The organism is Streptomyces sp. NPDC046939 (assembly GCF_040644575.1).
In the GTDB taxonomy this organism is placed as follows: domain Bacteria; phylum Actinomycetota; class Actinomycetes; order Streptomycetales; family Streptomycetaceae; genus Streptomyces.
On the sequence record NZ_JBEYWV010000001.1, the window covers coordinates 113,843 to 170,366 of the forward strand.

The window sequence follows — 56,524 nt, forward strand, 5'->3', positions numbered from 1 at the left end:
CTGTTCGACGAGGCCCACGCGCTGCTCACCGACACCTACCCCGAGGGCACCACGTTCCGCCTCCAGCGCGACAGCGGGGACACGGCCGCCTTCTACATCGTCGACCTCATCGACCTGGAACAGGTCGCCGCCCCCGCCGCCAAGCCCGCCGACTGCGTCTCCATCACCCAGTACGGCGCCGTGCCGGGCGACGGCATCGACGACGCCGACGCCATCCAGCGCGCCGTCACCGCCGACCAGGCGGGCCAGATCCCGTGCGTGTGGATCCCGGCGGGCCAGTGGCGCCAGGAGAAGAAGATCCTCACCGACGACCCGCTCGACCGGGGCCAGTACAACCAGGTCGGCATCCGCGACGTCACCGTCAAGGGCGCGGGCATGTGGCACTCCCAGTTGTACTCGCTCATCGCTCCGCAGGACGCGGGCGGCATCAACCACCCGCACGAGGGCAACTTCGGCTTCGACATCGACGACAACACCAAGATCTCCGACATCGCGATCTTCGGCTCGGGCACCATCCGGGGCGGTGACGGCAACGCGGAGGGCGGCGTCGCGCTCAACGGCCGCTTCGGCAAGAACACGAAGATCAGCAACGTGTGGATCGAGCACGCCAACGTGGCCGCCTGGGTCGGCCGCGACTACTCCAACATCCCCGAGCTGTGGAACCCGGGCGACGGCGTCGAGTTCAGCGGCGTCCGCATCCGCGACACGTACGCCGACGGCGTCAACTTCTCCAACGGCACCCGCAACTCGACCGTCCACAACTCCACGTTCCGCAACACCGGCGACGACGCCATGGCCGTCTGGGCCAACAAGTACGTCAAGGACACCTCCGTCGACGTCGGCCACGACAACCACTTCCGCAACAACACCGTCCAACTGCCCTGGCGGGCCAACGGCGTCGCGATCTACGGCGGCTACGGCAACACGATCGAGAACAACCTGATCTCGGACACCATGAACTACCCCGGGATCATGCTCGCCACCGACCACGACCCGCTCCCGTTCAGCGGGACGACCCTGATCGCCAACAACGGCCTGTACCGCACCGGCGGGGCCTTCTGGAACGAGGACCAGGAGTTCGGCGCGATCACCCTCTTCGCGCAGGGCCAGCCCATTCCGGGCGTCACGATCCGCGACACCGACATACGTGACTCCACCTATGACGGCATCCAGTTCAAGACGGGTGGTGGTGAGATGCCCGATGTGCGGATCACGAACGTGTCCATCGCCAAGTCCAACAACGGCTCCGGCATCCTGGCCATGTCCGGCGCGCGGGGCAGCGCCACGCTCAAGAACGTGACCATCACCGACTCGGCGCAGGGCGACATCCTCACCGAGCCCGGATCGCAGTTCGTCATCGAGCGGGGCTGATCCCGGCCCGCTCCCTCAGACCTTCGCCGCCGGCGTCTCCGACGCCCCGCTGTCCGCGCCGGCGGCGAAGACCGGCCCTGCCGGTAAACAGGTGGCGCGCCCATGGTCCCGCGGCCGAGCATGGCCCGCATGACTGAGCAACCCGCACGCTGGACCCACGCGACCACCTACCCCGACATGTGGGTCGACCCGGACGACGACCCCCGCGACAACGACGGCCCCGATCCCGAGGGCGAACTCGCCACCCTGGAGGACTATCTCTCCGGCTACCGGACGACCCTCCGGATGAAGTGCGACGGCCTGGACCCGGAGCAACTGGCCCGTCGCTCGGTACCGCCCTCCACGATGTCGCTGCTCGGCCTCGTCCGCCATCTCGCCGAGGTGGAGCGCGACTGGCGCAACTGGATCACCGACGGCGAACCGCTGCCCAAGCTGTACGGGCGGCGCGACGCGGACTTCGACGACGTCGTCCCCGAGCAGGCCGCCGTCGACGCCGCCTTCGCCGACCTGGCGCGGGAACAGGCGGCGACCGACGCCGCGCTCGCCGCCCACCCCGACCTCGGCGAACGCCTCGGCAGGGAGAACATCTCGGTCCGCAGCCTCCTCGTCCACCGCATCGAGGAGTACGCCCGCCACTGCGGCCACGCGGATCTGCTGCGCGAGTGCGTCGACGGCAGGGTCGGCCAGTGACGCCCGTGTCCCCGGTGTGACCGATCTTGGGTTTCGGCCGGGCCCGGGCAGGTACCCGGTGCGCGTCCGCGCTGCGCGTGCGGACCCCTGCCACCTGGCGAACAATGGAGGCTGCTGTGACTGATCATCGACTCGACGACCGGAACGAGCCACCCGTTCCCCGGGACATGCCCGACCAGCTGGCCGGCGAGGAGGACGCGGCCGAGGGGCTCGACCTGCCCGGCGAGCGCGGCGACGACGTGCCCGACACGGACGAGGCGGGCACGCGGCGGCGCGGCGCCGAGTCGTCGGACCCCGAGGACGCCGACGCCCCCGGACCCGACGAGTCACCGGCCTGATCCCGCCCCCGCCTAGGAGTCCCCATGGGTGTCACCGACCGATTCCGAAGCTGGCCCGTCTACCGGCAGGTGACCGGTGACGACCCACTCGGCCGGGGGAGTGCCGCCAAGTCGGCCCACACGGCGAACCTGCGGGCGCGCACCGACAGCGCCGACCGGGTGACGCAGTCCATCTGCCCGTACTGCGCCGTCGGCTGCGGCCAGCAGGTGTACGTGAAGGACGAGAAGGTCGTCCAGATCGAGGGCGACCCGGCGTCCCCGGTCAGCCGAGGGCGGCTCTGCCCGAAGGGCTCCGCGACGCTCCAGCTCACGACCGGCCCGGCCCGCCACCACCAGGTGCTCTACCGGCGCCCCCACGGCACCGACTGGGAACCGCTCGACCTGGAGACCGCCATGGACATGGTGGCCGAACGGGTGATCCGCACCCGGCGCGAGACCTGGGAGTGGGAGAGGGACGGCGCCCGTACCAACCGCACCATGGGCATCGCGAGCCTCGGCGGCGCCACCCTGGACAACGAGGAGAACTACCTGATCAAGAAGTTGCTGACGGGTCTCGGCGTCGTCCAGGTGGAGAACCAGGCGCGGGTCTGCCACAGCTCCACCGTCTCCGGGCTCGGCACCTCGTTCGGCCGCGGCGGCGCCACGACGTTCATGCAGGACCAGCAGCACTCCGACTGCATCGTCATCCAGGGCTCCAACTACGCCGAGGCCCACCCCGTGGGCTTCCAGTGGGTGATGGAGGCCAAGGCGCGCGGCGCGACCGTCATCCATGTGGACCCCCGCTTCACCCGGACGAGCGCCCTCGCCGACCTCCACGTCCCGCTGCGGGCGGGCAGCGACATCGCGTTCCTCGGCGGGATCATCAACCACGTCCTGACCGAGGAGAAGGACTTCCGCGAGTACGTCCTCCACTACACCAACGCGGCGACGCTGGTCAGCGAGGACTTCCAGGACACCGAGGACCTCGACGGCGTCTTCTCCGGGCTCGACGAGGACAAGCCGCAGTACGACCCGCACAGCTGGCAGTACGAGGGCGCCCAGTTGCAGCAGCCGACCGGCGACGTCGACCGGCAGTACGAGGACCGCATCGGCTCCGCGGGCCGCTCCGAGACCCACGGCTCCGGCGGCGCCCGCACCCGCCCCGACGCCCCCAGCGACCCGACGCTGCAACACCCTCGCTGCGTGTACCAGATCCTCAAGCGGCACTTCGCCCGCTACACCCCCGAGATGGTCGAGGAGGTGTGCGGCGTCCCGCGCGACACGTTCCTGAAGGTGTGCGACGCGCTCACCGCCAACTCCGGGCGCGACCGCACCAGTTGCCTCGTCTACGCGGTCGGCTGGACCCAGCACTCCACCGGCTCCCAGAACATCCGTGCCGCCTCCATCCTCCAGCTCCTCCTCGGCAACATCGGACGGCCCGGCGGCGGCATCCAGGCGCTGCGCGGCCACGCCTCCATCCAGGGCTCCAGCGACATCCCCACCCTCTACAACCTGCTCCCGGGCTACCTCCCGATGCCGCACGCGCACAAGGAGATGAGCCTGGAGAACTTCATCGCGACGTCCCGCACCGAGAAGGGCTTCTGGGCCGAGATGCGGTCCTACTTCGTGAGCCTGCTCAAGGCGTACTACGGGGACGCGGCGACCGCGGACAACGACTTCTGCTTCGACCACCTGCCGCGCCTGACCGGCTCGCACGCCACCTACGAGACGGTGATGTCGCAGCTCGACGGCGAGTGCAAGGGCTACTTCCTGATGGGGGAGAACCCCGCCGTCGGCTCGGCCAACACCCGCCTGCAGCGGCTCGGCATGGCGAACCTCGACTGGCTCGTCGTCCGGGACTTCTCGCTCATCGAGTCCGCCACCTGGTGGCAGGACGGCCCCGAGATCCAGACCGGGGAGCTGCGCACCGAGGACATCGCCACCGAGGTCTTCTTCTTCCCCGCCGCCGCGCACACCGAGAAGTCCGGCTCCTTCACCAACACCAACCGCTGGGTCCAGTGGCACCACGCCGCCGTCGAACCCGGCGGTGACGCCCGCAGCGACCTGTGGTTCATGTACCACCTGGGCCGGCGCATCAAGGAGCGCCTCGCCGGTTCCACCGACCCCATGGACCGCCCGGTGCTCGACCTCGCCTGGGACTATCCCGTGGAGGGCCCGCTCCAGGAGCCGGTCGCCGCGCACGTCCTCGCCGAGATCAACGGCCACGGCCCCGACGGCGCCCCCCTCACCGCCTACACCGAGCTGAAGGACGACGGCTCGACGAGCTGCGGCTGCTGGATCTACTGCGGCGTCTACGCCGACGGCGTCAACCAGGCCGCCCGCAAGAAGCCGCACCAGGAACAGGACTGGGTGGCCGCCGAATGGGCCTGGGCCTGGCCCGCCAACCGGCGCATCCTCTACAACCGGGCCTCCGCCGCCCCCGACGGCACCCCGTGGAGCGAACGCAAGGCCCACATCTGGTGGGACGCCGACGCGGGACGCTGGACCGGCTACGACATCCCCGACTTCGTCCCCGACCGCGCCCCCGACCACGTGCCCGAGGACGACGCTAGCGGACCCGACGCGCTGCGCGGCGACGACCCGTTCATCATGCAGGCCGACGGCAAGGGCTGGCTGTACGCGCCCGCCGGCCTGGAGGACGGCCCGCTGCCCGCGCACTACGAACCGCAGGACTCGCCCTTCGGCAACGCCCTCTACCCGAGCACCCCGCGCTCCCCGGTCCGCAAGGCCATGCCGCGCGAGGGCAACCGCTACCACCCGAGCGGCGATGAGCCCGGCGCCGACGTCTACCCGTACATCCTCACCACCCACCGGCTCACCGAGCACTTCACGGCGGGCGGCATGAGCCGCTGGTCCCCCTACCTGTCCGAACTGCAACCCGAGCTGTTCTGCGAACTCTCCCCGGAGCTCGCCGCCGAACGCTCCCTGGAGCACGGCGGCTGGGCCACCATCGTCACCGCGCGCAACGCCATCGAGGCGCGCGTCATGGTCACCGACCGCATCAAGTCGCTGACCGTGCGGGGCCGCACCGTCCACCAGATCGGTTTGCCCTTCCACTGGGGGCCCAACGGCGTCGTCACCGGCGACGCCGCCAACGAACTCGCCCACATCACGCTCGACCCCAACGCGCACATCCAGGAGGTCAAGGCGCTCACCGCCGACATCAGGCCGGGTCGCCGCCCCCGCGGACCCGAACTGCCGCGCCTGGTCGCCGCGTACCGACGCCGTGCGGGCATCACCGAGACCACCGGGACGGAGACCCGCGCATGAGCCAGGACACGAGCACCGGCACGGGCCAGGAGCGGGTCGGCTTCTTCACCGACACCTCCGTGTGCATCGGTTGCAAAGCCTGCGAGGTGGCGTGCAAGGAGTGGAACGCCATCCCCGAGGACGGCCTGTCGCTGACCGGCATGTCGTACGACAACACGCAGGCGCTCGGCGCCTCCACCTGGCGCCACGTCGCCTTCATCGAGCAACCCGCGCCGGAGGGCCGCACACAACTGCCGTTGCTGGAGGAGGGGTCGGTCGCCTCCGGGGAGCAGAAGCCCGGCGCCGACATGCGCTGGCTGATGTCGTCCGACGTGTGCAAACACTGCACCCACGCCGCGTGTCTCGACGTGTGTCCGACGGGTGCGTTGTTCCGCACCGAGTTCGGGACCGTCGTCGTCCAGGAGGACGTGTGCAACGGCTGCGGCTACTGCGTGCCCGCCTGCCCCTATGGCGTCATCGAGCAGCGCCCCGCCGACGGCCGCGTCTTCAAGTGCACCATGTGCTACGACCGGCTCGGCGCGGGCCAGGAACCCGCCTGCGCCAAGGCGTGCCCGACGGACTCCATCCAGTTCGGGCCGCTCGACGAACTCCGCGAACGGGCGGCGCTCCGCGTCGACGAACTGCACAAGGCGGGTGTGGACCAGGCACACCTGTACGGAAACGACCCCGACGACGGAGTGGGCGGTGACGGGGCGTTCTTCCTGCTCCTGGACCGCCCCGAGGTGTACGGGCTGCCCCCGGACCCCGTCGTCACCACCCGTGATCTGCCGACGATGTGGAAGCACGCGGGCGGGGCGGCGCTCGCGCTGCTCGGCGGCATCGCGGCGTCCTTCGCGATGGCGGCCAGGAGGCAGCGATGACGACGCAGGACCGCGCGGCGGAGCCCCGCCGCAAAGGCCGCAAGGGCCGCAAGGGCGAGCAGTTGATGGTGGAGAGGGCCGAGTTCGACTCGTACTACGGGCGCCCGGTCATCAAGCCGCCGTCCTGGGAGGCGCGCGACATCGCCGGGTACTTCTTCCTCGGCGGTCTCGCCGGGGCGGGCTCGGTGTTCGCCGCGGGGGCCCAGTGCACCGGCCGCAGGCGGACCGAGATCGCCCTCAAAGTCTCCTCGCTCGCCACGATCTCGCTGTCGGCGGCGGCCCTCGTCCACGACCTGGGCCGCCCGGCGCGGTTCGTGAACATGCTCCGCGTCTTCAAGCCGACCTCGCCCATGAGCATGGGCTCCTGGCTGCTGAGCGCCTACGGGCCCGCCGCCGGGGCCGCCGCGGCCAGCGCCGTCACCGGCCGCCTGCCCCGGGCGGGCGCCGTCGCCACCGGCGCGGCGGCCCTCCTCGGGCCGATGGTCGCCTCCTACACCGCGGTCCTCGCCGCCGACACCGCCGTGCCCGCATGGCACGGCGCCCACCGCGAACTGCCCTACCTCTTCACGGCGTCGGCGACGGCGGCGGCCTCCGGCATGGCACTCGTCGTCGCACCGACGCACGAGAACGCGCCCGCCCGCTGCGCGGCCACGATCGCCGCGCTCGCGGACACCGCGGCCATGAAGGCGGCCGAGCGGCGGCTCGGCCCGGTCGCCGAGACCTACCGGCAGGGCAGGGCGGGCACGCTGCTGCGCACCGCGCAGGCGCTCACCCTCACGGGTGCGGCCGGCGCGGCCCTCCTGGGGCGCAGCCGCCCGGCCGCGATCGCCTCGGGCCTCGCCCTGCTCGCGGGCTCGGCCTGTACGCGCTTCGGCATCTTCCAGGCGGGCGTCGCCTCCGCCGAGGACCCGAAGTACACGGTGGGCCCGCAGCGCGCACGCTTGGAGGAGCATGAGCGGCGGGCCCGGTGAACCGTGGTGACGGGGTGCGTCAGCGCGGAGAGAGCGTGAACTGGCTGTCGAGCTCCTGGTCGCCGGAGGCGGACCCCGCGTCCTTGAGGTCGTACGCCTCGGCCAGGGCCTTGCGGACGGCGTTGACCTCGTGCGGGACGCCCTGGGCGCCGACGGTGACCTCGCCCTCGATCGGCTCGGCGCTGTTCCCGGAGGACGAGGAGCCCGCGCTGACGTCGAGCTGCGCGGTCCACACCGTGGTGGGCTCGGCGTCGGAGTCGGGCCCGTTGTCGGTGGGCGCCTGGTCGGAGAAGACCGAGGTCAGGTAGGACAGGACCCGCTGGGCGTCCTGCTCCGCGCAGTTGCTGAGGTTGACGGTGACGAGAGTGCGGTCGGCGTCGGTCATGAACATCTCCTGGATCTGAGGGTGGGGCTGGGGGAGGGGCCGGGTCACAGGGCTGCCCGCAGTGCGGGCAGGAGTTCGTTCTGTGCCCAGGGGAAGAAGGCGTCCTGGTGGTCGCCGCCGATCTGCACGAGGGCGACCTCGGTGAACCCCGCCTCCGCGTAGGGCCGTACGGCCTCGACGAACTCCGAGACGTCGTCGCCGCAGGGGATCGACTTGGCGACATCTTCGGGCGAGACCAGTTCGGTGGCCCCGGCGAACGAGACCGGGTGCGGCAGCTCGGCGTTGACCCGCCAGCCGCCCGCGAACCAGCGGAACTGCTCGTGGGCCCGCTTGACGGCGGCCTCCCGGTCGGGGTCGTAGCAGACGGGGAGCTGGCCGACGCGGGGCTTGCCCGCGCCGCCCGCGCGGTCGAAGGCGTCCAGCAGCTCGCCGCGCGGCTCGGTGGCGATGGCCAGGTCGGCGACGCGGCCCGCGAGCGCGCAGGAGACCGGCCCCGACACGGCGACACCGATCGGCGGCGGGGCGTCGGGCAGGTCCCACAGGCGGGCCCGGTCGACCTCGAAGTGGCGGCCGCGATGGGTCAGTTCCTTGCCGTCGAACAGGGCCCGGATGATGCCGACGGCCTCCTCGAACTTCTCCAGGCGGACGCCGGGCGCGGGCCAGCCGCCGCCCACGACGTGCTCGTTGAGGTTCTCGCCCGAGCCGAGCCCGAGCCGGAAGCGGCCCTCCGAGAGCAGTTGCAGCGTGGCGGCCTTCTGCGCGATCACCGCGGGGTGGTAGCGGGTGGTCGGGCAGGTCACGTACGTCATGAGCGGGATCCGCGACGTCGCCTGCGCGGCGGCGCCGAGCACGGCCCAGGCGTAGGGCGAGTGGCCCTGTTCGGCCAGCCAGGGGGAGTAGTGGTCGGACGTGACGGAGAAGTCGAAGCCCGCCTCCTCCGCGGCCACGACGTGCCGCACCAGGTCCCGGGGACCGGCCTGTTCGGTCATCATCGTGTAGCCGATCTGCACGATGTCACCTCCATGTCGAGTAGGGGTTGTGCGAGTTGTCGCGTAGGGATCACGCGTGTTCCGCGTTGGTTTCTTCCTCGTTCGCCTCGGTGTGCCGCCTGCGGACCCAGGCGGGCAGGACGAACCAGCAGAGCAGGTACCAGGCGAGGACCACCGCCACCAGCGCCGGTACGAGCGAGTCGTGCATGGCCACCCGGAGGATCAGGAGCAGCGCCGACGTCAGCGTGCACACCAGCAGGACGAGGCCGGTGAAGGTCAGCCGGGAGGCCCAGAGCACCGCCTGCGGTTTGATCCGCCGCCCGGCGACCTGCCGGTGGACGGCGACGGGTCCGATCAGGGCGCCCGTCGCCGCGGACCCGAGGATGACCGTGGTGATGTAGATGCCGCGGTCGGTGTCGGACAGGCCGGGGAAGCGCGGCGTGAACACCACAGTGAGCAGGAACCCGAAGAGGATCTGCACACCCGTCAGGGCGACACGCAGCTCCTGGACCAGCTCCGCCCACTGCCGGTCGGCCTTCTCCTCGACCGTCTCCGACCGGCCGTGCCGCCGCCCCGCCGTGCCGTCGCCGCTCAGTCGGACCACTGCCACTCCGTGATCTCCGGCATGTCCGTGCCGTGCTCCCGGATCCAGCGGTGGTGCCGGGTACGGGCGTCCGCCATCTCCTGCCGGGTCGCCGCCGCCTTGACGGCGAGACCGGGCACCCGGTCGATGACGTCCATGACCAGGCGGAACCGGTCCAGGTCGTTGCGGACCACCATGTCGAACGGGGTGGTCGTGGTGCCGGACTCCTTGTAGCCGCGGACGTGCAGGTTGTCGTGGCCCGCCCGCTTGTAGGTGAGGCGGTGGATGAGCCACGGATAGCCGTGGTAGCCGAAGATGACCGGCTTGTCGGCGGTGAACAGGCCCTCGTACTCGGCGTCGCGCATGCCGTTCGGATGCTCCGTGGACGGCAGCAGCGTGGTCATGTCGACGACGTTCACGACCCGCACGGCCAGCTCCGGCAGGTGCCGGCGCAGCAGGGCGGCCGCCGCCAGGATCTCCTGCGTGGGGATGTCACCGGCGCAGGCGAGGACCACGTCGGGGCCCTCACCGCTCTCCGTGCCCGCCCAGTCCCACACCCCGGCGCCGCGCGCGACATGTGCGCGCGCCTGGTCGAGGGAGAGCCAGTCGGGTCCGGGGTTCTTGCCCGCGACGACGACGTTGACGTGGTCGCGGCTGCGCAGCGCGTTCTCCGCCACGGTCAGCAGCGTGTTGGCGTCCGGCGGCAGGAACACCTGGACGACCTGCGGGCTCTTGTTGAGCACGTGGTCGATGAAGCCCGGGTCCTGGTGCGAGAAACCGTTGTGGTCCTGGCGCCACACGTGTGAGCTGAGCAGGTAGTTGAGCGAGGCGACGGGGGCCCGCCACGGCAGTTCGCGGGAGGTCTTCAGCCACTTGATGTGCTGGTTGACCATCGAGTCGACGATGTGGACGAACGCCTCGTAGCAGGAGAACAGGCCGTGCCGCCCGGTGAGGAGGTACCCCTCGAGCCAGCCCTGGCACATGTGCTCGGAGAGCACCTCCATGACACGGCCGTGCGGGTCCAGGTTCTCGTCGACCGGCAGCAGACCCTCCTGCCACGTCTTGCCGCTCGCCCCGTACACGGCCTGCAAGCGGTTGGAGGCCGTCTCGTCCGGGCCGACGAGACGGAAGTTGCGCTCCCGTGCCGTGTCCGCCATGAGGCGCTCCAGGTACTCGCCGAGGAGCCCGGTGGGGGAGTGCAGTGTGGCGCCCGGTTTCTCCACGGGCACCGCGAAGTCCTCGAGCGGCGGCAGCGGCAGGGCGCGCAGCCGCACGCCGCCGTTGGCGTACGGCGTGGAGCCGAGGCGCCGCGTGCCCTCGGGGACGCAGGCGAGGACGGCGTCGCTCGGGCGGCCGTCGTCGTCGAACAGCTCCGCGGGCCGGTACGACCGCAGCCAGCGCTCCAGCTGGGCGAGGTGCTCCGGGTTCTCGCGGACCTCGGGGAGCGGCACCTGATGGGCGCGCCAGGTGTTCTCCACGGGCTTGCCGTCGACCTCGGCGGGGCCCGTCCAGCCCTTGGGGGTGCGCAGCACGATCATGGGCCAGCGCACGGGGCCCGCCGCCTCACCGGTCCTGGCGGCCCGCTGGTGGTCGGTGATGAGGTCGAGCGCCTGGTCCATGGCGCCCGCGAGGGCCTGGTGGACCTGGGCCGGGTCGTCGCCCTCCACGTACAGCGGGAGGTGGCCGTAGCCGCGCAGCAGGGCGTCGAGCTCGTCGTGCGGCATCCGGGCGAGGACCGTCGGGTTGGCGATCTTGTAGCCGTTGAGGTGCAGGATCGGCAGGACGGCGCCGTCGTTCACGGGGTCGAGGAAGCGGCCCGAGTGCCAGGACGCGGCGAGCGGGCCCGTCTCCGCCTCGCCGTCGCCGACGACACAGGCGACGAGCAGGTTCGGATGGTCGAACGCGGCGCCGTAGGCGTGGGCGAGGGAGTAGCCCAGCTCGCCGCCCTCGTGGATGGAGCCCGGCACCTCCGGCGCCACGTGGCTGGGGACGCCGCCGGGGAAGGAGAACTGCTTGAACAGGCGCGCCATGCCCGAGGCGTCACGGGCGACGTCCGGGTAGATCTCGCTGTAGCTGCCCTCCAGCCAGGCGCCCGCGAGGACGGCCGGGCCGCCGTGCCCCGGCCCCCACACGCACAGCGCCTCCAGCTCACGCTTCTTGATGACCCGGTTCAGGTGCGTGTACACGAGGTTGAGGCCGGGGGAGGTGCCCCAGTGGCCGAGGAGGCGCGGCTTCACGTGCTCGGGCCGCAGCGGCTCGCGCAGCAGGGGGTTGGACATGAGGTAGATCTGGCCGACCGCCAGATAGTTCGCGGCGCGCCAGTGGGCGTCCACCTCGCGCAGCTCGTCGGCGGTCAGGGCCGGGGCGTCGTGGTCGACCATGGTCATCGAGTGCTCCAAAGCCGTGTCGGCGGGCGTCGTCGGGCGGTGCGGCTGCGGCCGTCCACGGGGCGTGTCGTGGCGGCCCGCCCTCCACGCGTTCCCACACATCTCACCGCCACTCACTCTTTTCCCGCACCTTTCTCCATCGTGACCTGCGCCGATGGCCGGCGCACGTGGTGCGCGCCCGGGTGCATCGCCCGGGCCGCAGCGGGGTACTCGGGGCGACCGTCGGCACCGGTGGCCGTGTGGCGCGTGCGTCACACGTGTGCCCAGCCTGATGGAGGACGGCTCACCGCCGCGCAAATGGAAAGAAGGTCGTGTCATGCCCGGAGGAACCATGGAGAAGCGGCCGTGCGCCCTGATCGTCATCGACATGATCAACACGTACGACCATCCGGACGCGGACGCGCTCCTGCCCTCGGCCCGCAAGATCGTGCCGGTGGTGGCCGACCTGATCCGCGCGGCGCGCGAGCACGACGCACCCGTGATCTACGTGAACGACAACTTCGGGCAGTGGCGCTCCCACCAGGGCGCCCTCGTGGACGCGGCGCTCGACGGGCCGCACGCGGAGCTGGTCGACCCGGTCCGGCCGGACGACGACGCCCTGTTCGTCGTGAAGGCCCGGCACTCGATCTTCTACGAGACCCCGCTGACGTATCTGCTGTGGGAGCTGGGGGTGGAGCAGGTCATCCTGACCGGGCAGGTCACCGAGCAGTGCGTGCTGTACTCGGCGCTCGACGCCCACATCCGCCATCTGGACGTGACGGTGGTCCGTGACGCCGTCGCCCACATCCACCCCGAACTCGCCGAGGCGGCGCTGGAGATGATGCGCAGGAACATGGGCGCGCGGATCATCGACGGCGCCGAGGTCACCTTCACCGCGGACACCGACCGGGACGATGACGCGGACGCCGACGCCGAGAACTGATCCCGGGCCGCACGGGCGGTTGTGGTCCGTGGGGTTGTGGGTACCCGCGCTGCTTCCGACACCCATGAGGAGGCAGAGATGGACGAGATGGAGTGGCTGCGGCGGGCGGCGTGCGTGTGGGAGGACCCGGAGCTGTTCTTCCCGGTGGGCGGCAGCGGGCCCGCCCTCCAGGACGAGCACGACGCCAAGGCGGTGTGCCACCGGTGCCCGGTCATGTCCCAGTGCCTGGAGTGGGCCCTGGAGACCAAGCAGACGAGCGGCGTGTGGGGCGGCACCTCGGAGACCGAACGCGCCGCCCTGCTCAAGTCCCGTCGCAAGGCCCGCCGACACGCCCACGCCGGCTGAGGCGGCGGGCCGGTGACGAAGGAGCGCACGGACGTGGCCGAAGAAGAGGAGCGCCCGGCTCGCCTCGCGCGGGCCGAGATGGCGCTGGACAGCCTGCTGGCGCGCTACGCGGACCGGATCGAGCGGCTGGGGAGCACTGCCGACCCCGACCCGGAACGCCTCGCGCAGCTGGTCGCCGAGCGGGAGGAACTCCTCACCGACAGAGACCTGCTGAGCGGTCTCAGCGGTGACGAACTGGTGCGGGTGAGCGCCATCTACGAGACCCGCAACGACTCCCTGGACTCCCCGCAGCCCGACGCGCGGTAGCGCACCGCACCCCGTAGGCTCCCCGCATGCTGCGACTCGGATATCCCGTCATCGGCGTCACGGACCTGCCCCGCGCGGTGGACTTCTGGACACGGGCGCTGCCCCTGGTCGACACCGGGGAGTGGGCGAGCGACACCTGGCGGACCCTGCACCACGCCGACGGTTCCGGGCGGGCGCTCGGGCTGATGGTCAGCGCCTCGCCCGCCGAACCCCGCCCCCGGCTCCACCTCGACCTCTTCGTGGAGTCGGCGGAGGAGCAGCGGGCGGAGGTGGAGCGGCTCATCGGGCTCGGCGCCCGGGCCGTCGACTGGGACTCCTACCCGCCCGACCCGGACTTCGTCGTCCTCGCCGACCCCGACGACAACGTCTTCTGCGTCGTCGACCTGAGCCACGCCCCGAGCGGCGGCGGCGCGGCCTAGGAACGGGCAGGTGGGGCGGTGCCGATGATGCGCAGGGCGAGCAGTGTCGCGTCGTCCGTGCGGTGCGGTCCGTCGAGGCGGGTGACGAGCCGCTCCGCGTAGTCCTGGAGCGCGGCGTGCCCGGCTCCGGGCGCCGCCTCGGCCATGCAGTCCTCGGCGGCGGCGAGGAAGCGCCGGGTGTCGAGGTCGGGGTCGGAGTCCCGCCGCTCGGTGAGGCCGTCCGAGTACATGAGGACGATGTCACCGGTGCGCAGGGTGGCGGTGGCGGCGGTGTACTCCGTGTCGCACAGGACGCCGAGCGTGAGCCCCGGGCCGCCCTCGGGGTCCGGCAGCTTCGTGGCGCGGCCGTCCCGCAGCAGGACGGGGCACGGATGCCCGGCGCACGTCCAGCGCAGCAGGGCGCGTTCGGGGTGGTAGCGGGCGATGATCGCCGTGGCCGTCGACTCGTTGCCGTCGGCGCAGGCCACCTCGTTGAGCCAGTGCGTGAGGCGTTCGACGGGCTGCTCGGTGTAGGCGAGCCCGGCGAGCGCGTAGCGGAGCTTGGCCATGAGCGTGGCCGCCTCCAGGCCGTGTCCGCGCGCGTCGCCGAGCGCGATCAGGGGGTGCCCGTCGGGCGTCTTGCGGGCCTTGTACCAGTCGCCGCCGACCCGGGCCTCGCGGGCGTCGGGCCGGTACACGGCCGCCGCGTCGAGCCCGTAGGCGGCGAGTTCGTCCTGGAAATGGGGCAGGACGGCGTCGCGCAGGACCTCGGCGACCTCCGTGACGGCCTCCGCGCGTTCGAGCTGCCGGTGGGCCTCGCGGGCGGCGCTCTCCGCGCTCTCGCGCCGCCGGCGTTCGGCGGTGACGTCGATGAGCACCGCCCGCACCGCCCACACCAGGCTGCCGGGGGCGATCCGCACCGGTTCGGCGGCCATCCGGAAGACCCGCGCCACGGAGCCGGTGAGGCGCAGCTCGCACTCCGTCTTGCGTTTGCGCAGGATGACGTCGTACAGGAGCTGGTAGAGCCGGGGCAGGCTCTCCGGCGTGACGATCTCCGCGAGGCCGGAGAGGGTCGGCACGGACGTGCGGTCGGTGAGCCCGAGAACGTCGCGGAAGCCGTGGGACGGCTCGACGTGCAGGTCCCCGAGGTTCCACTCCGCCCAGCAGGTCCGCACCAGTTGCTGGGCGGCCTCCGCCATCCGCAGGCGGTGCCCGCGCTGCCAGGTGAGCAGCAGGTGGTCGCCGCAGGGGGCCGCCCGCACCTCGTCGTTGAGCCGGACCGGCCCCTCGGCCGTCTCGATCAGCCACTCCACCGTCTCGGGGCCCTGCGGCGTCCGTTCGCGGTGGGCGCGCTCCAGCATCGCGGGCACGGCGGTGCCCGCGAGCGAGGGAAGGTGCTCGAACAGGGGGAGCGGGCCGGACCAGCGCGGCAGCTTCGCGTCCGGGACCCGGCTCGCCCCGTAGGCGCGGCAGGCGGCGTTCTGCCCCAGGTAGAAGACGTCCCGGAGCCCGCCGTCGGGGCCGAGGACGGGCGCGACGAGGAGCGCGGGCAGCGGCACCGCGTCCAGCACCTCCTGCACGGACGGCGTGGACGGGTCCGCGGGCGGCTCGGGAGCGCTGTCGCGGACCCGCGCCGAGGGCCCCCGCAACTCCGTGTACGCCTGGATGCGCCGCCGCTGGGAGTCGAGCAGCGCCTGGATCGCCCGCAGCTCCAGGCGGGCGCGCGCGTCGCGTCTGAAAGAGGCTGCGTCCATGGGCGTGGGGCCTTCTGTACGGGTGCCGGTCTGCGGTGACGTGGGCCGGGGGTCTCGTCGACTTAACGGGCGGGGGCGGTGTCGACCACGATCGACGCGACAGCCCCGCGCGGCCACTCGGCCTGCGCCAAGTGGCGGTGTGCCGGGACAGCGGCCCCGGACCGGCGGGCTCACCGGGGCGCCGCCGTACCCGACCAGGAGGAAGCCGCATGAAGAGCGCACGACCGAGCCGATTCGCCCTGCTCGCACCGCTGACACTGGCGGGCTCCGCGCACGCGGGCGCCGTCTGCGTCGCCAACAAGGATGCGGCGATCCATGCCCGGAGCGACCCGTCGTCCGCGACGGTCGGGTCCGCCCACCGTGGCCAGTCCGTCAACGTGGGTACGTCGCCGGACCCGCGGATGTGGCAGCTTTCGAGTGACGCAGGGCAGCTCCACGGCCATCTGCGCAAGGCCGATGTGGACTGCTGAGTCAGCCCCGGGCCCGGCGGCCGCTGCGGCGCGGGGTGGGGGCGGCGCCGTTGAGGAGGGCACGGCGCCGGTCCTCGCCCTCCTCCTCGACCTGCTGCACCACGCGCCGCAGGCCGTCGGCGAGGCCCCGGCACTCGTCGTCGCTCAGCCGGGAGGTGACGAAGGCTTCCTCCTCGTTGAACGCGGGGAACACCTCGCGCATGAACTCCTCACCCTCCTCGGTGAGGCCGAGCAGCACCAGCCGCCCGTCGCTGGGGTGCCCGGTGCGCCGCAGCAGCCCGCGTGATTCGAGCGTGCGGGAGACGCCGGTCAGCGTGCCCTTGGAGATGCCCGCCTCCTCGGCGACGTGCCGGGTCTCGGACTCGCCCCACACCCAGACGACCCACAGGACCACGAAGCCGGTCCAGGTCAGGTCCGAGCCGCGCAGCACGGAGTTCTCCAGGTGCTGGCGGACGGCGGACGCGGCGCGGTAGATGTTGGCCACGGCCGCCATCTGCTCCCGCCGTACGGGGATGCCGCCGAGTTTCGCCGCGGCGAGCCGCTCCGCCTGGCTGATGGACCGCTGGCTGGGCACGGGCGCTCCTCGCGTGTCAGTTCGTTGAGCACCGCATCATACGGAAGTGTGCCCGCGCGGCCCGCCCCCGTCACGGGCCGCGCATCCAGGGCGGTCAGGTGAGCGTCACCGTCACGGGCAGCTCTTTGACGCCGTTCACGAAGTTGGAGCGGACCCGGCGGACCGGGCCGCTCAGACGGACGTCGGCGAGGCGTGGAATCAGCTCCTCGAACATGATGCGGATCTCGGTGCGGGCGAGCAGGTTGCCCAGGCACAGGTGCGGGCTGGTCTTGCCGAAGGTGACGTGGTCGTTCGGGGTGCGGCGCACGTCGAACGCGTACGGGTCGGGGAACACGTCCTCGTCCCGGTTGCCGGAGGCGTACCACATGACGACCTTGTCGCCCTGCTTGATGTGGGTGCCGCCGAGCTCGGTGTCGCGGGTCGCGGTGCGGCGGAAGTGGTAGACGGGCGAGGCCCAGCGCAGGAACTCCTCCACGGCGGCCGGGATCAGCGCGGGCTCACGGCGCAGCAGGTCGAGCTGGTCGGGGTGTTCGGTGAGGGCGAGCATGGAGTGGCTGATGGCGTGGCGTGTCGTCTCGTTGCCCGCGACGACCAGGAGCAGGAAGTAGTTGTCGAAGTCCTGCGCGGTCAGCGGCACGCCGTCGCGCGGGGTCTGGTTGACGAGCCGGGAGACCAGGTCGTCGCCGTCCTTGCCGCGGCGCTGCCGGGCCAGTTCACGCCCGTAGGCGAAGACCTCGGTGGCGGCGGGGGAGCGGAAGGGCAGGTCGCGGTAGCGCTCGCTGTCGGGGTCGGAGAGGAGGACGTCGGCGTAGTCGGGGTCGGTGTTGCCGATGAGCCGGTTGCCCCAGTCGATGAGCTGCCGGTTGTCCCCGGGCGGTACGTCGAGGAGCCGGGCGAGGACGTTGATGGGGAAGTCGGCGGCGACGTGCCGGACGAAGTCGAAGGTGCCGAGGGGGAGCGCCGCGTCCAGGGTGCGGGCGGTCAGGCCGCGCAGGAAGTCGGTGTAGCGGCTGATGACGCTGTGCCCGAACTGCCGTTGAAGCAGGGCGCGCAGCGCGCGGTGGCGGACGCCGTCCAGCTCCAGGATGGAGGCGCGCTTGGCGATCTGGTCGTCGTCGACCTCCTCGAGGTTGACGAACCGCGTCGAGGTGAACGTCTCCGGGTCGCGGTCGACGGCGACGATGTCACGGTGGCGGGTCACCGCCCAGAACCCGGAGTTGGGCGCGGCCTCGGGCTGCCAGTGCACCGGGTCCTCGTGGCGCAGGGTGTGGAACATGCGCCACGGCGCGCTGCCGTCGGTGAAGCGGTCGAGGTCGGTGAGGTCGACCGCGTCGAGGGGCAGCGGCTCGACCTGGGCGGGTGCCGTCATCGAGGGCCCTCCTTGGTTCCCGGGATCACAGGTGGTCGGCGTACTCGGCGAACTCCCAGTCGGTGACGTGGTGGTGGAAGCGGGCCACCTCGTCGCGCTTGTACGTGACGTAGGCGGCGGTGAAGTCCTTGCCGAGGAGGCGGGTGAGGCCGGTGTCCGCCTCCAGGGCGTCGAGCGCGTCGGGCAGGCTCATCGGGAGCAGCGCCGCCCGCGCGGTGTCGTACCCGTACCCTTCGAGCGGTGCGGGCGGTTCGGCCGCGTCGGCGACGCCGAGCAGGGCCGCCGCGCACGCGCCCGCGATCAGCAGGTACGGGTTGGCGGAGGCGTCCCCGAGCCGGAGTTCGAGCCGGGCGCCCGCCCCGCGCTCGGGCGGCACGCGCACCATGGCGCTGCGGTTGTCCAGGCCCCAGTCGATCAGCCAGGGCGCGAGGGTGTCGGGGCCGAACCGCTTGTAGGAGTTGACGGTGGGGTTGAGCAGCGCGGCGAGCGCCGGGGCGTGCGCGAGCAGTCCGGCGACGGCGTGGCGCGCGGTGGCGGAGAGGCCGTAGGCGCCCGCCGGGTCGTCGAAGGCGTTGGCGCCGTCGCCGCCCGCGGACGACAGGTGGAGGTGGAAGCCGGAGCCGCCCGCGTCGTTGAAGGGCTTGGCCATGAAGGTGGCGAGCCTGCCCTCCTTGCGGGCGAGTTCCTTGACGGCGGACTTGAGGCGGAACGCCCGGTCGGCAGCGTCGAGCGCCTCGCTGTGGCGCAGGTTGATCTCGAACTGCGCCCCGTCGAACTCGTGGTTGCCGGTGGTGACGCCGATGCCGAGATCGCGCAGCGGGCGCAGGACACGCAGCAGATGGTTGTCCGGGTCGGCGCGCAGCCCGGCCGTGTAGACGGCGCCGGTGGCGGTGGAGTAGCGGCGCCAGTCGTCCGCCCCGCCGGGCCCGGGGTCGCACAGGAAGTACTCCAGCTCGGGCCCGGCCACCGGGGCGAGGCCGTGCTCCGCGCAGCGCGCGAGCACCGTGCGCAGCAGGTCGCGCGGGGACTCGGCGGCGGGCGCCCCGGTCCGCGCGTCGGTGACGTCGCCCAGGCAGGAGGCGACGCCGGGCTCCCAGGGCAGCGGGGCCAGGGTCTCCAGGTCGGGCCGGACGACCATGTCGGGCAGGCCGGCGTCGAGGCCACCGGTGACCGGGACCACGTCGCCGCGCGGGGTGGTGTGGTAGACGGCGCGGCAGAAGGCGAGCCCGTGCGCGCAGGCCGTCGGCAGGTGGTCGAGCAGCACGTCGCGGGCGCGGTCGGTGCCGAGCAGGTCGGGGTAGACCACCCGGACGACGTCGATCCCGGCTTCGAGGAGCCGCTCGGTGTGCCGGCGGAGCTGAGTGGGATCGTGTGCGCTCACCGCTGCCTCCTCGGACACCCACCGCTTGTTGTTTGATGCCAAACGATAGGTCCGACCGTAGGAACTCCGCGGGCCCTTAGCAAGCCCCGTGGCCCAACTCGGCGCGATACGGCGGGGATTGACCCCACCCGACGGCTCACCTATGTTGTTTGGCATCAAACGAACTTCCGGTCGTGTCCGGTGCCCCACCGACCACCGAGGAGCCGGGATGTCGGCCCAGACCCCGCAACACCCCGCAACCGGGACCGAGCGCCGCCTGCGGCGCGACGCGCTCGGCGTCGTCGGCGTCCTCTTCCTCGTCCTGTCCGCGCAGGCCCCGCTGACCGGCATCGCGGGCGCCGTGCCGCTCTCCGTCGCGCTCGGCAACGGACCGGGGGTCCCGGCCTCCTATGTCGCCGCGGGCGCCGTCGTCCTGCTGTTCTCCGTCGGCTTCGTCGCGATGAGCCGCTACGTGGTCGACCCCGGCGCGTTCTACACCTACATCGGCGCGGGGCTCGGCCGGGCGGCGGGCACGGGGAGCGCCGCCGTCGCCCTCTTCGCGTACTGCACGATCCAGGCCGCCATGTACGGCCTGTACGGGGCGACCGTCGCCCACCTCCTCGACATCCACGCGGGCCTCGCCTGGCCGTGGTGGGTGTGGTCCCTGCTCACCATGGCGGTCGTGCAGGTGCTCGGTGTGTCCGGCATCGACATGGGTGCGCGGGTCCTCACCGTGTTCGTCCTCGCCGAGACCAGCATCCTGCTGGCGTTCGCCCTGGTCACCCTCGTGCGGGGCGGTGGCCCCGAGGGGCTCGGCCTCACCGACAGCTTCTCGCCGTCCGCCGCCCTCGACGGCGCGCCCGGCGTGGCCATGATGTTCGCCGTCGCCTCGATGTTCGGCTTCGAGGCCACCGCCATCTACGGCGAGGAGGCCCGCGAACCGCACCGGACCGTGCCCCGCGCCACCTACCTCTCCATCACGCTGATCACCGCCTTCTTCGCCCTCACCTCCTGGATGGTGATCTCCGCCCACGGCGCCTCGCACGCCAGCGACGCCGCGAACAAGGCTCTGGCGAACGGCGACTCCTCGGCGTTCGTCTTCGCCCCGATCGAGGACCTCTTCGGCGGCTGGGCGGGCGACCTGCTGCCCGTCCTCCTCGCCACCTCCCTCTTCGCGGGCATCCTCGCCTTCCACAACTCCGCCAACCGCTACCTCTTCGCCCTGGGCCGCGAACGCCGCCTCCCGCACGCCCTGAGCGGCCTCAACCGGCGCGGCGCGCCCTGGGCCGCGGGCGTCGTCCAGACGGCCGTCGCGGTGCTCCTCGTCGTCCCGTTCGCCCTGGCGCACAAGGACCCGGTCGTCACCTTGTTCTCCTGGTTCAGCGGCGTCGCCGTCCTCGCGATCATGCTCCTGTACTTCCTGACGTCCGTCTCCGTCGTCGCCTTCTTCCGCCGCGCCCGCCTGGACCGGCGCCCGTGGAACACCGCCGTCGCACCCGCGCTCGGCGCCCTCGGCATCGCCGGGGCGATCTGGCTCGTCCTGGCCAACCTGACCACCCTCATCGGTGGCGACCGCACCACCGCCACCTGGCTCGCGCTGACCGTCCCCGCGGTCTGGCTCCTGGGCGCCGCCGCCCACCTTCTCCGCCCGGGCACGCCCACGCCCGCGCGCTCCGCCCACCCGGAGGACCCGCCCTTGACCTGAACCCCCTGCGTCGAACTCCCCCCAAGGAATGCCTGTGACCCGTCCCGTCCCCCCTGCCCGTCCCCTCATCGCCATCCCCGCCCGCTTCGCCGTCTCCACCTCCGCGCTGCGCCACGCCGCCGAGGTCGTCGGACGCGCGCTGGTCGAAGCCGTCTGGCGGGCGGGCGGCGAACCCGTGACCCTCCACCCGCACGCCCCGAACGGCAGTTGCGACCCCGCGCTCGTCGCCGACCGCTTGACGCGCTTCGACGGCGTCCTGCTGCCGGGCGGCGGCGAACTGGCCGCGGGCCGCTACGGAAGCGCGCGGACGCACGGGACCCCCTACGACGCCGACGCCGAGCAGGACGGATTCGACCTGGCCCTCGTCCACCACGTGCTCCGCACCGAACTGCCGCTCCTCGCGATCTGCCGCGGCCTCCAGGCCGTCAACGTGGCGCTCGGCGGCACCCTCCAGGAACACCTCGCGGGCTGGCGGCGCGAGCACCACAACCTCGTCCACCAGGTCACCGTCGAGCCCGCCACCCTGCTCGAGACGAGCATGGGCGCGCAGGTGGTGACCGCCTCCTGCCTGCACCACCGCCGCGTCGACCGGGTGGGCGCGGGCCTCAGGGTCAGCGCCCAGGCGTCCGACGGCACCCGCGAGGCGCTCGAACTCCCGCACCGCCGCGCCTGGTTCGCGGGTGTGCAATGGCATCCGGAGCACACCGCCGCGCACGACCCGGCCCAGCAGGCGCTGTTCGAGGCGTTCGTACGGGCGACGGGGGTACCCCGGTGACGACCCGCACAGCGCACCAGGCACGGACACCGAAGACGCAGAAATCACCGACTGCCGAAAGGGAGACCGCACCATGAAACGTGCCCTCGTGGTCATCGACGTCCAGAACGAGTACGTCACGGGCGCCATGCCGATCGCCTTCCCGCCGCTCGCCGAGAGCCTCGGGAACATCGCCGTCGCCATCGACACCGCCGTGCAGGAAGGCGTCCCGGTCGTGGTCGTGCAGCACGCGGCCCCGGCGGGCTCGCCCATGTTCGCGCGCGGGACGCACGGCTGCGCCCTCCACGACGTGGTGGCCTCCCGGCCGTACGACCACCTCGTGGAGAAGACGCTGCCGTCGTCGTTCGCCGGCACCGACCTCGACGCGTGGCTGCGCCGGGAGGGCGTCGACACGCTGACCATCGTCGGCTACATGACGCAGACCTGCGACGAGTCCACCACCCGCGACGCCGTGCACCGCGGCTACCGCGTCGAGGTGCTCGCGGACGCCACCGGCTCCCTGCCGCTGTCCAACCGGACGGGGACCCTGTCGGCCGCGCAGATCCACCACACCGTCCTCGTGGTGCTCCAGTCGTTCTTCGCCTACGTGGCCTCCACCGCCGAATGGGTCGGTGCCGTACGCACCAAGACACCACTCGGCCGCCCGGACTTTGCGGCCGCGACAGATGCGGGACACGCTTAGGCCAAAGCCTGACGTAAAGTCAGCAAAAGGCCCCGGTGGACTTCACCGGGGCCTTCCGCATGCAAGCGCTTGAATTTCGAATGGGTGTCCTAGCCGCCCTTGTTCATGGCCGGAATGCACGTCGCCCGAGGCGGTCCGCGATCAACGGGGCGCGCCCGGCGCGGGAGCCCGGCCGACATCTTCCCGGCAGGAAATCAACCCTCCCCGCGAGGGGTTCCCAGCCCCTGGCGGCGCGGTCGCCTGCGGGTTCCGCTGTCATATGCGGCGGAATGCTCAATTCTCGTTGCCTTGAATGCGCCGCCCGACGCGTGCGTGTGCATGTCAAAGGTCTCTGCCAATCCGGCGGGGCGTTCGGGCCAAATCAAGATAGTAGAAGGCGAATTGTATATTTCCGTGTCCCGGGGATCTACGGTGGTGCCGCTCACTGCTTCCTAGGTCGACTTATTTCGTTGCGTCCTGAACCATCCGGCAGCCGGTAGGGAATGTGCGAGGGAGGCCCCTGTGACGGAATCGTTGCACAGTGGATTGTTGATCGAGGCATTCGATGTACAACTGTTCAGGGAAAGCGCCGAATCCGTTCTCGCCAAGTTGCAGAAGCATCTGGCCGATCTCTCCATCCGCGGCCTGGAGCTGATCGAGCCCGCCCAGTTGACCCGCGCCGCGCGGGCGCTGATGACCAAGGAGCGCGAGCGGCCCGCCGCGTTCGACGAGGCGCGGCTCGCCGAGATCGTCGACCTCTACCTCAGGACCGGCATCCAGGTGCACTCGCCGGGCTACATGGGCCGGCAGTTCTCCGGCGTCGTCCCGCTCTCCGGCGTCATCGACTTCGTCAGCTCCGTCGTGAACCAGCCCTCCTCCTTCTACGAGGCGGGCCAACTGCCCAACGTCGTCGAGCGGATCATGGCCGAGGAGCTGAACAGGTTCATCGGCTACGAACCCGGCACCTTCGCCATGGTGACCACCTCCGGCGGCTCCCTCGCCAACCTGACCGCCCTGCTCACGGCCCGCAACAGGGCCTTCCCCGGGGTCTGGGCGCGCGGCAGCTCGGAGCTCGCGGGCCCGGCCAGGCCCGCCGTCGCGGTCGGCGCCGACGTCCACTACAGCGTCGCGCGGGCCGCCGGCATCCTCGGCATCGGCGAGGACCGCATCGTGCGCCTCCCGCTCGACGCCGAGCGCCGCATCGACGTCGCCCGGGTCCGCCCCGCCCTCGACGAGGCCGCCCGGCAGGGCCTGCACGTCTTCTGCCTGGTCGCGTCCGCGGGCACGACACCCGTCGGCGCCTTCGACCCGCTCGACGAACTCGCCGCCGTCGCCCGCGAACGCGACCTGTGGCTGCACGTGGACGGCGCCCACGGCGCGAGCCTCCTCGTCTCCGACGCCCTGCGCCACAAACTGCGCGGCATCGACCAGGCCGACTCCCTCGCCTGGGACGCGCACAAGATGATGTTCGTGCCCGCGCCGTGCACGCTCCTCTTCTACCGGGACCGGGACCGCGCCCGGGACGCGTTCCGCCAGACCGCGAGTTATGTGTTCGACGCCCAGCCCTCCGTGTACACCGAACTCGACAGCGGCGACAAGAATCTCGAATGCACGAAGCGCCCCATGATCATGAGTCTGTGGGTGCTCTGGGCGATGTACGGACCGGCCCTCTTCGCCGAGAAGATCGAATATCTCTGCCGGCTGACGAGGTACGCCCACGCGATCCTGGAGGAGCAGCCGGACTTCGAGACCGTGCACCACCCCGAGTCGAATATCCTCTGCTTCCGCTATCGGCCGGAATGGTTGGCCGAGAAGGACGTGGCCGAATTCCAGGTGCAGATAAGGGACCGGATCAAACACCGCGGGCAATTCTTCATATCGAAAGTCGACATTGACGGAGTGGCCGCCCTGCGCGTGGTCATGATGAACCATCAGATCACCACCGGGCACTTCCATATGCTGCTCGACGAGATACGGAAGGCAGGAAAGGCACAGTGACGGACACGTATACGGCCACAACGCCACCCGCCGACGTCCACGCCATGGTCAACTGGCTCATTCCGGATGCGGAACTGGCGCCGCAGTCCCCCGAAGCGGTGACGCACCTTCCACCCTTCGCCGAGAAGATGCGCGAATGCGAACGGATCTGCGGACAGCCGTACAGCGAGATCTCCCACCAGATCCAGGACGCCCTGGTGCTGCGCAGGCTCCAGCAGATGATCCACACCATCCGGCTCAACCCGCTCTGGCGCGCCCGCCTGGACGCCGCCGGCGTGATCAGGCCGCCGGAGGACTACAAGGAGTGGCAGCACATCCCGCTCTCCGACAAGGAGACCCAGCGCGACTTCTTCATGGGCGGCAGGGAGGGGCTCGTCGTCCCGCACGGCGGCGGCGGGTTCGAGGTCGTCGCCAGCGGGGGCACCACCACCGGCAAGCCGCTGGAGACCGTGTACTCGCTGCGCGAACTGCGCGACACCTACGAGGTCGCCGGCCGCTTCCTCGGCACCTACCAGCTCGCCCACCACCTGGCGGGCGGTGACCCCAAGTGGCTCCTCACCACGCTCGCCGACTACCAGATGTGGAGCAGCGGCACCATGGTCGGCGGGGTGCTCCAGAGCGTGCCGGGCGTCAACTACATCGGCGCCGGACCCGTCACCGCCCCCGTCCTGGAACACCTCTTCTCCTACCGCGGCCCGAAGGCTCTCATGGGCATCTCGGCGGGCATCGCCATCCTCGCCGAACTGGGCGCGGGCATGAGCCAGCAGGCCAGGGAGAGCTTCCGCGTCGCGCTCTACGGCAGCGGTGTCCTCGCCCAGCGCAACCGGGCCGAACTCAAGGCGCTCTACCCGAACCTGACCATCCTCAGCTACTTCGCCGCGACGCAGGCCGAGACCATCGGGCTCCAGCTCGACGAGGAGAACCCCGCCCTGACCGCCGTACCGGGCCTGCACTTCATCGAGATCGTCGACGAGGCCGGGTACTGGGTGCCCGAGGGCGAGGAGGGCGAACTGGTCGTCACACGGCTGCACGCCCACGAGGCGCCCCTGCTGCGGCTGAAGCTCGGCGACCGCATGATCCGCAGGCCGCGCCTGGACGGACCGACGGGGCCCAAGGCGATGCAGTTCGAGTTCGCGGGCCGGACCGGGGACATCCTGCACCTCAACGACAGCCAGTACTCCGCGGTCCGCGCGTACGGCGCGCTGCGCGACGAGCTGAAGGCCGCCGGTGTCGTGGACCTGGACCAGTCGGCCCACGAGATCCAGTTCGCCAACCACCGCGAGAACCGGGTCCTCACCCTGTACGCGGCCGTCGACGACGTGCTCGGCCTGACCTACCGCGTCGACTCCCTGCTCGGCGCGGAGGGGCTGCAGAAGGTGCTCGTCACCGCCCTGCCGCGCTCCCTGTCCCTGTTCAACGACGGCGAGGCGAACCCCGCCTCGATCGCGAAGACCGGCTACCGCCTGGAGGTCAGGTTCGTGCCCCGCCACTCGCCCGACATCGCCCGCACGGCGGTCGGCAAGGTGCCGCTGGTCCGCGACCACACCTGAGAGCCCGTCCCCGCACCGAAGACACCCGCAGGAGGAACGAGTGGCTTACAAACCGCAGGTCAACATCGTCGCCGTGGTCGACGTCATCGGCGCCCTCTCCGGAGGGACCCTGCTCAACGGCAACCTCTGCATGATGGACAACAGCGACCACGACAGCACCGGCCAGGGCACCCCGTACCTGTGCACGGCCGTCCGTCCCGGCCAGGTCGTCCAGTGGACCGTCCTCGCCGTCGACCTGCAGACGCCGGTCGAGATCAAGAACATCACCTTCCTCGGCCACAACGGCGACGAGGCCGTGCCGGGGGAGCGCGTGTCCTCCGAGAGCGACGGCGACACGCTCGACCTGGCGCACTGGGCGGGTGTGGTCCCGCCCACCCTGACCCCGGGCACACCGCACAAGTACCGCCTGGAACTGCAGATGTACGAGGGCGCGCACAGCGTGCTCCACATCGACTCGCCGGCCCTCATGGGCGTGTGAGCGGGGGCGAGCGGCTCAGAAGCGACCGGCCGACCGGCGACCGACCAGAACGACGAGGTGAAGCATGGCTCAACAGCTCGCGATCATCGTGCTCGTGGACATCGGCAACGCCCTGGAGACCAACACCTTGCAGGGCAACACCTATCTGTTCGACAACATGAAGCTGCACGGCTCGGAGGGGCAGGGCACCGGCGATCTCGTCACCGCCATCCACGGCGCCTACTGGCGCGACGGCTCCCAGGCCACCGAGCAGGTGCTCAACTGGCTGCCGTACAGTCTGGGCTCGATCCCGCCGACCGTGCCGCGCGGCTACGAGGCGAACCGGGCCCGGCAGAGCGACGCCCAGGCCCTGGAGGAGCTCGACGCGCTCACCGCCAAGCCCGGCGTCGCGGGCGCCGACCCCGCGGCCGACCTGCAGAAGATCCGGCAGGCGGTCGGCACCCGCGTCAAGACCACCCGGCGCACCCGGGGCCGCCTCTCGAACCAGAAGGTCCTCGACGTCACCGGTGAGGTCGTCACCGACGCCACCGCGGGCGCCTACAGCTACCCGGGCCCGGTCATCACCGACATCTACGGGCAGGCCGTCGACGAGAAGATCATGTATCCGGCGGAGTACGGCTCGCCGGACCTGGTCACCGACGGCTGGTACTGGTCCGCGACCGTCGACTCCTCCCGTCCCGGCACGTACTCCTACTCGATGCGCATCCAGCTCCACCGGCTGGTGCAGCGGGGCAGCGAGTCGCTCTGGGAGCCGGTGAACATGGTGTGCGAGTCCAAGCTCAAGGTCACCACCCAGCCCAAGGTCAACGGCTTCACCGGCGCGGGCCTCGGCCTGCTGCCCATCCCGCCGTCCGCCCGGGGCTCCGCGTACGCGCCGGGTTCCGGCCCGCAGCAGCAGACCACCGCCTAGCCGAGGAGCGGCAGATGACCACCAGGAAGAGGCTGGAGACCAACGTCGGCAAGCGCCCCATCTCGATCACCGCGGTGGTGGACGCCGTCGGCGCCCTCGCCACCGGCAGCCTCCACGGCAACCTGTACTTCTACGACACCAACAAGGCCGGCGGCTCCACCGGCTTCGGCACCGAGGAGCTGCGCACCCGCGTCCGCGCGGGCGACCAGCTCCTGTGGAGCGTGCTCGCCCTGGAGTGCGAGGCGTACCTGGCGATCGACGGCATCGTCATCGACCCCGACCTGATCGAGCCCGAGCGCAGGGTCTACCCCGGCACCGACGTCGCCTACTGGATCGGGACGGTGAAGAAGAACGCCACGGGCACGGTCCCGTACCAGATCAAGTTCAAGGTCGGCTCCCGGGACGAGGCGCTCACCACCCCGCTGTCCCCGAGCCTCGTCGGCTAGCCCAGGAGGAGCGATGAGTACGAGCACAGCCCCGCGCACCAGCGGTCTGGAACAGAAGCAGAACCCGGGCCAGCTCAACTCGGTCCAGCTCAACATCGTCACTCTGATCGACATGGAACGGGCGACGGCGACCGGCTCGCTCGCCGACTCGATGTGGATGGTGGACAACAGCATCGGCGGCGACGGGCAGGGCACCAACCATCTGCAGACGGTCTGCAAGCAGGGGCAGGTCCTCAACTGGATCATCCGCCCCATCGACATGGAGAAGCGGCTCGACAACACCTGGCCGCCCATGCCGAAGATCAACAGCATCGTCTTCCTCGACACGGAGTCCGGGGACGAGGAGGACGTGGCCGAGCGCAAGATATTCACGGAGCTGAAGATCTACGGAGCACCGGACCGCATGCGCGACAAGTTCACCCCGGTGTACTACTACTGGGCCGGCACCATCCTGAGCACCGCGAGGCCCGGCCTGTACCGCTACCGCCTGGTCCTGGAGCTGGAGCTGGAGCAGGAGAACACCCGCGAGAAGCTGTATCTCAACACCGTCCAGCACCCCTCGATCCGCGTCCTCGCGGTGTGAGGAGCTGACACAGCGGGGCGGGGCGGCCGAAAGCCGTCCCGCCCCGCTGTGCGCGTCACGCCGTGGTGGCTCAGCCGCGGATGATGTTCTCCGCCTGCGGGCCCTTCTGGCCCTGCGTGATGTCGAAGGTGACCGTCTCGCCCTCGACCAGCTCACGGTAGCCGTTGCCGGAGATGTTGCTGTAGTGGGCGAACACGTCGGGGCCGCCCCCGCTCTGCTCGATGAAGCCGAAGCCCTTTTCGGAGTTGAACCACTTCACGGTGCCGCTGGCCATACTGCTGTCCTTCTGCTTACGCCCGGCTCGGGCGGGCTTGGATGGTCCGGACGCTCTCCCAAGATCGGATCACGCCCTGATCCGTCCTACCCCCGTTCGATCGTCGTCACACCAGCCGGTCCGAACTACGGACAGTAATCGCGCAGAGAGCCGCGACGTGGTCCCCCGCGCGCGTGGCGGCGGGGGAGCCGGACGGGACGCACGTGCCGAGCGCCGGGTCGTACGCGGCCATGATCACGCCCGCGTGGTCCGTGTCCGCGAGGACGGTCAGCTCGGCGTCCCACCGCCGCTCGCGGAGCAGGGCCAGCAGCTCCCGCGAGCGCTCGGCCGGGACCTGCTCGTCGGCGCCGCCGTGCACGAGCCGCACCGGCACCGGGGGAGCGGTGGCCCCGGTGAGGCTGTCGAGGGGCGGGCGGCCGGTGGTGCGGGCGGGCACGTCGTAGCGGCCCGCCAGGGCGACCACGGCGGCGGGCCGCCACCCCGCCGCCGCTTCCGGGTGCAGGGCGACGCCGACGGCGGCCCCGGCCCCGGCCGACCAGCCGGCCAGGACGACGCGCCCCGGGTCACCGCCCAGGGCGGCGGCGTGCTCCCGCGCGTGGGCGAGGGACGCGAGGAGGTGGGAGCGGCCGCTGTCCGCCGCGTCGGAGCGCCAGCCGGGCACGAGCACGAGCAGCCCCTCGCGCGCGATCCGCTCGGCGAGCGGGCCCATCACGTCCTTCTCGTCCGGGCCCAGCCCGTGCCACAGCACCACCACAGGGACCGGCCCGTCCGTGGCGGGCCGGTAGACGTCGAGGCGTTGCCGAGGGCCCTCGGCGGTGCCGGTGTAGGGAACATCGCGCGTGACGGTGATCTCGTGCATGGCGGGCGGCGTCCGTTCCTGTCGTGATCATGTGCGGGAGCGCCCGTCACCGTAGCGTCCACGACGGGATTGTCAGTGGTGGGCGGCAGGATGAAGGGCATGACGACGACTTCTGCCGTTCCTTCCGCGCTGCCCGCACCCGCCGAGCTCCCGGACGCCGCCGCGTACGCCCAGGCCGTCGAGGAGGCCAGGGCGGCCGCCGCCGCGTACTACGAGGGCGGCACCTCGCGCCTGGACGACGACGCGTACGACCGGCTCGTGCGCGCCATCACGGCGTACGAGGAGGCCCACCCGGACCAGGTGCTGCCCGACTCGCCCTCGGGGAAGGTCGCGGGCGGCGCGGTCGAGGGGGACGTCCCGCACACGGTGCCCATGCTGAGCCTGGACAACGTGTTCTCGGACGAGGAGTTCACCGCCTGGACGGCGTCCGTGGAGCGCCGCATCGGCCGCGAGGTGGCGTCCTGGAACGTGCAGCCCAAGCTCGACGGGCTCGCCATCGCCGCCCGCTACGAGGACGGCCGCCTGGCCCGGCTGATCACCCGGGGCGACGGCAGCGCGGGCGAGGACGTCTCGCACGCCATTGGCACCGTCGTGGGCCTGCCCGCCGAGCTCGCCGAACCGGTCACGGTCGAGGTGCGCGGCGAGGTCCTGATGACGACCGCCCAGTTCGAGCACGCCAACCAGGTACGCACCGAGCACGGCGGCGCCCCGTTCGCCAATCCGCGCAACGCGGCGGCGGGCACCCTGCGCGCCAAGGACCGCGCCTACACCGTCGAGATGACGTTCTTCGCCTACGGCCTGCTCCCGCTGCCCGGCACCGGCGAGGCGCTCACCACGGAGCTGACCGAGGCGGCGCACGGCGCGCTCATGGACCGCGCGGCCGCCTGGGGCGTCAACACGCCCGCGAGTACGCGCGTCGCGGGCGTCGTCGTCCCCACCGTCGAGGAGGTCCTCGCGCGCGTGAAGGAGATCGCCGCGCTCCGCGCCGAGCTGCCCTTCGGCATCGACGGCATCGTCGTCAAGGCCGACCTCGCCGCCGACCAGCGGGCCGCGGGCACGGGCACGCGGGCGCCGCGCTGGGCCGTCGCCTTCAAGCTCCCCGCCGTCGAGAAGATCACCAAGCTGCTCGGCGTGGAGTGGAACGTGGGGCGTACCGGCATCATCGCCCCGCGCGCGGTGCTCGAACCCGTGGAGATCGACGGTTCCACCGTCACCTACGCCACCCTGCACAACCCCGCCGACATCACCCGCCGCGACCTGCGCCTCGGCGACCATGTCATGGTCTACAAGGCGGGCGACATCATCCCCCGCATCGAGGCCCCGGTCGCCCATCTGCGCACGGGCGAGGAGCAGGAGATCGCCTTCCCCGCCACGTGCCCGCAGTGCGGCTCCGGGATCGACACGAGCGAGCAGCGCTGGCGGTGCGAGCGCGGCCGCAACTGCTACCTCGTCGCCTCGATCAGCTACGCGGCCGGGCGCGACCAGCTCGACATCGAGGGCCTCGGCCACACACGCGTGGTGCAACTCGTCGAGGCGGGCCTGGTGGAGAGCCTGCCCGATCTCTTCGACCGCCTGACGCGCGAGCAGTTGCTCGCCCTGGACCGCATGGGGGAGACGAGCACCGACAATCTGATGGCCGCCCTGGAGGCCGCCAAGCGGCAGCCGCTCTCCCGGGTCCTGTGCGCGCTCGGCATCCGCGGCACGGGACGCTCCATGTCACGGCGGATCGCCCGGCACTTCGCCACCATGGACCTCATCAGAGCCGCGGACGCGGAGGCGATGCAGCGGGTCGACGGGATCGGCCCGGAGAAGGCGCCGGTCATCGTCGCCGAACTCGCCGAGCTGAGCGAGCAGATCGACCGGCTCGCCGCCGCCGGGCTCACCATGACCGAACCGGGCGCCACCCCGCCCCCGCCGCCCGGGGAGACGGAGTCCGACGAGGTCGCGGGCCCACTGGCGGGGATGAAGGTCGTCGTCACCGGAGCGATGACCGGCCCCCTCGCGGAGCTCTCCCGCAACCAGATGAACGAGCTGATCGAGCGGGCCGGCGGCAAGTCCTCGGGCAGCGTCTCGAAGAACACCAGCCTCGTCGTCGCGGGCGAGGGCGCCGGCTCCAAGCGCGCCAAGGCCGAGTCCCTGGGCGTCCGCCTCGCCACCCCCGACGAGTTCGCCGCGATGGTGGCCGACCTGCTGGACTGACGCGCCCTCAGAGCCTGTCTTTGAACCCCCGCCTGCGCCCCGACGCCCGGCACGCACGCTCGCCGCACGGAGTCCCAGGACAGGTGGCTCCGCCACATGACCTGCGCCTCCGCACTCCCCCAGCCTCCGGCCGGGGGGACCCCCAATCGCACGCACCGACCGCCGCTGCGCCCGCGCTTCGCGCGGACGACGGGGGTTCAAAGACAGGCTCTCAGGCCGCCGACACCTCGTCGGCGATCGTGCGCTCCTCGCCCGCCGGGTGCGTCACCCGGTGGACGAGCGCCGCGAGCAGGCCGCCGACCAGGGGCGCGACGATGAACAGCCACAGCTGCGACAGCGCGGAGCCACCGGCGAACAGCGCCGGGCCGAGGCTGCGCGCCGGGTTCACCGACGTGCCGGTCAGCGGGATGCCGATGAGGTGGATGACGGCGAGGGCGATCCCGATCGGCAGGCCGTCGAAGCCGACGACCGCGACCCGGTGCGTCACTCCGAGCACCACGAACACGAGGAGGAAGGTGAGGACGACCTCGGCGAGGAAGGCGCCGCCGGTGTTGATGTGCACCGCGGACCGGTCCCCGTAGCCGTTGCTGCCGAAGGCGCCGTCGGCCTGGAAGCCGGGCACCTGCTTGGCGAGCAGGAACAGCAGCGCCGCCCCGGCGATGCCGCCGACGAACTGCGCGATCCAGTAGCCGATCGCGGTCGCCACGTCGATGCGGCGGGCGCACAGCATCCCGAGCGTCACCGCCGGATTGACGTGGCACCCGGAGACCGGCCCCAGCGCGTAGGCGAGGGCGAGCAGGACGAAGCCGAAGGCGAGCGCGATGCCGAGGGTGCCGATGAACTCGACCCCCAGGACCGCGCACCCCACGGCGAAGAAGACCAGCAGCAGCGTTCCCAGGAACTCGGACGCCAACGCCCGCGTGCGCATGGCCATGGCCACCACCCTCACCTACGTCGATTGCAGTCGTGCCGTATGGAGAGCGTCGGCCGGACGGGGGACGCGCGCCCGCCGGGGGCGGCCTTCACGGGGCCGAAGGAGTGAGAAACCGGGCGCTGTACGGCCCTGCCTCAGCCGTCCTGGGGCGGCAGCGCGTGCAACTTGGGAAGGTTCACCACGATCGCTTCCTGTGTGCTGCGCGCGATGACGACGACGGCCTCCTCGGCCGGGTCCGGGTTCTCCTCACGGTGCGGCACGTACGGCGGTACGAAGATGTAGTCGCCCGGCGAGGTGCGCAGCCGGATCTCCCGCTCACCCTCGCCCGTGTCCTCCAGGAACACGAACTCCGGGTGCCCGCTGACCACATAGATGGCGGTCTCGGACTCCCCGTGGTGGTGGTCGGAGGAAGAGGTCGCCGGGGCGACGTGCGTCTGCCCCATCCACAGCTTCTCCGAGCCCACGGCCCGCCCGCTGACGGCGGCGAACCGGCGCATCCCGCCCGTCTGCGCGGTGTCGCCGTCCAGCGCGTCGGCCCGGATATGGTGCAGTCGGCTCCGCAGCGGGGCCGCCGAGGCGTCCGGAGCGTCATGGAGATGAGGGTGGAAGCCCTCGCCGGGCGTGGTCAGCGGATCGCTCATGGCCGGGACGCTAGAGCGCCTGCGAAAAGGATGTCAAGAGGTGTCCATTGGCTCTCACCTGCGGCAATGTTCCCGCAACAAAGGGAAGAACGCCCGTGCCGGGTTGACGGTCGGGGCATGATGGGCGCATGCACATCTCCGCGAAGGCGGACTACGCCACGCGGGCGCTCCTGGAGCTGGCCCGCGCCCCCGAACACCCGCTGACCTGTGAGGCCATCGCCTCCGCGCAGGGGGTCCCGTTCCGTTTCCTGAAGTCCGTGGTGGGCGAGTTGCGCAAGGCCGGGCTCGTGCGCAGCCAGCGCGGCTGCGAGGGCGGCTACTGGCTGGGCCGCCGCGCCGGGGAGATCACGCTCCTCGACGTGGTGCGCGCCGTCGACGGCGACCTGCTCACCCTGCGCGGCGAGCCGCTGGACGGCCTGGACTACCCGGGCGCCGCCGCCGGTCTGCCCGACGTGTACCGCCGCATCGAGGCCGACGCGTCGGCGGTCCTGGCCGGGGTCACCCTCGCCTCGCTGCTCCCGGCCGAGTCCGGCGAACCCCGGCCGGACCGGAGCGCGGCGTGACGGCCCCGCCCGGCGCGGGGGACCTCGAAGTCGTCGAGTACACCGACCCGTTCTGTCCGTGGGCGTGGGGTTCGGAGCCCACGTTCCGTCGGCTGCGGGCGGCGCTCGACGGACGGGCCCGCTGGCGCCGCGTCTACGGCATCCTGTTCGACGAGGGCGACGACGAGCCGCCCGACCCGGCGGCGGAGGCGGCCTGGTTCACACGCTACGTCGAGCAGGTCAGCGGCCACACGAAGGCGCCTCGCCCGGCCCTCGTGCACGCGCTCCCCGCGAGTTCCTGGGAGGCGTCCCGCGTGGCCAAGGCGGCGGAGGAGCAGGGCAGCCACGTCGCCGACCGGGTGCTGCGGCGCCTGCGCGAGGTGATGTTCCTGCACGGCCGTCCGCCCGCCTCGCTCGACAGTGCCATGTCCGCCGTCGAGGTGCTGCCGGTCCTCGACGCGGACCGGCTGCGGGCCGACGCCGAGTCCGACGCCGTACGAGACCGCGTGCGGGCCGACTGGGCCGAGACACGCAGACCGGTCCCCGAGGCGCTCCGGGCCGACGCCGACTCGCCGCACCCGGGCGCGGCCAAGGAGACACACGACGGTCAACTCCGTTACGCCATGCCGACGTTGCTGTTCCGTGCGCCGGGCGGCCATCGGCTCGTACCCGGCTGGCGGCCGTACGAGGAGTACGCGGCGGCCGTCGAGGAGCTGTGCCCCGGCCTGCTGCCGGAGGCCACGCCGAGACTGCCGGCGGCCGAGGCGCTGCGGCGCTACACGAGCCTCACGGGGCCCGAGGCCGAGGTGCTGACGACCGGGCCGTGGCCGCCGCCCGGGGCGCTGCGGTACGACACGGCGGGCGGTCCGCTGTGGTACCTGCCGGACAACAGGCCCCGCTCCTAGCCGCTGAGCGCGCCCGTGACCAGCGAGGAGAGTCCGTCCGCCGAATGAGACACCTTTTGGTGTCCATTGACACGGGCCGATGACCGGCCCCAGGATGTGGCACATGCTCACGACGCACCCCGGTGTGGTGTGCCGCTACGTGGACCTGCGGCGCACCTGTAGCGCCCTCTGTCGCTGACCGACCGAGTCCCTCGCCTCCGCGCTGCCCGCGCGACTTCCCGGCCGAGCGCACTTCTCCCCGCGCCGCCGTGTTCCCCACTTCGCAGTGATCCCCGTACTCAGGTCTCATCCCGTGACCCGCTGACGCTCAGGCCCCGCTCCGCCGTGCCCGCACGCCCGTGCACGCCGGTCCGCGTCCGTGCCGGTCCCCGGGGTGCCGCCGCCCGCCCGCGCCCTCGCGCGGGCCCTCGACGAAAGAGAACCATGCCCGGACGCCGCACGCCCCGTCGCCCCGCCGGCCTTGTCCGCCCCGCCGCCCGGCTGCGTACCGCAGGTCTCGTGACCGGCCTGGCCGCCCTCCTCGTACCGGCTCTCGGCGCCTGCGGCGGCGATGCCGCGTCGGCGGGCGGGGGCTCCGCCCTGAAGTGGACGTCCTCCTACTTCCCGACCCACTGGGACCCCGTCGTCGGCGGCAGTGGTGCCCAGTTCCGCGAACTCGCCCTCGTCTACGCCTCGTTGACACGCACGAACGAGAAGGGCGACGCGGTGCCCGACCTCGCCAAGAGCTGGGAGTACAACGCCAAGGGCGACGAGATCACCTTCCACCTGCGCCCCGGGCTGCACTTCAGCGACGGTGAACCGGTGAACGGCGCCGCGGTGAAGGCCGCGATCGAGCGCGCCAAGAAGCAGCGGAACTCCGCGCTCTTCGGCGACCTGACCTCGATCGAGTCGGTGGAGGCGAAGGGGCTCGACGCCGTCGTCCACCTGAACCAGGTCGACTACCAGATACCGCAGTTGTTCGGGCAGCGGGTGCTGCAGATCGCCAGCCCGAAGGCGGCGAAGTCCCCGGCGAAGCTCGACCAGAACCCGGTCGGCGCCGGGCCCTTCACCGTCACCCAGATCGTCCCCGGCACCAAGGCGGTCCTGAAGAAGAACCCGGACTACTGGGACGCCGACAACATCCACATCGACAGCGTCGAACTGACTTCGGCGCCCGACGCCGCCACCGTCATCTCCGGGCTCCAGACCGGCGTCTACAACTTCGCCGACATCGAGCCGAGTCAGGCGTCCGCCGCGAAGAAGGCCGGTCTCGACGTGTTCGTGCAGCCCGGCTTCAACGCCTCCAACATCAGCCTGAACATCAACAAGAAGCCGTTCGACAACGACAAGGTCGTCGACGCGATCCGCTACGCGGTCGACCGCCAGGAGTTCGTCGACAAACTCACCTTCGGCTACGGCGAGACCACCGACCAGCCCTTCCCCAAGGGGTACATCGCCTACGACCCGCAGTCGGAGAACGCCTACCCGCACGACGTGGCGAAGGCGAAGAAGCTGCTCGCCGAAGCGGGCTACAAGCCGGGCGCCCTCAAGCTGAAGCTCGTCATCCCCGCCGAGGACCCGCAGGCCGAGATCGTCCAGTCGCAGCTCGCGAAGGCCGGCATCACCGTCGACATCAAGATCGACAAGAACTGGGCCACCCCGTTCTTCGCCAAGGACCTCACCTTCTCCCTGTACTCGACCACCGGCCGCGACTCCGCCGCGCAGACCCTCACCGCCCACTTCGGCCCGAACGGACCGCTCAACCTCTCCTCGCCCTATGAGCCCGACGGCTTCGAGGCCGCCATCGCCAAGGTCCGCAGGACACCGCTCGACTCGCCCGACTACGCCAAGACCCTGCAGGCGGCGACGCGGGCCGGACTTGCGAGCAAGGCGCTCGTCTTCACGTACTCCCAGCCCAACCTCATCGCCAAGAGCAAGGCCATCTCGAAGCTGCCCGCGAACCCGGCCCACATCGACTGGACCGGCGTCACCATCGGCGGCGCCAAGTGACGGCCGCCCGCTCCCGCACCCGCCACGCCGTGGGCCGCGTCGCCGCCGCCCTCGGCCGGTCGGTCGCCCTCTTCGTCCCCGTCTTCCTGGTCGCCACGTTCGTGACGTTCGCGCTGCGCTCGCTCAGCGGACTCAGCCCGGCCCGCATCCAGCTCGGCGAGGAGGCGACCCCGCGGGCCGTGGCCCGCGTCGAGGCCGAGTGGGGGCTCGACCGGCCCTTCCTCGTCCAGTACGGGGACTGGTTCAACGGCATCCTCCACGGTGACCTGGGCACCAGCTGGACCAACGGCGCCGACATCTCCACCCTCATCGGCGTCGGACTCGGCGTCAGCCTGTCCATCGCGACGTTCGCACTCCTCATCGGGGTCGTCGTCGGCTTCGCCCTCGGCACCCTCGCCGCGCTGCGCCGCACCACCTGGATCGACCGGGCCGTCACCGGCTTCGTCACCGTCATCTCCGTGATGCCCGCGTTCGTCGTCGGCATCGTCCTGGTCGCCGTGTTCGCCGTCGGACTGCACCTGTTCCCGTCGGCCGGGTACGTGCCCGCCGGGCAGGGTGTCGGGCCGTGGCTCGCCCACATCACCCTGCCCGCGCTCGCCCTCAGCTTCGACGTCGTCGCGGACGTGGCCCGGCAGCTGCGGACCAGCCTCATCGCCGCGTACAGCGAGAACTACGTGACCGGCGCCGTCGTCCGTGGCCTCAGTCCTCGCCGCATCTTCTTCGGCCACGTCCTGCGCAACGGGCTCGGCCCGACACTCGCCACGCTCGGACTGAAGTTCCCCGCCCTGGTCGGCGCCTCCGTCGTCACCGAGTGGATCTTCGGCCTGCAAGGGTTCGGGCGGTTCGCCAACGACGCCGCCCAGTCCGGGGACGTCCCCGCCGTACAGGGCGTCCTCGTCGTGTCGATCGTCCTGGTCGTCACCTTCAACCTGCTCGTCAACCTCGTCCTGGCCCGCGTGACCCCGGCCTCGCAGAGGGGAGTGTGAACCGTGGTGCGCCGCGTCCTCAGCCTGACCTCCGGACGGATCGCCGTCACCATCCTCGCCGTCGTCGCCCTGCTCGCGATCCTCGGCCCGCTGCTCGCCCCGCAGGACCCGCTCGCCACCAGCGCCCACACCCTGGCGGACGCCTCCTCCGCGCACTGGCTCGGCACCGACTACCTGGGCCGCGACACGTTCAGCCGCCTCCTCGACGGCTCCCGCGTCAGCGTCCTCGGCTCCCTCGAAGTCGCCGTCACCGCACTGGTCGTGGGCGCGATCCCCGGCATCCTGTCGGTCTACCTCGGCCGCGCCTTCGAGTGGCTCACCCTGCGACTGACCGACACGCTCGTCGCCCTGCCGTTCCTGCTGTTCGCCGTCGCCGTGATCGCGCTGCTCGGCAACGGCATCACGCAGGCCATGCTCGTCACCGGCGTCCTCGTCTCGCCGCTGTTCTACCGGGTGGCGCGCGCCGCGACCCTCACCGTGGCCCGCTCGCAATACGTCGAGGCCGCGCTGATCTCCGGCGCCTCGCTCGGCTGGATCGTCCGCCGCCACGTGTGGACGAAGGTGCTGCCGCCGCTCGCGGTCGCCCTCGCACAGACCATCGGCGTCGGCTTCGTCATCGTCTCCTCCCTCACCTTCCTCGGCATCGGCGTCCAGCCACCGGCCCCGACCTGGGGCGGACTGCTCGCCTCCGACCTCGCCTACCTCAGCCACCAGCCGTGGGCGCCCGTCGCCCCCGCCCTGCTGATCATGGTGACGGTCTGGGCGGCCAACCTGCTCGCCGACGCCATCCGCGACGTCTCCGGCGAGGCGGGGCGCGCCCTCGTCAACCGCCGCAAGGCCCGCGCCCACCGCACCGACTCCGCCGAACCCGTCCCCGCCGGAGGTGCCCGATGACCCAGAAGACCCTCGCGGAGCCGGTCACCGCGACCCCACCGCAGCCCTCGTCCGACCCGGCGCCGCCCGCCGTGCTCTCCGTGCGCGATCTGCGCATCAGCGACCTCGCGGGCGGCCGCGAGATCGTGCACGGGGTGAGCTTCGAGCTGACGCCGGGCAAGACCGTCGGCATCGTCGGCGAGTCCGGCAGCGGCAAGACCCTCACCTGCCGCGCCGCCCTCGGCATCCTGCCCCCGCACTTCGAGATCACCGGCGGCTCGGTCGAGATCGCGGGCACCGACATCACCACCCTCACCCAGGACCGGTGGACCGAGCTGCGGGGGAGCACGATCAGCGCGGTCTTCCAGGACCCCGCCTCCTACCTCAACCCCTCGATCCGCGTCGGCGCCCAACTCGCCGAGGTGCTGCGCGTGAAGCTGGGGCTGGGGCGCCGCGAGGCCCGCGAGCGGGCCGTCGAGCTGCTGCGCGCGGTCCATCTGCGCGACCCCGAACTCGTTCACCGCCAGTACCCGTACGAACTCTCCGGAGGCATGCTGCAACGCGTCCTCATCGCCGCCGCCATCGCCGCCCGGCCGCGCGTCCTCATCGCCGACGAGGCCACGACCGCGCTCGACGTCACCGTGCAGGCGGAGATCCTGGACCTCCTCACCGACCTGCGCGCGGAGAACGGGCTCGCGCTCGTCGTCGTCTCGCACGACCTCGCCGTCGTCGCCCAGCTCTGTGACGAGGTGCTCGTCATGCGCCAGGGCGAGGTCGTCGAGTCCGGACCGACCCGCACCGTCCTGCGCGCGCCGCGCCACGCGTACACCCGGCTGCTGATCGCCGAACACGAGCTCTACGGCCTGGACACGTTCCGTACGCCGTCGGCCACCGAAGCGAAGGAGGACGTGTGAGCGCCGACGAGACGGCCCAGGACCCGGTGCTGCGGATCACCGACCTCGACGTGCACTACGGGCACCGCCGACGCCGCCGCCAGGCCCTGCACGGCGTCTCGCTGAGCGTCGCGCCGGGCGAGACCGTCGGCCTCATCGGCGAGACCGGCTCCGGAAAGTCCACCCTTGCCCGTACCGTGCTCGGCCTGGTCCCGGCGACGCGCGGCTCGATCACCGTCGGGGGAGCGGACGTCACCTCCTACGGCCGCCACCAATGGCGCGAGCTGCGCAGGAGCGGGGTCGTACAGTACGTCTTCCAGGACCCGCTGCGCAGCCTCGACCCGGACCTCACCGTCGAGGACTCGCTGAGCGAACCCCTCCTCGTACGGGGCGTGGCACGCGCCGAGGCGGCGGAGCGAGTGAGGAGCTTCCTGGACCGGGTGCGCCTCACCGAGGACCTGCTCGGCCGCCTGCCCGGCGAGCTGTCGGGCGGTCAGCGCCAACGCGTCGCCGTGGCACGGGCCCTGGTCACCCGGCCCCGCCTCGTCCTCCTCGACGAACCGGTCAGCGCCCTCGACTCCGCCAACCGCGTCCAGATCCTCGACATCCTCAAGGAGCTGCGCGCCGAGGGCACGGCGCTCCTCCTCATCTCGCACGACCTCGGCTCCGTCGCCGGGGTCGCCGACCGCATCGCCGTCCTGTACCGGGGCGAACTCGTCGAGACCGGCGCCGCCCACCGCATCGTCAACGAGCCCCGGCACCCGTACACCCGCCTCCTGCTCGGCTCCGCGCCCACGCTGCACGGCGCCCCGGCCGACCGCGCCGAACGGGACGCGCTCCGCGCCCTGCTGCACACGTAGCCCCTCACAAAGACAGGAACACCGATGCCCCGCAAGAAGATCCACCTCGCGCTGCACCCGTACGGGGTCGGCGGCCCCGGCCAGCACGGGCTGTGGAAGGACCCGCGCGTCGCCAAGAACGCCAGCATCGACATCAACTACTACATACGTCAGGCGCAGGCGGCCGAACACGCGCTGTTCGACGCCCTGTTCATCGTCGACAGCCAGTTCATCAACGCCACCTACCCCTCGCACTACCTCAACCGGCTCGAACCCCTCACCCTCCTGTCGGCCGTCGCCACGCACACCCGGCACATCGGGCTCGTCGGCACCGCCAGCTCCACGTACAACTCACCGTTCAACCTCGCCCGCCGCTTCGCCTCCCTCGACCACATCAGCGGCGGCCGGGCCGGCTGGAACGTCGTCACCAGCTTCGACACCGGGACCTCGAAGAACTACGGCCTCGACGAACACCTCGACTACGCGACGCGCTACGGCCGCGCCCTGGAGTTCGTGCAGGTAGCGCAGGGGCTGTGGGACTCGTACGAGGACGACGCCTTCCCCGCCGACGTCGAGCGCAACGTGTTCCTGGACCCGGCCAAGCTGCACGCGCTCGACCACGAGGGGGAGCACTTCAAGGTCGCCGGGCCGCTCAACATCTCGCGCTCGCCGCAGGGCCAGCCGGTGATCTTCCAGGCCGGTGTCTCCGAGGAGGGCCGCGACCTCGCCGCGCGCGTCGCCGAGGGCATCTACGCGCCCGGCGGGCCGCTCCCGCAGGCGCGGGAGTACTACGCCGACATCAAGCGCCGCACCGCCGCGTACGGCCGCGACCCCGAGCACATCAAGATCTTCATCCACGGCGGCCCCGTCGTCGCGGCGACCGACGAGGCCGCGCGCCGCCGCGAGCGGGAGATCTTCGAGGAGGACAACGACTTCGACCGCCACCTCGCGCTGCTCGGCCGCTCCTTCGGCGCGTACGACTTCAGCGCGCACGACCTGGACGCGCCGTTCCCGGATGTCGCGCACCTCGCCGAGAAGGGCGGCCGTACCGGAGCCGCGAAGATCATCGAGCGGGCGAGGAAGGAGGGGCTGACCCTCCGTCAAGTCGCGCAGTCGCTCGCCGAGTTCCGGCGCTCGCCGTTCGTCGGCGCGCCCGAGACCGTCGCCGACCGCATCGAGGAGTGGTTCGACGCCGGCACCTTCGACGGCATCAACCTCGCCTTCCGCACCGAGGAGGAGCTGGAGCTGTTCGTCGACGGCGTCGTGCCGATCCTCCAGAAGCGCGACCTGTTCCGCACCGCGTACGAGGCCGACACCCTGCGCGGCAACCTCGGCCTGCCGATCCCCGCCAACCGCCACACCGTCACCGCAGGAGAGCCCGCATGAGCCAGTACACCGACCACCACGCACCCGAGGGGCTGCTCACCCGGGGCACCGTCGTCGTGGTGCCGGGCCGGGGCGAGACCCGGGCCGCCTACGACCGGCTCGGCAAGCGCCTCGCCGCCGACGCCTACCGGGTCCGTGTCGTCGACGCGGAGGAGCCGGCCGCCGAGGACCTGCCCGCGGCGCTGGACGCCCTCGGCGCACGGATCGCCGCCGCCGTGCCCGAGGGCGACACCGTACGTCCGCTGGTCCTCGTCGGCGCCGACACGGGAGCCGCCGCGCTCGCCGCGCTGTTCGGCCGCGAGGAAGACGTCCCGGGCCTGCGGCCCGACGCGCTCGTCCTCGCCGGGCTGCCCGGGAACGGTGCCGCCGCCACCGCCGCCACCTGGGACGAGGAGCTGGACGTACGCACGACGTGCCCCACGCACCGCGGCGTCCTCACCGGCGACGCGCAGGTCCGGCGCGGCGCCCTCGGCGCGCCCGTGCCGGACTCCCTGCTCGACGCGGCCCACGCGACCGCCTCCGGCCTGCCCCACCTGCTGCTCGTCGGCGACGGCGATCCGCTCGCCGACCACGACGCCCTCACCGGTCTCTCCAAGAGGCTGCCCCGCGCCCGCCTCGCCGCCGTGCGCGGCGCCCGGCACGACGTCCTCAACGACCAGCAGCACCGCTCGGTGGCCGCCGAGATCGTCACGTTCCTCGAAGCGCTGCGCGGGGCCCCTGACGGGGAGCCGGCACCGCTCGTCACCGTACGGACGAGCTCCTGGTAGGTCCCGCCCCGCCCCACCGGCCGACCGAACGCCGCACCGAACCCGAAAGGTCTCCCATGGCCGCCATCCTCTCCGTCTCCGGAAGCCCGTCAGCCACCTCACGCACCGGCCGCCTCCTGCGCCACATCGACGCACGGCTCGTCGGCGGCGGCCACGACGTGAGCGCGCTCGACGTCCGTGACCTGCCCGCCGACGCGCTGCTCGGAGCCGACTTCGGACACCCGGCGATCGTCGACGCCGCCGAGCGGTTCGCCCGCGCCGACGGGATCGTCATCGGCACGCCCGTCTACAAGGCCGCCTACAGCGGGCTGCTCAAGGCGCTGCTCGATCTGCTCCCGCAATACGCGCTCGCCGGGAAGACGGTGCTGCCGCTCGCCACCGGCGGCAGCACCGCGCACGTCCTGGCCATCGACTACGCGCTGCGCCCCGTCCTGTCCTCCATGGGCGCGGCGCACATCGTGCCCGGGTGGTTCACCCTCGACAAGGACATCACCGTCGAGGGCGACCGCACGGTCATCGCGCCCGCGTCCGCCGCGGCCCTGGAGCAGGCCGCCGACGTGTTCTCGGCCGAGCTGAGGGGGCGGGTGAGCGTGCTCACGCCGTAGTGGCTCAGCTCTTGGGCATGAGCACCGAGTCGATGATGTAGACGTTGGCGTTGGCGGTCTTCACGTTGCCGCAGACCACGTTGGCCGTGTCGTTGACCTTGTAGGACTCGCCGGAGCCCGACGTGGTCAGCCTCGACTTCTCCAGCGTCTCGAACGACCCCTTCTCCAGGTCCTTCGGCGTCAGCCGCTGGCCCACCACGTGGTAGGTCAGGACCTTGGTGAGCAGGGCCTTGTCGTTCAGGACCTTGTCCAGGTCGGCCTTCGGGATCTTGGCGAAGGCGTCGTTGGTGGGCGCGAAGACCGTGATGTCCTCCGCGTTGTTGAGGGTGTCGACGAGGCCCGCCTTCTTGACGGCGGAGACCAGCGTGGACAGCGCGGGGTTGTGCGAGGCGGCCGTGGCGACCGGGTCCTTCGCCATGCCGTCGAAGGAGCCGGCCCCGTCCTTCGGGACCGACGAACAGGCCGGACCGAACGGTTCGGACATCGCCGCCGGGGACTCGGACGGGCTCGCCATGTCCGATCCCGCGCCCGCGCCCTCGGTGGAGCTCGCGGAAGCGCTGTTCGACGCCTTGTCCTTGGAGTCGTCGTCGGAGCAGGCGGTCAGCGCCAGGGGCAGGACGGCGCTGACGGCGGCGGCTACGGCGATGCGACGGATTCGGGTGCGCATGGCAACTCCTCGACGAGTGGGTGCAACGAATTGGTTCGCGAAGGCGATCTGCCTTCGTCGTGGGGAATCCGGAACCGGCCGCCCCCCGGATTGGTGGATCTTCCGCGTATTTCCGGACGGGTGACAACGCGCGCGCGGCGGGGCCGTGTTCAGTCGACGGTGACGACGACCGAGTGCCACCCGGAGGCGCCGTCGGGGATCGTCGGGGCGCGCTGCTCCGTCTGCGTCTCACCGGTGCGGTCGGTGGCCCGGACCGTCAGCGTGTGGCCGCCCTTGGTCGCCTGCCAGGCGTAGGACCACTGGCGCCAGGTGTCCCGGGTGTCCTCGGCGGCCAGCCGCGCCTCTTCCCACGGCCCGTCGTCGACGCGCACCTCGACCTTGTCGATGCCCCGGTGCTGGGCCCACGCCACGCCCGCCACCATGACCGTGCCGGACCCCGGCCGGGCGAAGGGCTTGGGCGTGTCGATGCGCGACTCGGTCTTGACGGGGGCCCGCCGCGCCCAGTCCCGCCGGACCCAGTACGCGTCGTAGGCGTCGAAGGTGGTCAGCTCGATGTCCTGGATCCATTTGCAGGCGGACACATATCCGTAGAGTCCGGGGACGACCATGCGGACGGGGAAGCCGTGCGCGAACGGCAGGGGCTGCCCGTTCATGCCGACGGCGAGGAGCGCGTCGCGGCCGTCCATGACGTCGTCGACGGGGCTGCCGATGGTCATGCCGTCGACGGAGCGGGCCACGAGCTGGTCGGCGGGGCCGCCCTCGGACGGCGGGCGCACCCCGCACCGCCTGAGCAGATCGGCGAGGCGGACGCCGATCCAGCGGGCGTTGCCCACGTAGGGGCCACCGACCTCGTTCGAGACACAGGTGAGGGTGATGTCACGCTCGACGAGCGGCATCCGCAGCAACTCGGCGAAGGTGAGGGTGCGTTCACGGGTCACGCCCTTGCCGTGGATCCGCAGCCGCCAGGTGTCGGCGTCGACCTTCGGCACGGTCAGGGCGGTGTCGACGCGGTAGAAGTCACCGCTCGGGGTCAGGAACGGGCTGACGCCGCCGATCCGCAACGCCGCGCCGCGCGGGACGGGCGCCGCCGCCGAGGCCGGGGCGGGCAGGACGACGCTGTCGCGCGAGGCGACGGCGGACCGGCCGCGCGCCCCGCCGAGCGCCCGGCCCGCGGCGCCCACGCCGGTCGAGGCGACGGCGGCCGCCGCCGCGGCGAGGAGGAAACCGCGGCGGTCCCACCCCGGCTCGCCGGGCGCTCCCCGTGGCGTCGACAGGCGTCCGGCCAGCCAGTACAGGAGAGCGGCACCGGCGACCGCCCCGACGGCGGAGGGCAGGGCGTCCGTGGGGCCCGTCGAGTCGGGCCGGGTCACCGCCGCCCACGCGCCGACGACCCCGAAGGCGAGGACCCCGGCCGCGCCGGCCCTCCGCCACCGGGTCGCGACCACGCCCAGGGCGAGGGCGAGCAGGGTCAGCACGGCGAGGATGCCCAGTTGCAGCACGAGCTTGTCGTCCGTGCCGAACCGGCGGATCGCCCAGTCCTTGACCGCCGGGGGCGTCCGGTCGATCGCCGCGCCGCCGACCGCGACGACCGGCCCCGCCTGCGGTCGTACGGCGGCGGCGGCCAGTTCGGCGACGGCGATCGCCGCGTACCCGGCGAGCAGACCGCTCAGCGCCCCCAGCGACACACGGGTGGCCCGGGGGAGCGGTTGAGGTGTGGTGTCGTCCATGTCCGGGAATCCGTCCCCGCGGCCCGCTCGGATTGGTGCGTCCCGCCGGCCGGGTCACGCGGGCAGCGGCGTCAGCGCCACCGGGGCGGACGTCGGATGCTCCGAGCCGCCCGCCGGCTCCACCGTGATCCCCATGCCGGTCGCCGTGCCGACCCGGCCCGCCAGGAGCACACTCTGCGCGCTGCGCCCGGGGTCCATGAGACCGGCCGAGCGCATCGTGCCGCCGTCGTCGAACCACAACTGGTAGACCTTGCCGCCCGGCGGACGCTCCATGGACGCCGCCACGAACACGGCCTTGTCCCGCTCCTGCGACACGACGACGGTGCCGCTCGCGCCGCCCGCCAGACGTGCCGTACGGGTCTTGGCGTCGGGCGCCGCGAGGACGTCCGCCACCTGGTCCGTGGCCCGCCGCGCCTCCCGCGCCGCCTGCCGGGCGTCCTCGGCCTCCTGGTGCTGCCAGATGGTGGTCCCGCCGAGCGCGGCGACCGCCGCGAGACAGGCGGCCAGCGCCCACCGCGTGAGCCGCCGGCCGCGCCGGACGGCCGCCGGGACGCTCGCCGGAGGGGCCGTGCGCGGCGGCTCCTGACGCACGCCGTCGATCCGCCGCAGGACCGCCTCCTTGAACCCCTCGGGCGGCACGACCGCCGCCGCGCTCCCGAGCCGGGCCGCCGTCGCCGCCAGCTCCCGCACCTCCTGGGCGCAGGCCGGGCAGGCGTCGAGGTGCCGCTCGAACGCGGCCTCCTCCTCCGGGTCGAGCGCGTGCAGCGCGTACGCCCCGGTCAGCGTGTGCAGATCCGCGCCGGTCATGCGCTCACCCCCAGGCAGTCCCGCAGGCGGATCAATCCGTCGCGAAGTCGTGTCTTCACCGTACCCAGCGGCACGGAGAGAAGTTCCGCGACCTGGCTGTAGGTGAGACCGCGGTAGTACGCCAACGACACGGACTGGCGCTGGAGTTCCGTCAGCGTCCGCAGGCAGCGCCGCAGTTGCTCCGCCTCCAGGCGCGTCTCCACCGCCTCGGTCACCTCGTCGAACTCCGGGGTGCGGGCGAGCAGCGCCGCCTTGTGGTCCCGCGCGGCGGCGGCCTCCACGGAGCGGACCCGGTCGATGGCGCGGCGGTGGGCGAGGGTGAGCACCCAGTTGACGACCGTGCCGCGGTCGGTGCGGTAGCGGGCGGCGTTGCCCCACACCTCGACGAGCACCTCCTGGGCGACCTCCTCCGACTGGGCGCGGTCGCGCAGCACGCCGCGCACGACGCCGAGCACCGATCCCGCCACGGCGTCGTACACCGAGGAGAAGGCGTCCTTGTCTCCCTTGGCCACCTCGGCCATGAGCTCCTCGAGGCTGGGCCCCGCCTCTGGCGGCGGCCCGATGTGGACGGCTTCCTTCACGTTCGCAGACCTCCGGGCTCTTCGTGCGTGCGTGCCCCCGTGCGGTCACGGGCGCGGTGGTAATACGGAGCCGGGGCACGCGCGGATGGGTCCGACTTTCCCTGAGGCGCGGACCGGGGGCTCAGGAGCGTCCGGGGGCCCGTTCGGCGGCGCGGGCGATGTTGCGGGCCATGCCGCCGAAGACCACCGCGTGGAAGGGCGCCACGCTCCACCAGTACGCCTGCCCCGCCAGGCCGTGCGGGTGGAACAGGGCGCGCTGCCGGTAGCGGGAGCGCCCGTCGCCGAGCGGTTCCACGGCCAGCTCCAGCCAGGCGAGGCCGGGCAGCCGCATCTCGGCGCGCAGCCGGAGCAGCCGTCCGGGCTCGATCTCCTCGACGCGCCAGAAGTCCAGGGAGTCGCCGACGCGGAGCCGGGACGCGTCGCGCCGCCCGCGCCGCAGCCCCACACCGCCCATCGCCCGGTCGAGCCAGCCGCGCACGGACCAGGCGACCGGCAGGGAGTACCAGCCGTGCTCGCCGCCGATGCCCTCGACCACGTCCCAGAGCCGCCCCGCGTCGGCGCCCACGACGCGCTCCCGCTCGTCCGTGTAGAGGGAGCCGCCCGCCCAGTCAGGGTCGGTGGGCAGCGGGTCGCTGGGCGCCCCGGGGTAGGAGGCCGAGGACCAGCGTGTGGCGACCGCCGCCTGCTGGACGCGGCGCAGGGCGAGCGTGACGGCCTCGTCGAAGCCGATGAGCCCGTTCGGCGGGTCCGGCACGTACCGGGCGATGTCGTGCTCGTCGCAGATGACCTCGTGGCGCAGCGACTCGCACAGCGGCCGGGCGATGGACGCGGGCACGGGCGTCACCAGGCCGACCCAGTGGCTCGACAGGCCGGGGGAGAGCATGGGCACGGGCAGCAGGAGCCGTCTGGGCAGCCGCGCCTCGGCCGCGTAGCGGACCATCATGGCGCGGTAGGTGAGGACGTCGGGGCCGCCGATGTCGAAGGCGCGGTTGACGTCCGGCGGCATGGTCGCGCTGCCGACGAGCGTACGGAGCACGTCGCGCACGGCGATCGGCTGGATCCGGGTCCGCACCCAGCTCGGCGTCACCATGACGGGAAGGCGCTCGGTCAGATAGCGCAGCATCTCGAACGACGCCGAGCCCGAGCCGATGATGACGGCGGCTCGCAGGACGGTCGTCGGCACCCCGGAGGCGAGCAGGATGTGCCCGACCTCGGCGCGGGAGCGCAGGTGCGGCGAGAGCTCGTGCTCGGGGACGCCCGCCGGGGTCAGCCCGCCGAGGTAGACGATGCGCCGCACCCCGGCCTCGCGGGCCTGTTCGGCGAAGATCCGCGCGGCCTCGCGGTCGGTCCGCTCGAAGCCGTCGCCGGTGCCGAGGGCGTGCACCAGGTAGTAGGCGACGTCGACGCCGGTCATCGCCTCGCGCACGGAGGCGGCGTCGGTCACGTCGCCGCGGACGATCTCCACATCCTTCGACCAGGGGTGGTCGCGCAGCTTGGCCGGGGTGCGGGCCAGGCAGCGCACCTCGTGGCCCGCCGCGAGCAGTTCGGGCACGAGCCGGCCGCCGATGTAACCGCTCGCCCCGGTCACCAGGCAGCGCATCCCCTCGTCGGCCACCGCGTCCACGACCTTCCCTCGCTCGGTGTCGCTGTCGTCTCCACCCTGTGGTGCGGGGGTCCGCCGCGCCAGCGGACCCGCCGCACCGCCTTCACTTCAGGGTGCCCAGGGCGCCTCCACCGCCCACGTCGTGTCCTCGGTGAACAGGTAGGGGCTGTCCGCGGCCCGCGAGCCGCCCGGCACGGCCAGGCGGATCTCGGCGTTGTAGTGGCGCAGGTACTGGCCCGGATAGTTCTGTGCCATCAGCCGCACCCCGCCCTGCCCGGGCACCGCGCAGAACGTGGCGTCCGCGCGGAACAGCGCCGAGCCGTCACCCGCCTCCCGGTGCACGCGGAAGTCGCGGTGGCGCAGGTACTCGCCCGGGTAGTTGCGGGACTCGAAGGAGTAGCACGCGCTGTCCGCGAGGCCCGGCACGATGCGCCAGGTCGCGTCGTTCTTCAGCAGGTCGGCGCTGCCGCTGTTGACGACCTCCGTGTAGGCGAGCGCGTCCTTGTGCCGGATGTAGCGGTCGGTGTAGCCGGGGGTGGTGGCCCGCAGCGACCTGTATCCGGTGGGCAGCGTGACCGGCGCCGCCGGGCTCTTCGAGGCGCTGATCAGGGCCTGGTTCGCCGCCTTGACCCGCGCCTGGTCGACCTTGGTGACCTGACGGTCGTACGTGAGGAGGCCGTTGACCTCGTTCTCGACGTCCGTGATCTCCGTGTAGACCGAGGCGGAGAGCCCGGCCGGCATCTGCTGGAGGCGCAGCGCGTCGATCAGGCCGATGAACCGGTTGTCCAGATGCGCGGCGTCGGCCTGGTCCTCGTACGAGAACCCGTTGCCCGGCGACCACTCGTGCCCCGCCACCCGCAGGCCGAGCCCGCCGAACTCGCCGAGGACGGCGGCGCGCGTGGCCGACGGACGGGTCACCCCCGGTCCTACGTAGATGTGGTGGTCGACGACGTCACCGTTGCCGCCGTCGACAGCGCCGCAGCAGTTGACGCCGCTCATGTTGTCGACGAGGCGCGAGGGGTCGGCCGCCTTCACCTTGTCGGCGATGCGGGCCTGGTCGTACTGGCCCCAGCCCTCGTTCTCGTCGACCCACATCACGAGCGACGGGGAGCTGCGGTGCTCGTCGATGATCTGGTCGAACTCGGCCTCCCACTGGGTGCGGGCGGCGGCGTCCGGGGTGCGGGTGTCCATCGCGGGCATGTCCTGCCAGACGAGGAGCCCGAGCCGGTCGGCCCAGTAGAACCAGCGCTGCGGCTCGACCTTGATGTGTTTGCGGACCATGTTGAAGCCGAGGTCCTTGTGCTTCTGAAGGTCGTACTTGAGGGCGTCGTCGGTGGGCGCGGTGTAGATGCCGTCGGGCCAGTACCCCTGGTCGAGGGTGCCGCTCTGGAAGACGAACCGGCCGTTGAGCAGGAGGCGCTGCTTGCCGTCGACCGTGCCGCGCGCGATCGACCGCATCCCGGCGTACGAGCCGACGGAGTCGACCACCGTGGAGCCGCTGACCAGCTCGGCCCGCACGTCGTACAGGAACGGATCGTCCGGCGACCACAGGTGCGGGTCGGTGACGCGCACCGACAACTGCGAGCCGACCGCGCCCGTCGCCGTGCCCACCGTCGTGCCGCCCGCGCTGACGGTGACGCGTGCGCTCTGACCGCCGACCCCGTCGCCGCGCACGGTGACGCGCAGGGTCGAGTCGGACAGGTTCGGCACCATGTCGAGGCGGGTGATGTGCGCCGGGGCGGTCGGTTCCAGCCACACGGTCTGCCAGATCCCGGAGGCGGCGGTGTAGAAGATGCCGCCGCCGGGGTGCGGCGTCACGTCGTTGATGCGCTGCTTGCCGACGGCCTGGCCGCCGGTCTGGGTCGGGTCGAAGACCGAGACCACGAGGGTGTTGGTGCCGCCGTTGAGCAGTGGCGTGATGTCGTACCCGAAGGCGTCGTAGCCGCCGCTGTGCACGGCGCCCGCCTGCTGTCCGTTGACCCACACCGTCGTACGCCAGTCGCTGGCGCCGAAGTTGAGCTGGACGCGGCGGCCGTTCCAGTTCGACGGCACGGTGAAGGTGCGCTTGTACCAGAGCTTGTCGTTTTGGGTGATCTTGCGCTGGATGCCGGAGAGCGCGGACTCCGCGACGAACGGGACCCGGATCTGCTCGGTGAAGGACGCCGGCTGCCCGGCGTTGGCCGAGGTGACGGCGAAGTCCCAGATGCCGTTGAGGTTGGCCCAGTCGGGCCTGGTCAACTGCGGTCTCGGATATTCGGGGAGCGGATTGTCGCGGGGGACCTGGGCGGTCCACGGCGTCGTCATCGGCGCCGGTTTCGGGGTCCAGGCCGTGGGCGCCGCCTGCGCGGCGGGCGCCAGGGCGGTGACGCCGCCCAGGAGCAGGGCCAGGGCGGAGAGCAGGATGCCGAGCGCGTGACGCGCCGGTCTGCGGCGGAGCGGGGAACGGGTGGGGGCGGGGTGATGGCGCATCGGAGCTCCTCGTGTCGCGGGTCGCGGCCGGGTGGATCCGTGAAGGCGTGCCAAGGGTGCGCAGCGATGTCTTACATCGTTGTAAGGGCAGTTTCTACGCACTCGCCAGGGACACGTCAACGCCCCGGACGCACTCGATCACGTACGAGGTTCACTGACGAGGTGACGGGCGTGCTACGAGACGGAGTGCGGGCCCAACGCGTCAAGGACGTCGCCGAGTTGCGCGGCGGAGAGGGCGGGGGAGGGCAGCGGGGAGGCGGCGGGAGAGACGCGCAGGCTGTCGAGGAACAGGGCGAGCGGGCGGCGCCAGGCGTCGGCGGTGGTCGCGGACGTCAGGGCCGGGACGGCGCGGCCGAGCGCGGCCAGGGCGAACAGGACGTCCTCGGGTGTGACGTCCGGGCGCACGCTGCCCTCCTCCCGGCCGCGCTCCAGGAGGAGCGCCACGGTGCGGCGGTTGTGCGCGTGCACGGCCTCCAGCGCCTCGACGCCCCGGAGCGGCGTGGTCATGAGGTCGTTGGTGCCGCGGTCGGAGGCGAGGACGGTGAAGACGGCGTCGAGGTAGGCGGTCAGCCCCGTCCACGCGTCGGCGGCCCGCCGGGCCTCCTCACCCGCCGCCGTCGTGCCGGCCAGCGCCTCGTGGAAGACGGCGTCCACGAGCGCGACGCGGGTGGGGAAGTGACGGTACAGCGTCGCGTTGCCGACCCCGGCCCGGCGTGCGATGACATCGAGCGGCGCCTCAAGACCCTGCTCCCGGAACACCTCACGGGCCGCCTCGGTCAGCAGCTCGCGATTGCGCCGCGCGTCCCGCCGGACCGGGGCCGCTCCGCGGTCTTCGGCGTGGGGCATCGTCGTCCTCCGTGGGGATGGTGCGGGGAGCGGGGAGGGCTCCCCGGGGATGCTACCGCCCGTCCGGGAAACGGGGCGGCGCGCCCGGCACGGGTCACGCGCGCGTGCGGCCCCGCCCCCAAGGGCAGGGCCGCACGCGCTTCACCCGCCTCGCTCAGCGCTCAGCGCTGGGCGGCCAGCGCGGGCGGGGCCATACCGGCGCCCCAGTTCGTCGGCTCCTCCGAGAGGTTCACCTTGATGGTGCCGGAGCGGAGCAGGTCCTTGTGGGAGAGCCAGCTCCGGTGCAGTGCGCCCTTGCCGGTCCGTACCGAGGAGACGTACTGGAGCTTCGAGGCGTCGGCGCCCGGCGCCTCGACGGTGATGCGGCGGCCGTGCGCGGGCCGGATCTCGACCTTGTCGAACATCGGCGCCGAGACGATGTAGTGCGCCGAGCCGGGCTGCGCCTCGAAGACGCCCGCCATGGCGAAGACGAGCAGCGACGACGTGGAGCCGAGGTCGTCATTGCCGGGCATGCCGTACGCGTCGTCGGTGTACAGCGTCCGCAGGGCGCGCAGCACGGCCGAGGTCTTCCACGGGGAGCCGGTCCACGCGTACATCCACGGCGCGTGGAAGTCGGGCTCGTTGTTCGGGTTGAAGGCGAAGTTGTTGTGGTAGTCGTAGGCGCCCGTCACCCAGGACCCGGAGGCGGCCTTCGCCGGGTCGGAGAGCACGGTCGGCAGGTCGAAGAACGTGTCGAGCCGCTGCTCGGCACCCTTCTCACCGCCCATCAGCCCGAACAGGGTCTTCGGGTCCTGCTGCGCGAGCCACTGGTACTGCCACGCGGTGCCCTCGTGGAAGGCGCCGGACTTCGTCGGGTCGGGGTCACCGGCGACACTGCCGTCGGCGTTCCTCGTGACCGGGAAGCCGGTGTACCCCTTCGAGGTGACGGAGGCGTCCCACAGCTTGGTGAAGTTGTCGCAGCGCGCGGCGAGCGCCGCGGCCTCGTCCTTGTGGCCGAGGCCGTCGGCCATGGTGGACAGGGAGCAGTCGGCGAGCGCGTACTCGAGGGTCGCCGAGCCCGCCTGGCGGCTGTCGCCGAACTTGTATCCCGGCAGGTTCTGGTAGCCGACGAAGCCGTTCTTCACGTACGTCGGGTTGCCGTCGCGGCCACGGAAGAGCGACTGGTCGGCGGGGACCTCGTTGGCGTTCTTCCACAGGGCGGCGAAGAGCTTGTCCGACGTGCGCCGGTCGAGCAGGCCGCGGTGGTACAGGTCGACGATCCACGGGGTGACGGGGTCGCCGCTCATCACGTTGGTCTCACCGCCGCCGAGGCCCCAGCGCGGCAGCCAGCCCCCGTCCTCGTATATCCGCAGGACCGACTTGGCCATGTCCCTGGCCTTGTCGGGTTCGAGCAGCGCCACGAGCTGGTTCTGCGAGCGGTAGGTGTCCCAGAGGGAGAACATCTGGTAGTACGGCGCGTCCGCCCGGTGCACCTTGTCGTCGAAGCCGCGGTAGCGGTTGTCGACGTCGGAGCCGATCGAGGGGTGCAGGAGCGAGCGGTAGAGCGCGCTGTAGTAGGTGCGCCGGTCGGCGGTGGAGCCACCGGCCACCCGCATCCGGTTCAGCTCGTCCTTCCAGGTGTCATGGGCGTGCGTGCGCGCCTTGTCGAACGAACGGGGCTGCTCCGCCTCGCGGTTGAGCCGCGCGCCGTCGACCGAGGTGTAGGACAGGCCCACCGAGGAGCCGACCCGGTCCCCCTTCGCCGGGTCGAACGACAGCCAGGCACCGGCGCGCTTGGTGCCGCGCGCCGCCTCACGCCGCCCGGGGGTGAGCGTGGAGTCCGTCCATGTGCCGAACGTCTTGAACGTCCGGTCGAACTTGGCGCTGAAGTAGACCCGGTAGCGCTCCTTGCCGGTCTCCCCGCAGAAGTTGCCGCCCTGGACCCAGCCCTCGACGGTGTCGTTCCCGACCACCTCGATGTCACCGGCGTAGGTGCTGCCGTTGCTCTCGCCGGCCTCGATGAGCACGTTCTGCGCGCCCGCGCCGCCGGGGTAGGTGTAGCGGTGCTGGCCGGTGCGCTGGGTGGCGCTCAGCTCGGCCTCGATGCCGTTGTCGAAGGTCACGCCGTAGTAGCCGGGCGACCGCGTCTCGTGGTCGTGGCTGAACTTGGCGGCGTACCGCGCCGGGTCGGAGGAGGTGACCGCGCCGGTGGTCGGCATGAAGCGGATGTTGCCCATGGTCTGGCAGCCCACACCTGACAGGTGGGTGTGGCTGAAGCCGAGGATGGTGTCCTGCGCGTAGTCGTAGGAGGCGTACTTGTTCAGCTGGGTGTCGGGGCTGAGCTGCACCATGCCGAACGGGGTCGTGGCCCCCGGGAACGTGGTGCCGTCACCGTTGTTGCCGATCGACGTGTCGACCAGGGTGGTGGGGTCCTTGGCGAACCGCGGCCCCCGCTCGTGGGCGCTCGCGACGCCGGTCGTGGTGGCGGTGGCCGTGGCCAGGGTGGCGATGACCAGGGCGGCGGTGGACAGGCGTTTCCACGCTCGCATCGCGATCCTCTCGTGCGACAACGTTGTCATACGTGCCCGTCGATCTTTGTTCCTCGGGTGCCGTCCCGTCAATGCGTCGTTGCGAGAACGATGCCGTCACCCGGACGGATGCCCGGGTGACGGCAGGTTCGTGTGGTTCCGCGCCGGTCAGCGGCGCTTTCGCCGGCCCTCGGTCTCACCCGGCGGGCGCGAGAGCACGACCAGGCTCCGCTCCGTCACGAGCAGCGAGGTCCCCGCCTTGTGCTCCCGCTCGTCGGCGGCGCCGTTCGGCTCGGCCGTGTCGATGAGGGTGGTCCAGCGCGTGCCGAAGCAGGCGTCCGGGAGAGTGAACTCCATCGGTTCCCAGAAGCAGTTGAACAGCATCAGGAAGGAGTCGTCCACGGCCGTGCGGTTGCGGGAGGCGGGCGCCGGGACCTCGTCGCCGTTCAGGAACACGCCGATCGTGTGCGCGTCCGGCCGCCCCCAGTCCTTGGGGGTCATCTCGGCGGCGTCCGGCCGCAGCCAGACCAGGTCGGGCAACTGCCCCTCTTCCTGCGGGACGCCCTCGAAGAAGTGGCGGCGGCGCAGCACCGGATGGGCCTTGCGCAGGGCGATCAGCTCCCGCGTGAAGGCGAGCAGTTCCCGCTCCTCCTCGCCCAGGTCCCAGTCGATCCAGCTCAACTCGTTGTCCTGGCAGTACGCGTTGTTGTTGCCGTTCTGGGTGCGGCCCAGCTCGTCGCCGTGGCTGAGCATCGGGATGCCCTGGGACAGCATCAGCGTGGTCAGGAAGTTGCGTTGCTGGCGGGCGCGCAGCTCCCGTACCGCCGGGTCGTCGGTGGGGCCCTCGACGCCGCAGTTCCAGGAGCGGTTGTGGCTCTCGCCGTCCTGGTTGTCCTCGCCGTTGGCCTCGTTGTGCTTGTCGTTGTACGAGACCAGGTCGCGCAGGGTGAATCCGTCGTGCGCGGTGACGAAGTTGACGCTCGCGCGCGGGCGGCGCCCCTCGTGCTCGTACAGGTCGGCGGAGCCGGTGAGACGGGAGGCGAACTCCGGCAGGGAGTGGTCGGTGGTGCGCCAGAAGTCGCGGACGCAGTCGCGGTACTTGCCGTTCCACTCGGACCACAGCGGCGGGAAGTTGCCGACCTGGTAGCCGCCGTCGCCGAGGTCCCAGGGCTCCGCGATCAGCTTCACCCGGCTGATCACCGGGTCCTGCTGGATGACGTCGAAGAACGCGGAGAGCCGGTCCACCTCGTGGAACTGGCGGGCCAGCGTCGCGGCCAGGTCGAAGCGGAAGCCGTCGACATGGCACTCGGTCACCCAGTAGCGCAGCGAGTCCATGATGAGCTGGAGCACGTGCGGGTGGCGCACGAGCAGGCTGTTGCCGGTGCCCGTGGTGTCGTAGTAGCGGCTGAAGTCCTCGTCCGACAGGCGGTAGTACGAGGCGTTGTCGATGCCGCGGAAGGAGATCGTCGGCCCGTTCTCGTTGCCCTCGGCCGTGTGGTTGTAGACCACGTCGAGGATGACTTCGAGGCCGGCGGCGTGCAGGTCCTTCACCATCTGCTTGAACTCGGTGACCTGCTCGCCGAGCGTGCCGCGGGCGGCGTAGGCGTGGTGCGGGGCGAAGAAGCCGATCGTGTTGTAGCCCCAGTAGTTGGACAGGCCCTGGTCGAGCAGGAAGCCGTCCTGGAGGAACTGGTGGACCGGCATCAGCTCGACCGCCGTCACGCCCAGGGACTTCAGGTGCTCGACGACGGCCGGGTGCGCGAGCCCCGCGTAGGTGCCGCGCAACTCCTCGGGTACGTCCGGATGGGTGCGCGACAGACCCCGTACGTGTGCCTCGTAGATGACCGAGTCGGTGTACGAGTGCGACGGCGGCCTGTCGTCGCCCCAGTCGAAGGAGCGGTCGACGACGACCCCGCACAGCCCGTGCCCCGTGTCGCCCTTGCGGCGGGGCAGTTCGTGGACGGCGAGGGCGTAGGGGTCGAGGAGGAACGCCGAGGAGTCGCAGCGGTGTCCGGAGCTGGGCTCCCAGGGGCCGTGGACGCGGTAGCCGTAGCGCTGGCCGGGGCCGACGTCCGGCAGGTAGCCGTGCCACACGCAGCCGTCGATCTCGGGCAGCGTCACCGACCGCTCGCCGCCGTCCGGGTCGAGCAGGATCAGGTCGACCTGGTCGGCGACCG

52 protein-coding genes (2 of these 52 cut by a window edge) are annotated in these 56,524 nt (G+C 71.9%); 31 read left to right on the top strand and 21 right to left on the bottom strand.

Features of this window, described 5'->3' with window-relative positions:
• The 6 genes from ABZ877_RS00495 to nrfD all read left to right on the top strand — a co-directional run.
• A protein-coding gene (locus ABZ877_RS00495) for a CARDB domain-containing protein (RefSeq protein WP_361062827.1) crosses the window boundary here: on the top strand, positions 1-1,371 show its final stretch. 2,004 nt of this gene lie to the left of the window's left edge; 1,371 of the gene's 3,375 nt are visible here — the last part of the coding sequence; the start codon falls outside the window, past its left edge; its stop codon occupies positions 1,369-1,371.
• Between the two features lie 129 nt (positions 1,372-1,500).
• Positions 1,501-2,061, top strand: a complete 561-nt coding sequence (locus ABZ877_RS00500; protein WP_361061869.1) for a DinB family protein — start codon at positions 1,501-1,503, stop codon at positions 2,059-2,061.
• Positions 2,062-2,177: 116 nt separating this feature from the next.
• On the top strand, positions 2,178-2,399 hold the full coding sequence (locus ABZ877_RS00505) for a hypothetical protein (protein ID WP_361061872.1): 222 nt from the start codon (positions 2,178-2,180) through the stop codon (positions 2,397-2,399).
• A gap of 24 nt (positions 2,400-2,423) precedes the next feature.
• Positions 2,424-5,669, top strand: coding sequence for a formate dehydrogenase (fdh, locus tag ABZ877_RS00510; RefSeq protein ID WP_361061875.1), 3,246 nt, complete (start codon positions 2,424-2,426; stop codon positions 5,667-5,669).
• Complete coding sequence (locus ABZ877_RS00515; RefSeq protein WP_361061879.1) at positions 5,666-6,529, top strand: 4Fe-4S dicluster domain-containing protein; 864 nt, start codon at positions 5,666-5,668, stop codon at positions 6,527-6,529. Before fdh ends, ABZ877_RS00515 begins: the two co-directional genes overlap by 4 nt.
• Positions 6,526-7,500, top strand: coding sequence for an NrfD/PsrC family molybdoenzyme membrane anchor subunit (nrfD, locus tag ABZ877_RS00520; protein ID WP_361061882.1), 975 nt, complete (start codon positions 6,526-6,528; stop codon positions 7,498-7,500). Before ABZ877_RS00515 ends, nrfD begins: the two co-directional genes overlap by 4 nt.
• A gap of 19 nt (positions 7,501-7,519) precedes the next feature.
• On the opposite strand, the gene ABZ877_RS00525 is transcribed toward nrfD, so the two are convergent.
• Genes ABZ877_RS00525 through ABZ877_RS00540 form a run of 4 tightly spaced genes read right to left on the bottom strand, consistent with a single transcriptional unit; the run spans position 7,520 to position 11,844 of the window.
• A complete protein-coding gene (locus ABZ877_RS00525; protein ID WP_361061886.1) occupies positions 7,520-7,885 on the bottom strand; it encodes a hypothetical protein in 366 nt (121 codons plus the stop codon).
• Between the two features lie 44 nt (positions 7,886-7,929).
• The gene (locus ABZ877_RS00530) at positions 7,930-8,898 is read right to left on the bottom strand and encodes an LLM class F420-dependent oxidoreductase (protein WP_361062829.1); all 969 of its coding nucleotides are present in this window, start codon (positions 8,896-8,898) and stop codon (positions 7,930-7,932) included.
• Between the two features lie 46 nt (positions 8,899-8,944).
• Entirely contained in the window at positions 8,945-9,469 is a 525-nt protein-coding gene (locus tag ABZ877_RS00535) for a DUF6328 family protein (protein WP_361062832.1), read from the bottom strand.
• Entirely contained in the window at positions 9,466-11,844 is a 2,379-nt protein-coding gene (locus tag ABZ877_RS00540) for a phosphoketolase family protein (protein WP_361061889.1), read from the bottom strand. Before ABZ877_RS00540 ends, ABZ877_RS00535 begins: the two co-directional genes overlap by 4 nt.
• Before the next feature lie 316 nt (positions 11,845-12,160).
• Between ABZ877_RS00540 and ABZ877_RS00545 the strand changes: the two genes are divergently transcribed.
• The 4 genes from ABZ877_RS00545 (at position 12,161) to ABZ877_RS00560 (ending at position 13,836) form a co-directional block, all read left to right on the top strand.
• Positions 12,161-12,766 (top strand): isochorismatase family cysteine hydrolase, encoded by a 606-nt coding sequence (locus ABZ877_RS00545; RefSeq protein ID WP_361061892.1) that lies wholly within the window; start codon positions 12,161-12,163, stop codon positions 12,764-12,766.
• Positions 12,767-12,853: 87 nt separating this feature from the next.
• Positions 12,854-13,111: a WhiB family transcriptional regulator gene (locus ABZ877_RS00550; RefSeq protein ID WP_361062835.1), complete on the top strand. Its 258-nt coding sequence runs from the start codon at positions 12,854-12,856 to the stop codon at positions 13,109-13,111.
• 33 nt (positions 13,112-13,144) lie between these two features.
• The gene (locus ABZ877_RS00555) at positions 13,145-13,417 is read left to right on the top strand and encodes a hypothetical protein (protein WP_361061895.1); all 273 of its coding nucleotides are present in this window, start codon (positions 13,145-13,147) and stop codon (positions 13,415-13,417) included.
• A 26-nt stretch (positions 13,418-13,443) separates the two neighbouring features.
• Positions 13,444-13,836, top strand: coding sequence for a VOC family protein (locus ABZ877_RS00560; RefSeq protein WP_361061898.1), 393 nt, complete (start codon positions 13,444-13,446; stop codon positions 13,834-13,836).
• On the opposite strand, the gene ABZ877_RS00565 is transcribed toward ABZ877_RS00560, so the two are convergent.
• Positions 13,833-15,569 carry a PP2C family protein-serine/threonine phosphatase gene (locus ABZ877_RS00565; protein WP_361061901.1) on the bottom strand — a complete coding sequence of 579 codons (1,737 nt, stop codon included), beginning with the start codon at positions 15,567-15,569 and terminating at the stop codon, positions 13,833-13,835. The two genes, ABZ877_RS00560 and ABZ877_RS00565, sit on opposite strands and share 4 nt — an antisense overlap.
• Positions 15,570-15,778: 209 nt before the next feature.
• Here ABZ877_RS00565 and ABZ877_RS00570 point away from each other — a divergent pair, with 209 nt between their 5' ends.
• Positions 15,779-16,039: a hypothetical protein gene (locus tag ABZ877_RS00570; protein WP_361061904.1), complete on the top strand. Its 261-nt coding sequence runs from the start codon at positions 15,779-15,781 to the stop codon at positions 16,037-16,039.
• 1 nt (position 16,040) lies between these two features.
• Here the strand turns inward: ABZ877_RS00570 and ABZ877_RS00575 are convergent, their stop codons facing one another.
• The 3 genes from ABZ877_RS00575 to ABZ877_RS00585 all read right to left on the bottom strand — a co-directional run bounded on the left by ABZ877_RS00575 (position 16,041) and on the right by ABZ877_RS00585 (position 19,363).
• Entirely contained in the window at positions 16,041-16,613 is a 573-nt protein-coding gene (locus tag ABZ877_RS00575; RefSeq protein ID WP_361061907.1) for a MarR family transcriptional regulator, read from the bottom strand.
• Between the two features lie 94 nt (positions 16,614-16,707).
• On the bottom strand, positions 16,708-17,982 hold the full coding sequence (locus tag ABZ877_RS00580) for a cytochrome P450 (RefSeq protein ID WP_361061910.1): 1,275 nt from the start codon (positions 17,980-17,982) through the stop codon (positions 16,708-16,710).
• Between the two features lie 25 nt (positions 17,983-18,007).
• Positions 18,008-19,363, bottom strand: coding sequence for a glutamine synthetase family protein (locus ABZ877_RS00585; protein WP_361061913.1), 1,356 nt, complete (start codon positions 19,361-19,363; stop codon positions 18,008-18,010).
• A 208-nt stretch (positions 19,364-19,571) separates the two neighbouring features.
• On the opposite strand from ABZ877_RS00585, the gene ABZ877_RS00590 reads away from it, so the two are divergent.
• The 9 genes from ABZ877_RS00590 (at position 19,572) to ABZ877_RS00630 (ending at position 28,448) form a co-directional block, all read left to right on the top strand.
• Entirely contained in the window at positions 19,572-21,047 is a 1,476-nt protein-coding gene (locus tag ABZ877_RS00590) for an APC family permease (protein ID WP_361061916.1), read from the top strand.
• A gap of 34 nt (positions 21,048-21,081) precedes the next feature.
• A complete protein-coding gene (locus tag ABZ877_RS00595) occupies positions 21,082-21,822 on the top strand; it encodes a gamma-glutamyl-gamma-aminobutyrate hydrolase family protein (protein WP_361061919.1) in 741 nt (246 codons plus the stop codon).
• A gap of 73 nt (positions 21,823-21,895) precedes the next feature.
• Positions 21,896-22,504: a cysteine hydrolase family protein gene (locus tag ABZ877_RS00600; protein WP_361061922.1), complete on the top strand. Its 609-nt coding sequence runs from the start codon at positions 21,896-21,898 to the stop codon at positions 22,502-22,504.
• A 528-nt stretch (positions 22,505-23,032) separates the two neighbouring features.
• Complete coding sequence (locus ABZ877_RS00605; RefSeq protein WP_361061925.1) at positions 23,033-24,481, top strand: pyridoxal-dependent decarboxylase; 1,449 nt, start codon at positions 23,033-23,035, stop codon at positions 24,479-24,481.
• Positions 24,478-26,031: a hypothetical protein gene (locus ABZ877_RS00610; RefSeq protein WP_361061928.1), complete on the top strand. Its 1,554-nt coding sequence runs from the start codon at positions 24,478-24,480 to the stop codon at positions 26,029-26,031. Before ABZ877_RS00605 ends, ABZ877_RS00610 begins: the two co-directional genes overlap by 4 nt.
• Positions 26,032-26,071: 40 nt before the next feature.
• On the top strand, positions 26,072-26,509 hold the full coding sequence (locus ABZ877_RS00615) for a hypothetical protein (RefSeq protein WP_361061931.1): 438 nt from the start codon (positions 26,072-26,074) through the stop codon (positions 26,507-26,509).
• A gap of 64 nt (positions 26,510-26,573) precedes the next feature.
• Positions 26,574-27,419, top strand: coding sequence for a hypothetical protein (locus ABZ877_RS00620; RefSeq protein ID WP_361061934.1), 846 nt, complete (start codon positions 26,574-26,576; stop codon positions 27,417-27,419).
• A gap of 14 nt (positions 27,420-27,433) precedes the next feature.
• Complete coding sequence (locus tag ABZ877_RS00625; protein WP_361061937.1) at positions 27,434-27,865, top strand: hypothetical protein; 432 nt, start codon at positions 27,434-27,436, stop codon at positions 27,863-27,865.
• A gap of 13 nt (positions 27,866-27,878) precedes the next feature.
• Positions 27,879-28,448 carry a hypothetical protein gene (locus tag ABZ877_RS00630; RefSeq protein WP_361061940.1) on the top strand — a complete coding sequence of 190 codons (570 nt, stop codon included), beginning with the start codon at positions 27,879-27,881 and terminating at the stop codon, positions 28,446-28,448.
• Positions 28,449-28,518: 70 nt separating this feature from the next.
• Here ABZ877_RS00630 and ABZ877_RS00635 read toward each other — a convergent pair whose 3' ends face one another.
• Both ABZ877_RS00635 and ABZ877_RS00640 read right to left on the bottom strand, forming a co-directional pair.
• Positions 28,519-28,722 (bottom strand): cold-shock protein, encoded by a 204-nt coding sequence (locus tag ABZ877_RS00635; RefSeq protein ID WP_361061943.1) that lies wholly within the window; start codon positions 28,720-28,722, stop codon positions 28,519-28,521.
• A 106-nt stretch (positions 28,723-28,828) separates the two neighbouring features.
• A complete protein-coding gene (locus ABZ877_RS00640) occupies positions 28,829-29,581 on the bottom strand; it encodes an alpha/beta hydrolase fold domain-containing protein (protein ID WP_361061946.1) in 753 nt (250 codons plus the stop codon).
• Positions 29,582-29,680: 99 nt separating this feature from the next.
• Here ABZ877_RS00640 and ligA point away from each other — a divergent pair, with 99 nt between their 5' ends.
• Positions 29,681-31,780 carry an NAD-dependent DNA ligase LigA gene (ligA, locus tag ABZ877_RS00645; RefSeq protein ID WP_361061949.1) on the top strand — a complete coding sequence of 700 codons (2,100 nt, stop codon included), beginning with the start codon at positions 29,681-29,683 and terminating at the stop codon, positions 31,778-31,780.
• Between the two features lie 211 nt (positions 31,781-31,991).
• Here the strand turns inward: ligA and ABZ877_RS00650 are convergent, their stop codons facing one another.
• On the bottom strand, positions 31,992-32,708 hold the full coding sequence (locus tag ABZ877_RS00650) for an MIP family channel protein (protein WP_361062838.1): 717 nt from the start codon (positions 32,706-32,708) through the stop codon (positions 31,992-31,994).
• A 140-nt stretch (positions 32,709-32,848) separates the two neighbouring features.
• On the bottom strand, positions 32,849-33,355 hold the full coding sequence (locus ABZ877_RS00655; RefSeq protein ID WP_361061952.1) for a cupin domain-containing protein: 507 nt from the start codon (positions 33,353-33,355) through the stop codon (positions 32,849-32,851).
• Between the two features lie 128 nt (positions 33,356-33,483).
• On the opposite strand from ABZ877_RS00655, the gene ABZ877_RS00660 reads away from it, so the two are divergent.
• The 10 genes from ABZ877_RS00660 (at position 33,484) to ssuE (ending at position 43,140) form a co-directional block, all read left to right on the top strand.
• Positions 33,484-33,918 carry an Rrf2 family transcriptional regulator gene (locus tag ABZ877_RS00660; RefSeq protein WP_361061955.1) on the top strand — a complete coding sequence of 145 codons (435 nt, stop codon included), beginning with the start codon at positions 33,484-33,486 and terminating at the stop codon, positions 33,916-33,918.
• On the top strand, positions 33,915-34,802 hold the full coding sequence (locus ABZ877_RS00665; RefSeq protein ID WP_361061958.1) for a DsbA family protein: 888 nt from the start codon (positions 33,915-33,917) through the stop codon (positions 34,800-34,802). Before ABZ877_RS00660 ends, ABZ877_RS00665 begins: the two co-directional genes overlap by 4 nt.
• Before the next feature lie 423 nt (positions 34,803-35,225).
• Positions 35,226-36,791 (top strand): ABC transporter substrate-binding protein, encoded by a 1,566-nt coding sequence (locus ABZ877_RS00670; protein ID WP_361061961.1) that lies wholly within the window; start codon positions 35,226-35,228, stop codon positions 36,789-36,791.
• Complete coding sequence (locus tag ABZ877_RS00675) at positions 36,788-37,777, top strand: ABC transporter permease (protein WP_361061964.1); 990 nt, start codon at positions 36,788-36,790, stop codon at positions 37,775-37,777. The genes ABZ877_RS00670 and ABZ877_RS00675 overlap by 4 nt, the downstream gene beginning before the upstream one ends.
• 3 nt (positions 37,778-37,780) lie before the next feature.
• Positions 37,781-38,671, top strand: coding sequence for an ABC transporter permease (locus tag ABZ877_RS00680; RefSeq protein ID WP_361061967.1), 891 nt, complete (start codon positions 37,781-37,783; stop codon positions 38,669-38,671).
• Positions 38,668-39,564, top strand: coding sequence for an ABC transporter ATP-binding protein (locus ABZ877_RS00685; protein WP_361061971.1), 897 nt, complete (start codon positions 38,668-38,670; stop codon positions 39,562-39,564). The genes ABZ877_RS00680 and ABZ877_RS00685 overlap by 4 nt, the downstream gene beginning before the upstream one ends.
• Entirely contained in the window at positions 39,561-40,403 is an 843-nt protein-coding gene (locus ABZ877_RS00690) for an ABC transporter ATP-binding protein (protein WP_361061974.1), read from the top strand. Before ABZ877_RS00685 ends, ABZ877_RS00690 begins: the two co-directional genes overlap by 4 nt.
• A 24-nt stretch (positions 40,404-40,427) precedes the next feature.
• Complete coding sequence (locus tag ABZ877_RS00695; RefSeq protein WP_361061976.1) at positions 40,428-41,768, top strand: LLM class flavin-dependent oxidoreductase; 1,341 nt, start codon at positions 40,428-40,430, stop codon at positions 41,766-41,768.
• Positions 41,765-42,535 carry an alpha/beta hydrolase gene (locus ABZ877_RS00700; RefSeq protein ID WP_361061979.1) on the top strand — a complete coding sequence of 257 codons (771 nt, stop codon included), beginning with the start codon at positions 41,765-41,767 and terminating at the stop codon, positions 42,533-42,535. Before ABZ877_RS00695 ends, ABZ877_RS00700 begins: the two co-directional genes overlap by 4 nt.
• Positions 42,536-42,591: 56 nt before the next feature.
• On the top strand, positions 42,592-43,140 hold the full coding sequence (gene ssuE, locus ABZ877_RS00705; RefSeq protein WP_361061982.1) for an NADPH-dependent FMN reductase: 549 nt from the start codon (positions 42,592-42,594) through the stop codon (positions 43,138-43,140).
• 4 nt (positions 43,141-43,144) lie between these two features.
• Here ssuE and ABZ877_RS00710 read toward each other — a convergent pair whose 3' ends face one another.
• The 9 genes from ABZ877_RS00710 to glgX all read right to left on the bottom strand — a co-directional run.
• Positions 43,145-43,807, bottom strand: a complete 663-nt coding sequence (locus ABZ877_RS00710; protein ID WP_361061985.1) for a fasciclin domain-containing protein — start codon at positions 43,805-43,807, stop codon at positions 43,145-43,147.
• A 149-nt stretch (positions 43,808-43,956) separates the two neighbouring features.
• Positions 43,957-45,534: a molybdopterin-dependent oxidoreductase gene (locus ABZ877_RS00715; protein WP_361061988.1), complete on the bottom strand. Its 1,578-nt coding sequence runs from the start codon at positions 45,532-45,534 to the stop codon at positions 43,957-43,959.
• Positions 45,535-45,588: 54 nt separating this feature from the next.
• The gene (locus tag ABZ877_RS00720; protein ID WP_361061991.1) at positions 45,589-46,341 is read right to left on the bottom strand and encodes an anti-sigma factor; all 753 of its coding nucleotides are present in this window, start codon (positions 46,339-46,341) and stop codon (positions 45,589-45,591) included.
• Positions 46,338-46,922 (bottom strand): ECF RNA polymerase sigma factor SigK, encoded by a 585-nt coding sequence (gene sigK, locus ABZ877_RS00725; protein ID WP_361061994.1) that lies wholly within the window; start codon positions 46,920-46,922, stop codon positions 46,338-46,340. The genes ABZ877_RS00720 and sigK overlap by 4 nt, the downstream gene beginning before the upstream one ends.
• Positions 46,923-47,043: 121 nt before the next feature.
• A complete protein-coding gene (locus ABZ877_RS00730; RefSeq protein WP_361062841.1) occupies positions 47,044-48,522 on the bottom strand; it encodes an SDR family oxidoreductase in 1,479 nt (492 codons plus the stop codon).
• Positions 48,523-48,633: 111 nt separating this feature from the next.
• On the bottom strand, positions 48,634-50,994 hold the full coding sequence (locus ABZ877_RS00735) for an AbfB domain-containing protein (protein ID WP_361061997.1): 2,361 nt from the start codon (positions 50,992-50,994) through the stop codon (positions 48,634-48,636).
• A gap of 174 nt (positions 50,995-51,168) precedes the next feature.
• Entirely contained in the window at positions 51,169-51,840 is a 672-nt protein-coding gene (locus tag ABZ877_RS00740; RefSeq protein ID WP_361062000.1) for a TetR family transcriptional regulator, read from the bottom strand.
• 161 nt (positions 51,841-52,001) lie between these two features.
• Entirely contained in the window at positions 52,002-54,368 is a 2,367-nt protein-coding gene (locus ABZ877_RS00745) for a GH92 family glycosyl hydrolase (protein WP_361062003.1), read from the bottom strand.
• A 147-nt stretch (positions 54,369-54,515) separates the two neighbouring features.
• Positions 54,516-56,524, bottom strand: partial view of a glycogen debranching protein GlgX gene (glgX, locus tag ABZ877_RS00750; RefSeq protein ID WP_361062005.1) — the 3' portion only. The gene runs 109 nt beyond the window's last position; 2,009 of the gene's 2,118 nt are visible here — the last part of the coding sequence; the start codon falls outside the window, past its right edge; it ends in the stop codon at positions 54,516-54,518.

What these genes read in the sequence shown, in the direction of transcription:
- ABZ877_RS00600 (WP_361061922.1), top strand. Translation starts at nt 21,896, where the DNA reads ATGAAACGTGCCCTCGTGGTCATCGACGTCCAGAACGAGTACGTCACG.
- ABZ877_RS00630 (WP_361061940.1), top strand. Translation starts at nt 27,879, where the DNA reads ATGAGTACGAGCACAGCCCCGCGCACCAGCGGTCTGGAACAGAAGCAG.
- ABZ877_RS00590 (WP_361061916.1), top strand. Translation starts at nt 19,572, where the DNA reads ATGTCGGCCCAGACCCCGCAACACCCCGCAACCGGGACCGAGCGCCGC.
- ABZ877_RS00695 (WP_361061976.1), top strand. Translation starts at nt 40,428, where the DNA reads ATGCCCCGCAAGAAGATCCACCTCGCGCTGCACCCGTACGGGGTCGGC.
- ABZ877_RS00580 (WP_361061910.1), bottom strand. Translation starts at nt 17,982, where the DNA reads ATGACGGCACCCGCCCAGGTCGAGCCGCTGCCCCTCGACGCGGTCGAC.
- ABZ877_RS00715 (WP_361061988.1), bottom strand. Translation starts at nt 45,534, where the DNA reads ATGGACGACACCACACCTCAACCGCTCCCCCGGGCCACCCGTGTGTCG.
- ABZ877_RS00735 (WP_361061997.1), bottom strand. Translation starts at nt 50,994, where the DNA reads ATGCGCCATCACCCCGCCCCCACCCGTTCCCCGCTCCGCCGCAGACCG.
- ABZ877_RS00550 (WP_361062835.1), top strand. Translation starts at nt 12,854, where the DNA reads ATGGAGTGGCTGCGGCGGGCGGCGTGCGTGTGGGAGGACCCGGAGCTG.
- ABZ877_RS00720 (WP_361061991.1), bottom strand. Translation starts at nt 46,341, where the DNA reads ATGACCGGCGCGGATCTGCACACGCTGACCGGGGCGTACGCGCTGCAC.
- fdh (WP_361061875.1), top strand. Translation starts at nt 2,424, where the DNA reads ATGGGTGTCACCGACCGATTCCGAAGCTGGCCCGTCTACCGGCAGGTG.
- ABZ877_RS00540 (WP_361061889.1), bottom strand. Translation starts at nt 11,844, where the DNA reads ATGACCATGGTCGACCACGACGCCCCGGCCCTGACCGCCGACGAGCTG.
- ABZ877_RS00745 (WP_361062003.1), bottom strand. Translation starts at nt 54,368, where the DNA reads ATGCGAGCGTGGAAACGCCTGTCCACCGCCGCCCTGGTCATCGCCACC.
- nrfD (WP_361061882.1), top strand. Translation starts at nt 6,526, where the DNA reads ATGACGACGCAGGACCGCGCGGCGGAGCCCCGCCGCAAAGGCCGCAAG.
- ABZ877_RS00545 (WP_361061892.1), top strand. Translation starts at nt 12,161, where the DNA reads ATGCCCGGAGGAACCATGGAGAAGCGGCCGTGCGCCCTGATCGTCATC.
- ABZ877_RS00500 (WP_361061869.1), top strand. Translation starts at nt 1,501, where the DNA reads ATGACTGAGCAACCCGCACGCTGGACCCACGCGACCACCTACCCCGAC.
- ligA (WP_361061949.1), top strand. Translation starts at nt 29,681, where the DNA reads ATGACGACGACTTCTGCCGTTCCTTCCGCGCTGCCCGCACCCGCCGAG.
- ABZ877_RS00685 (WP_361061971.1), top strand. Translation starts at nt 38,668, where the DNA reads ATGACCCAGAAGACCCTCGCGGAGCCGGTCACCGCGACCCCACCGCAG.
- ABZ877_RS00670 (WP_361061961.1), top strand. Translation starts at nt 35,226, where the DNA reads ATGCCCGGACGCCGCACGCCCCGTCGCCCCGCCGGCCTTGTCCGCCCC.
- ABZ877_RS00625 (WP_361061937.1), top strand. Translation starts at nt 27,434, where the DNA reads ATGACCACCAGGAAGAGGCTGGAGACCAACGTCGGCAAGCGCCCCATC.
- ABZ877_RS00655 (WP_361061952.1), bottom strand. Translation starts at nt 33,355, where the DNA reads ATGAGCGATCCGCTGACCACGCCCGGCGAGGGCTTCCACCCTCATCTC.
- ABZ877_RS00650 (WP_361062838.1), bottom strand. Translation starts at nt 32,708, where the DNA reads ATGCGCACGCGGGCGTTGGCGTCCGAGTTCCTGGGAACGCTGCTGCTG.
- ssuE (WP_361061982.1), top strand. Translation starts at nt 42,592, where the DNA reads ATGGCCGCCATCCTCTCCGTCTCCGGAAGCCCGTCAGCCACCTCACGC.
- ABZ877_RS00740 (WP_361062000.1), bottom strand. Translation starts at nt 51,840, where the DNA reads ATGCCCCACGCCGAAGACCGCGGAGCGGCCCCGGTCCGGCGGGACGCG.
- ABZ877_RS00640 (WP_361061946.1), bottom strand. Translation starts at nt 29,581, where the DNA reads ATGCACGAGATCACCGTCACGCGCGATGTTCCCTACACCGGCACCGCC.
- ABZ877_RS00620 (WP_361061934.1), top strand. Translation starts at nt 26,574, where the DNA reads ATGGCTCAACAGCTCGCGATCATCGTGCTCGTGGACATCGGCAACGCC.
- ABZ877_RS00565 (WP_361061901.1), bottom strand. Translation starts at nt 15,569, where the DNA reads ATGGACGCAGCCTCTTTCAGACGCGACGCGCGCGCCCGCCTGGAGCTG.
- ABZ877_RS00560 (WP_361061898.1), top strand. Translation starts at nt 13,444, where the DNA reads ATGCTGCGACTCGGATATCCCGTCATCGGCGTCACGGACCTGCCCCGC.
- ABZ877_RS00730 (WP_361062841.1), bottom strand. Translation starts at nt 48,522, where the DNA reads ATGCGCTGCCTGGTGACCGGGGCGAGCGGTTACATCGGCGGCCGGCTC.
- ABZ877_RS00660 (WP_361061955.1), top strand. Translation starts at nt 33,484, where the DNA reads ATGCACATCTCCGCGAAGGCGGACTACGCCACGCGGGCGCTCCTGGAG.
- ABZ877_RS00515 (WP_361061879.1), top strand. Translation starts at nt 5,666, where the DNA reads ATGAGCCAGGACACGAGCACCGGCACGGGCCAGGAGCGGGTCGGCTTC.
- ABZ877_RS00635 (WP_361061943.1), bottom strand. Translation starts at nt 28,722, where the DNA reads ATGGCCAGCGGCACCGTGAAGTGGTTCAACTCCGAAAAGGGCTTCGGC.
- ABZ877_RS00570 (WP_361061904.1), top strand. Translation starts at nt 15,779, where the DNA reads ATGAAGAGCGCACGACCGAGCCGATTCGCCCTGCTCGCACCGCTGACA.
- ABZ877_RS00525 (WP_361061886.1), bottom strand. Translation starts at nt 7,885, where the DNA reads ATGACCGACGCCGACCGCACTCTCGTCACCGTCAACCTCAGCAACTGC.
- ABZ877_RS00710 (WP_361061985.1), bottom strand. Translation starts at nt 43,807, where the DNA reads ATGCGCACCCGAATCCGTCGCATCGCCGTAGCCGCCGCCGTCAGCGCC.
- ABZ877_RS00700 (WP_361061979.1), top strand. Translation starts at nt 41,765, where the DNA reads ATGAGCCAGTACACCGACCACCACGCACCCGAGGGGCTGCTCACCCGG.